Source organism: Pseudomonas parafulva NBRC 16636 = DSM 17004 (assembly GCF_000730645.1).
GTDB lineage: Bacteria > Pseudomonadota > Gammaproteobacteria > Pseudomonadales > Pseudomonadaceae > Aquipseudomonas > Aquipseudomonas parafulva.
In genome coordinates this window covers 1-40,977 of record NZ_BBIU01000038.1, presented here as the reverse complement: position 1 = coordinate 40,977, position 40,977 = coordinate 1, and the positions used below count along the sequence as shown (strand labels likewise).

At 58.9% G+C, this 40,977-nt stretch carries 34 protein-coding genes and 2 pseudogenes; 21 read left to right on the top strand and 15 right to left on the bottom strand.

Annotation, left to right across the window (positions count from 1 at the left end; translation table 11 throughout):
- Nucleotides 1-132 precede the first annotated feature (132 nt).
- The 5 genes from PPA02S_RS19965 to PPA02S_RS19945 all read left to right on the top strand — a co-directional run bounded on the left by PPA02S_RS19965 (nucleotide 133) and on the right by PPA02S_RS19945 (nucleotide 5,900).
- Nucleotides 133-2,070 (top strand): flavin monoamine oxidase family protein, encoded by a 1,938-nt coding sequence (locus PPA02S_RS19965; RefSeq protein WP_028634558.1) that lies wholly within the window; start codon nucleotides 133-135, stop codon nucleotides 2,068-2,070.
- A 154-nt stretch (nucleotides 2,071-2,224) separates the two neighbouring features.
- Nucleotides 2,225-3,112, top strand: a complete 888-nt coding sequence (locus tag PPA02S_RS19960; protein WP_154660093.1) for a nitrilase family protein — start codon at nucleotides 2,225-2,227, stop codon at nucleotides 3,110-3,112.
- A 9-nt stretch (nucleotides 3,113-3,121) separates the two neighbouring features.
- The gene (locus tag PPA02S_RS19955) at nucleotides 3,122-4,273 is read left to right on the top strand and encodes a hypothetical protein (protein ID WP_028634560.1); all 1,152 of its coding nucleotides are present in this window, start codon (nucleotides 3,122-3,124) and stop codon (nucleotides 4,271-4,273) included.
- Nucleotides 4,270-5,256: an asparaginase gene (locus PPA02S_RS19950; RefSeq protein WP_028634561.1), complete on the top strand. Its 987-nt coding sequence runs from the start codon at nucleotides 4,270-4,272 to the stop codon at nucleotides 5,254-5,256. Before PPA02S_RS19955 ends, PPA02S_RS19950 begins: the two co-directional genes overlap by 4 nt.
- 92 nt (nucleotides 5,257-5,348) lie before the next feature.
- Complete coding sequence (locus PPA02S_RS19945; RefSeq protein WP_028634562.1) at nucleotides 5,349-5,900, top strand: UPF0149 family protein; 552 nt, start codon at nucleotides 5,349-5,351, stop codon at nucleotides 5,898-5,900.
- A 9-nt stretch (nucleotides 5,901-5,909) separates the two neighbouring features.
- Here PPA02S_RS19945 and PPA02S_RS19940 read toward each other — a convergent pair whose 3' ends face one another.
- Nucleotides 5,910-7,547 (bottom strand): FGGY-family carbohydrate kinase, encoded by a 1,638-nt coding sequence (locus PPA02S_RS19940; RefSeq protein WP_080667880.1) that lies wholly within the window; start codon nucleotides 7,545-7,547, stop codon nucleotides 5,910-5,912.
- A 196-nt stretch (nucleotides 7,548-7,743) separates the two neighbouring features.
- Here PPA02S_RS19940 and PPA02S_RS19935 point away from each other — a divergent pair, with 196 nt between their 5' ends.
- The 5 genes and pseudogenes from PPA02S_RS19935 (at nucleotide 7,744) to PPA02S_RS19915 (ending at nucleotide 12,372) form a co-directional block, all read left to right on the top strand.
- Entirely contained in the window at nucleotides 7,744-8,742 is a 999-nt protein-coding gene (locus PPA02S_RS19935; RefSeq protein ID WP_028634563.1) for a LacI family DNA-binding transcriptional regulator, read from the top strand.
- A 175-nt stretch (nucleotides 8,743-8,917) separates the two neighbouring features.
- On the top strand, nucleotides 8,918-9,646 hold the full coding sequence (locus PPA02S_RS19930) for an SDR family oxidoreductase (RefSeq protein ID WP_028634564.1): 729 nt from the start codon (nucleotides 8,918-8,920) through the stop codon (nucleotides 9,644-9,646).
- A 216-nt stretch (nucleotides 9,647-9,862) separates the two neighbouring features.
- Nucleotides 9,863-10,492 (top strand): glutathione S-transferase family protein, encoded by a 630-nt coding sequence (locus tag PPA02S_RS19925; protein ID WP_028634565.1) that lies wholly within the window; start codon nucleotides 9,863-9,865, stop codon nucleotides 10,490-10,492.
- Nucleotides 10,493-10,519: 27 nt separating this feature from the next.
- Nucleotides 10,520-11,425: pseudogene (locus PPA02S_RS19920) on the top strand (pyridoxamine 5'-phosphate oxidase family protein); the annotation flags it as partial.
- Nucleotides 11,426-11,475: 50 nt separating this feature from the next.
- The gene (locus PPA02S_RS19915; protein WP_028634566.1) at nucleotides 11,476-12,372 is read left to right on the top strand and encodes a LysR family transcriptional regulator; all 897 of its coding nucleotides are present in this window, start codon (nucleotides 11,476-11,478) and stop codon (nucleotides 12,370-12,372) included.
- 332 nt (nucleotides 12,373-12,704) lie between these two features.
- Here PPA02S_RS19915 and PPA02S_RS23080 read toward each other — a convergent pair.
- Both PPA02S_RS23080 and PPA02S_RS23105 read right to left on the bottom strand, forming a co-directional pair.
- Nucleotides 12,705-12,991, bottom strand: a pseudogene (locus PPA02S_RS23080) (IS5/IS1182 family transposase); the annotation flags it as partial.
- Nucleotides 12,992-13,492: 501 nt separating this feature from the next.
- Nucleotides 13,493-13,642, bottom strand: coding sequence for a hypothetical protein (locus PPA02S_RS23105; protein WP_162180459.1), 150 nt, complete (start codon nucleotides 13,640-13,642; stop codon nucleotides 13,493-13,495).
- Between the two features lie 248 nt (nucleotides 13,643-13,890).
- Between PPA02S_RS23105 and PPA02S_RS23505 the strand changes: the two genes are divergently transcribed.
- From PPA02S_RS23505 to PPA02S_RS22870, 4 genes are all read left to right on the top strand, one after another.
- A complete protein-coding gene (locus PPA02S_RS23505) occupies nucleotides 13,891-14,499 on the top strand; it encodes a hypothetical protein (RefSeq protein WP_345940166.1) in 609 nt (202 codons plus the stop codon).
- A 190-nt stretch (nucleotides 14,500-14,689) separates the two neighbouring features.
- The gene (locus tag PPA02S_RS23500; protein WP_345940167.1) at nucleotides 14,690-15,181 is read left to right on the top strand and encodes a reverse transcriptase domain-containing protein; all 492 of its coding nucleotides are present in this window, start codon (nucleotides 14,690-14,692) and stop codon (nucleotides 15,179-15,181) included.
- 645 nt (nucleotides 15,182-15,826) lie between these two features.
- Nucleotides 15,827-17,677, top strand: a complete 1,851-nt coding sequence (locus PPA02S_RS19905; RefSeq protein ID WP_042141852.1) for an NACHT domain-containing protein — start codon at nucleotides 15,827-15,829, stop codon at nucleotides 17,675-17,677.
- 315 nt (nucleotides 17,678-17,992) lie between these two features.
- A protein-coding gene (locus PPA02S_RS22870) for an IS5 family transposase (protein WP_245614752.1) occupies nucleotides 17,993-18,810 on the top strand; the annotation gives its coding sequence in 2 pieces (ribosomal slippage) (nucleotides 17,993-18,308 and nucleotides 18,308-18,810; 819 coding nt in all).
- 13 nt (nucleotides 18,811-18,823) lie between these two features.
- Here the strand turns inward: PPA02S_RS22870 and PPA02S_RS19895 are convergent.
- From PPA02S_RS19895 to PPA02S_RS19875, 5 genes are all read right to left on the bottom strand, one after another.
- On the bottom strand, nucleotides 18,824-19,561 hold the full coding sequence (locus PPA02S_RS19895; RefSeq protein ID WP_042141851.1) for a hypothetical protein: 738 nt from the start codon (nucleotides 19,559-19,561) through the stop codon (nucleotides 18,824-18,826).
- Between the two features lie 748 nt (nucleotides 19,562-20,309).
- On the bottom strand, nucleotides 20,310-20,855 hold the full coding sequence (locus PPA02S_RS19890) for an ImmA/IrrE family metallo-endopeptidase (protein WP_042141850.1): 546 nt from the start codon (nucleotides 20,853-20,855) through the stop codon (nucleotides 20,310-20,312).
- Between the two features lie 4 nt (nucleotides 20,856-20,859).
- Nucleotides 20,860-21,234 (bottom strand): helix-turn-helix domain-containing protein, encoded by a 375-nt coding sequence (locus PPA02S_RS19885; protein ID WP_028634570.1) that lies wholly within the window; start codon nucleotides 21,232-21,234, stop codon nucleotides 20,860-20,862.
- Between the two features lie 274 nt (nucleotides 21,235-21,508).
- Nucleotides 21,509-22,759, bottom strand: a complete 1,251-nt coding sequence (locus tag PPA02S_RS19880; protein WP_028634571.1) for a ribonucleotide-diphosphate reductase subunit beta — start codon at nucleotides 22,757-22,759, stop codon at nucleotides 21,509-21,511.
- A gap of 250 nt (nucleotides 22,760-23,009) precedes the next feature.
- Nucleotides 23,010-25,889, bottom strand: a complete 2,880-nt coding sequence (locus PPA02S_RS19875; RefSeq protein ID WP_028634572.1) for a ribonucleoside-diphosphate reductase subunit alpha — start codon at nucleotides 25,887-25,889, stop codon at nucleotides 23,010-23,012.
- Nucleotides 25,890-26,567: 678 nt separating this feature from the next.
- Here PPA02S_RS19875 and PPA02S_RS19870 point away from each other — a divergent pair.
- Complete coding sequence (locus tag PPA02S_RS19870; RefSeq protein WP_028634573.1) at nucleotides 26,568-27,260, top strand: response regulator; 693 nt, start codon at nucleotides 26,568-26,570, stop codon at nucleotides 27,258-27,260.
- Nucleotides 27,257-28,864 carry an ATP-binding protein gene (locus PPA02S_RS19865; RefSeq protein WP_028634574.1) on the top strand — a complete coding sequence of 536 codons (1,608 nt, stop codon included), beginning with the start codon at nucleotides 27,257-27,259 and terminating at the stop codon, nucleotides 28,862-28,864. The genes PPA02S_RS19870 and PPA02S_RS19865 overlap by 4 nt, the downstream gene beginning before the upstream one ends.
- 3 nt (nucleotides 28,865-28,867) lie before the next feature.
- Here PPA02S_RS19865 and PPA02S_RS19860 read toward each other — a convergent pair whose 3' ends face one another.
- Together PPA02S_RS19860 and PPA02S_RS19855 are read right to left on the bottom strand one after the other, a co-directional pair.
- The gene (locus PPA02S_RS19860) at nucleotides 28,868-29,569 is read right to left on the bottom strand and encodes a 4'-phosphopantetheinyl transferase family protein (protein WP_028634575.1); all 702 of its coding nucleotides are present in this window, start codon (nucleotides 29,567-29,569) and stop codon (nucleotides 28,868-28,870) included.
- 43 nt (nucleotides 29,570-29,612) lie between these two features.
- Nucleotides 29,613-30,404, bottom strand: coding sequence for a dienelactone hydrolase family protein (locus tag PPA02S_RS19855; RefSeq protein WP_028634576.1), 792 nt, complete (start codon nucleotides 30,402-30,404; stop codon nucleotides 29,613-29,615).
- Between the two features lie 129 nt (nucleotides 30,405-30,533).
- Here PPA02S_RS19855 and PPA02S_RS19850 point away from each other — a divergent pair, with 129 nt between their 5' ends.
- The 4 genes from PPA02S_RS19850 (at nucleotide 30,534) to PPA02S_RS19835 (ending at nucleotide 34,869) form a co-directional block, all read left to right on the top strand.
- Nucleotides 30,534-31,139: a putative outer membrane beta-barrel protein gene (locus PPA02S_RS19850; protein WP_028634577.1), complete on the top strand. Its 606-nt coding sequence runs from the start codon at nucleotides 30,534-30,536 to the stop codon at nucleotides 31,137-31,139.
- Between the two features lie 86 nt (nucleotides 31,140-31,225).
- A complete protein-coding gene (locus PPA02S_RS19845) occupies nucleotides 31,226-31,903 on the top strand; it encodes a response regulator (protein ID WP_028634578.1) in 678 nt (225 codons plus the stop codon).
- Complete coding sequence (locus tag PPA02S_RS19840) at nucleotides 31,900-33,246, top strand: ATP-binding protein (RefSeq protein WP_028634579.1); 1,347 nt, start codon at nucleotides 31,900-31,902, stop codon at nucleotides 33,244-33,246. Before PPA02S_RS19845 ends, PPA02S_RS19840 begins: the two co-directional genes overlap by 4 nt.
- Before the next feature lie 300 nt (nucleotides 33,247-33,546).
- Nucleotides 33,547-34,869 carry a dicarboxylate/amino acid:cation symporter gene (locus tag PPA02S_RS19835; protein WP_028634580.1) on the top strand — a complete coding sequence of 441 codons (1,323 nt, stop codon included), beginning with the start codon at nucleotides 33,547-33,549 and terminating at the stop codon, nucleotides 34,867-34,869.
- Nucleotides 34,870-34,962: 93 nt separating this feature from the next.
- On the opposite strand, the gene tsaA is transcribed toward PPA02S_RS19835, so the two are convergent.
- From tsaA to rimO, 5 genes are all read right to left on the bottom strand, one after another.
- Nucleotides 34,963-35,655 carry a tRNA (N6-threonylcarbamoyladenosine(37)-N6)-methyltransferase TrmO gene (tsaA, locus tag PPA02S_RS19830; protein WP_028634581.1) on the bottom strand — a complete coding sequence of 231 codons (693 nt, stop codon included), beginning with the start codon at nucleotides 35,653-35,655 and terminating at the stop codon, nucleotides 34,963-34,965.
- A 6-nt stretch (nucleotides 35,656-35,661) separates the two neighbouring features.
- On the bottom strand, nucleotides 35,662-36,123 hold the full coding sequence (locus tag PPA02S_RS19825) for a YehS family protein (protein WP_028634582.1): 462 nt from the start codon (nucleotides 36,121-36,123) through the stop codon (nucleotides 35,662-35,664).
- 47 nt (nucleotides 36,124-36,170) lie between these two features.
- On the bottom strand, nucleotides 36,171-36,881 hold the full coding sequence (locus PPA02S_RS19820; RefSeq protein ID WP_028634583.1) for an rRNA pseudouridine synthase: 711 nt from the start codon (nucleotides 36,879-36,881) through the stop codon (nucleotides 36,171-36,173).
- 75 nt (nucleotides 36,882-36,956) lie between these two features.
- Nucleotides 36,957-37,412, bottom strand: coding sequence for a GNAT family N-acetyltransferase (locus tag PPA02S_RS19815; RefSeq protein WP_028634584.1), 456 nt, complete (start codon nucleotides 37,410-37,412; stop codon nucleotides 36,957-36,959).
- Between the two features lie 2 nt (nucleotides 37,413-37,414).
- A complete protein-coding gene (gene rimO, locus PPA02S_RS19810) occupies nucleotides 37,415-38,746 on the bottom strand; it encodes a 30S ribosomal protein S12 methylthiotransferase RimO (RefSeq protein ID WP_028634585.1) in 1,332 nt (443 codons plus the stop codon).
- A gap of 234 nt (nucleotides 38,747-38,980) precedes the next feature.
- Between rimO and PPA02S_RS19805 the strand changes: the two genes are divergently transcribed.
- Nucleotides 38,981-40,891, top strand: coding sequence for a potassium transporter Kup (locus PPA02S_RS19805; RefSeq protein ID WP_028634586.1), 1,911 nt, complete (start codon nucleotides 38,981-38,983; stop codon nucleotides 40,889-40,891).
- The last annotated feature ends 86 nt before the right edge of the window (nucleotides 40,892-40,977 follow it).

Below are 40,977 nucleotides of genomic sequence, written 5' to 3'. Positions count from 1 at the left end.
CCCTGGGGCCTGCCTAGATACAAGCGCCTCGCTCTGCTGCTTCTGATGGTGATGGTGCTGTGATTATTAAACGCAGCGAGGCCTAGCGAAGCAATCATCCTTCTGCTCTTCAAACACGAAGAGCGTTCACAAATGACTATTGGTTCAACCCACAATCATCCTGCAGGTCTGGAAATAGACCCTGCGCTCCGCTTGGAACCATGGGCCGCCCGGTTTCCCAATCCTCCAGATCTGTGTTTCGACTATCGTCGCTTAGTTGAGCAGCAAGGTGGTGTCGCTCAGGCTACTCACTCTACTCATCGTATCTGCGTTGTCGGGGGCGGGGTTACCGGGCTGACTGCAGCCCGCGAGTTGCTACGTTGTGGCTTTGAATGTGTGACTGTGATTGAGCAGTCCAACCGTATAGGCGGCCGCCATTTGACGCTTGCCAATCGCGCGAGTGATCATAAAACGCCGAGCACCCCCTTCGAGATGGGCGCCATGCGTATGCCGTTTTTCAACAGAACGGGCGAGGCACCTCAGGAGGGGCGATCCCTGTTGGCCTACTACGCGAGCCTGTTCGAACTGCGTCTTTCTCCCTTTCCGAATCCCGGAACACCATGGGTCAACGCAACAGGCATTTACTTACGAAATGGCCAAGTTGACGAAGCCGATGATGCCAAATTATTGATTTGGAAAAACCCTGAGGGCGTGTCACCACCACCGGGCGCCTTGCTTCAAAAAGTCTTCGATAAATGGCAACGATTTGCGCAGCGTTTTGCAGCTCATGTCGCTTCGATTTATGGAACACGCGAGTGGGAGCAGGCGTGGTCTTCAATCGTTGAGCGCTATCATCGGTTGTCTTTCAGAGACCTTGTCAACCTGCCTGAGCTAATCAAATGGGATCCTTCTACTCCGGGTGATTTTGGCGGGTTGGGCATGAATCAAAATGAATCTGCCATTTTCTATTCCATCGGGATCGGCGATGGCAGCTGGGGCGCCTTCTATGATGTCTGCTGCTTGTACCCCCTGCGTACAGCATTGTTTGGGTTCAGCAGCCACCTGCAGCTGGTACATGGCCGTGTCGACCCCGAGGGTGTGCCTTACGCTGCGCCTCACCTCGGGGTGGAGCATGTGCCGGACAGCAGGGGTGTGTTATTCCAAGGCCCTGCGTACATGGGCCTGGCTGCTTTGGATGAGAGCCTGATGTTCATGAATATTACTGAACGAGGTCTATCACCTTATGAACATCTCGTGCAGCGAGAGGACGGGTTGCTGACTGACAGTGCAGTGGTCTCCTTGCAGAAGCTGGAAGATGGTCGCATCCAAGTGGGGTATAAATGGCGACACAGCGATCCTGAAGCCAGTACGTTGGTGTACGAAGACTATGATAGCGTCATCTTGACTACGCCTTCCTGGCTCATTGAGACGAATATCACTCTCGCCGGCTTCACCCAGCAGATGCTGCCCCAGAGGATTATAGACGCCTGGAAGCATGCTCATTGGGAGACGAGTTGCAAAGTATATGCACCGCTCAAAAAGAGCTTCCTGGACAGCCAATCGTCAATCCCTCAGATTTTGATCACCGACAGCTTCGTACACGATGTTTATGCCTACCGCTATAACGAGCATTATGCGGATGATTGTATTTTGCTCAGCTACACGTGGGAGGACGATGCGACGAAACTGGCGTCGTTTTCAGAGCGTGAACTGGCCAATAAATGTATCGCCGAGCTTGATCGTATTCTTCTTCAGTGCACCAACGTCGGCCAGCCAATTTCACCCTACGTCGATTGTCAGAATGTTCGAGTGCAACGTTGGATGACGGACAGGAATGCGCTTGGTTGTGCGAAGCTGTATCGGGCGGGTACCTATTACGACGCCGTCAGCTTGATGAAGTACAACCGCGACCTCAGTGCCCATTCCGGTTTGTACTTGGCCGGCGAGTCATTTTCTGTAGACGCTGGCTGGACAGAACCTTGTCTACGTACAGCCCTCGATGCTGTCATCAATCTATGCGAACGCACATCAGCCACATTCAATGGTGCATTCACCCTTGAGCACTACCCGCACTATCAAGTGGAAAAATAGCGGGGCCGACAGTGCTTTCCGTAAAAAATCCTACACCGCCAGCAGCTGTGTACTACGTGTCTATAGGAACCACCTGACTTTATAGCCTTGATCAAACCCCGCTCTACTGACCGCCTTCAAGAACAATCACAAGAAGGAGGCAGTCATGCCAGATATGCACACGTCGGTCAGCCCTGCACGCATCGCTGTGGTTCAGTCCGACCCCCAGGTCGGCGTTGAACACCGCAACGCAAACCTGACCAGAACCCTGGCGTTGGCCCGTAAAGCCATCCGAGCCGGAGCCAATCTAATTGTGCTGCCTGAGCTGGCCAATACGGGATACACCTTCAATTCGCGCGCTGAAGCCTATGCCCATGCGGAGACGCTTCAAGGTGGACGGAGTGTTGCTGCATGGGCGGATCTTGCAAGGGACCACCAGGTGTACGTAGTAGCCGGCTTCGTCGAACAGGCGGGCATGAAACTGTACAACAGCGCTGTTTTATTGGGCCCTGATGGATTACTTGGGCACTATCGAAAAGCGCATTTGTGGAATCAGGAAAAGCTCTGGTTCACGCCAGGCGATCTCGGGTTCCCTGTATTCGAGACGCCTATTGGGCGGATCGGTTTGCTGATTTGCTGGGATATCTGGTTTCCGGAAGTACCACGCGTCATGGCCGCACAGGGTGTGGATCTGATCTGTAGCTTGAACAATTGGGTATGGACTCCGCCGCCACTCTTCGATGAGTCCGGCCGCTGCATGGCCAATTATCTGACCATGACAGCCGCCCACGTGAATAACGTCTACATTGCTGCTGCCAACCGCATTGGAAGCGAGCGAGGAGGTCGGTTCCTGGGTTGCTCAATGATTGCTGGAACCCATGGTTGGCCGATTGGCGAAGTAGCGAGCCCAGAGGAGGAGACCATCCTCTACGCTGACATCGACCTGAGCAGCGCACGCTCTGCACCGATCTGGAACAACCTCAATGACCTCCCGCGTGACCGGCGGACCGACCTGTACGACGAAACCCTGGGTTACCGTCTGCATGCACCTCTGCCACGGTGAGGAGGTGACATGAACACTACCCGACTCCTGCATCCCCAGCGCCTATCACTCTACGTTCTTGCCGGCCTCGTGACCCTCCTGGTCACAGGGCTCATAAACGATCAGTGGCTTGATTATGGGCAGCTTACTGCGTCACTCGACGAACCAATCAATCGTCTGCGATGGATAGTGGGCGATATTAGCGAGGTCACCTTCTACAAACACGAATTGCCCGCGCTTGGCCTGCTGACGGGAGCATGCATTGCGCACTGGGCCGGCTTGCGAGGTTATCGCTGGCAAGGCTTCGCCATTTGCTACGGCAGTGGGCTATGGCCCTGGGTATTTGCCAGCTCGTTATTGGGTCTGCTGCTGAGCCATCTGCTGTGGGGATGGACACTCACCGCCGGTATCTGGCAACCGACGTTCGTGGCTTTTGTATCATTGCCTGCGGCGATGGTGCTTCTGTACGGGGGCGGTTGGCAGGTAGCAATTAACGGCGCAGTGCTTGGTGCCGTATTGGTAACGCCGGCAAGCCTCTTGATCGTCAATTACGTGTGCTACCCGCTGGAGCTGCCTGCGGTGGTCGGCAATGTAAGTGGTATGGCCGTCGCGAGCATTCTGGCATTCGTGTTGTGCAAGCAATTTCCTGCGCTGGTGCGGTCTGACCAACCGCCGGTCACACCCGCTCCGGCGTGCCAAACGGACTACGGAATACTCTGGGTGGTGCGGCGTGTGCTTGCGGATTTTACCGAAGCTCCATTTTTCGGTAATGAATGGGCCAGCTTCGGCTTACTGCTAGGCGTTGGCGCTGCTTACCTCCTTGCACCGGGTGCGCCTGCCTACGGGTCAATGCTTCTGATTCCCATCGTTACAGGCCAAGCCTTGGCCTCGCTCATAGGGGTGTTGTTCTGGCGAGGAGAGTGGCGGGCACGAGGCTGGTATCCGACTTATATTCCCATCGTCTCGATCGTGCCAGCCGCTGTGCTGTTATACGGTGGAAGTTGGCAGGTGGTAGTCGCCAGTGCAGTACTGGGGGCGCTCACCACTCCGCCCCTGGCGGTTGCGATTACCCAACGTTTGCCAGCCCATATGCATGGGTATGTTGGCAATGTTGCGTCCATGGCGATCGGTGTTCTGACAATCGTGCCAATCGTAGGCCTACTGACGGGGGGCGCCTTGTGACCACACTTAAACAATTACCCAAACTTGCCATTGCCAGCCTGGGCGGCACGGTCAGCATGAGGAAAGATTTGCTGGCAGGCGGCGTGAAGCCAGCGCTCGGTTGTGAGAAGCAGGTGGCGCAAGTTCCTGAATTGCAGGCTATGGCGTTGCTTGAGGTGGAAACCCTGGCGCTCCTGCCCAGTGCATCGCTGGATTTTCCTGCTTTGCTGGATGTGTTCGCGTGGGCCAAATCTCAGGTAGAAGCCGGTGCTGTGGCGGTTATTTTGACCCAAGGTACCGATAGCCTGGAGGAGACTGCTTATTTCCTTGATCTGATTTGGCCATTTGATGCGCCGTTAGTCATGACCGGTGCCATGCGATCCGCCAGTCAGCCTGGTAATGATGGGCCTGGCAATCTCATCGCTGCAGCACAGGTTGCCTTGGCGGATACCAGTGGCGGCCGCGGCGTGCTGGTAGTGATGGATGATCAGGTTCATGCGGCGTCTAGAGTTCGCAAGGCAGCCAGCTTGTCCACGTCTGCGTTCAAGTCCCCAAGTTGCGGCCCGCTAGGCCTTCTTTTAGAGGGCTCTGTCGTTTATCACCATGCAATCAAGAGAAAGGAGGCACTGCCGTTACCTCTTCGTACTGATCACAAGGTAGCGCTGCTTGAGTCATGCCTGGGCGCCGATACAGATCTTCTGATGGCTGTCACGCAGCTTGGATATGCAGGTTTGGTGATCGCCGGCTTCGGCGCAGGTCATGTCTCCGAAAGTTGGTCGGCAGCGTTGGGAAGCATTGCATCAATGTTGCCGGTAGTTGTCGCCACCCGCACCGGCAGTGGTCCCACGGCTCGGTCTTCCTACGGCTTTGTCGGTGGGGAGATAGACCTGCAGGCGAAAGGTATCCATATGGCAGGCCAGCTTTGTCCACGCAAGTGCCGGATCCTCTTATGGCTCTTGCTCGCCAGCAACAATCAACACCGCCTGGTAAGCTGGTTGCAGTGACTGTTGGGCGGCCCGCCCAAGGATTGCGCGGGCTCGCTAGGCATCAGCTATGTTAGTGTGCCCCTACGTTCCACTTCCCAGGATGCCTGTACATGCTCCCCACGCTCACTGATAAAGAGCTCGACCGCCTCGAAGACTTGCTCATCACCTACGGTAACGATTACTCCGTACTCAACCTTGCGGAGCTCAATGGCTTCTTCACCGCATTGGCCAGCTCCCCGTCTACTGTGCAGCCCGGGGAATGGTTGCCTGCCGTGGCCGGTGGCAGCGTACCGAAGTTCAAGAAGCCGGCCCATGAGGAGGCCTACACGGCCCTGATGCTGCGCTATGCCAGCCAGGTGGCGGAGCAGTTGGAGGAAGACGTCGACCACTTCGTACCGCTGTTCGAAGAAACTGAAAGCGAGCAGGGGCCTGTCACGGTGATGGAAGAGTGGTGTTTCGGTTATATGCGCGGCACACAGGTTGCCGCTTGGCCTGCACTGCCCGCCGCGCAAGAGCCACTGCTGAGGGCTATTTCGCTGCACGGCCTGGAAGATAACATTGAACTGCTCGATCAGATGTCCGAGCAGGATATCCAGGCATGCGTGCCTCAGGTGATCGATGCCGTGCGCAAACTCTATGCGTTTCAGCATTCGGCAACGTGAGCTGAAACCTTAGCCCGACGGTTGCAGGTAGGCGCTAGTGCCCTCAACTGCAGGCGGGGCGGGCGGGATATTCAGCGGCGTGGGTAGCTTGAGCGGCTCATCCGCAGTAGGCGGCAACCCTGCCAGCCGGTGCATACTGGGCTTCAACGCGGGATACAGGTCGCAATAGACCGAGAACAGCTGATCGTATAGCGCCTGGGTGCGAGGGTTGGGCGTGGCGCGTCGTTCAAGGGTGCGCCACCCACGTACGCTGGCCAGGTCGTCAATGTCGCCCGTGGCCAGCGCTGCCAGCATGGCCGCGCCCAGCGGTGCTTCTACGGCTTGCTCGATGGTAAGCACCGGATACCCGGTTATATCGGCAATGATCTGCATCCAGAGGTCGGAGGCTGCGGCGCCCCCTACCACGATCAACTCCGGGTCCAGGCGCTCGGCGCCCTGGCGACCGCGCTCGATATTATGGCGCAGGGCATAGCCCAGCCCTTCCAGTACTGCACGGTAGAGGTGCGCTCTGGTGTGGTACAACGACAGGCCTACATAAGCGCCGCTGGCCTGGGCGTCCCAGATGGGGCTGCGTTCACCCATCATATAGGGCAGGAACACCAAGCCGTCTGCCCCCGGCGGGGTTTTGCCTGCTTCGTCCTCCATCAACTGGTGCACGTCCACGCCAACGCCCATGGCGGCCGCGTGTTTTTCCCGTGTACAGAATTGCTCCCGAAACCAACTGATCGAAGCCCCCGCCGTGATGGCGCCACCGAAGATATAAAGGTAATCGGCCGGCTTGTGCACGTAGGGCATGCTGATAAGCCCTAGGTGTGCATCTGTGCGGCGATTGACGAAACCCCAGCACATGCTGGTCCCGAGCATCGCTACATGATTGCCCGGGGTCAGCACGCCGGCCGCGAGCGTTGCCATCGCCGCGTCCACGCCACCAGCCACCACCGGGATACCAGGGCTAAGCCCCATCAGCCGGGCAGGTGAAGGCAGCAGTTCACCAATGACTTCACCTGAGTCGACCAGGCGCTGCGGCATGAGCTGGGGGTCGATCCCCAAGCGCTCGAGTAGGGGAACTGACCAGGTGCGTTGCTTGATGTCGTACACGCCACCGATATTGCCTGCCGAACTGTGGTCTACGGCCACACACCCGCTCAAGTGATACTGCACGTAGCTATTGGGTGGCAGCAGATAATGCGTCCTGGCCCACACGTCTGGCCTGTTGCGCTTGATCCACAGCATCTTCGTGTAGCCGTAGTAGCTGTCCACACCATTGCCGGTCGTGTCGTGAAGGTAGGCCAGGTCGATATTCTGCCGAACCCAGTCAGCTTCTGTCGTGGCTCGGCGGTCCATCCAGATGAGGCACGGGTGCAGTGGCATCATCGCTGTGTCCACCGGTATGCCCGACCCGCCATACAGGCTGCTGACACAGATGGCTTTGATATCGTTTGGCTGGATGCTGCTGCTGGCGACGGCATTGGCGACCGCCTGGTAAACCGCCTTCAGCCACACATCAGGCCATTGCTGCGCCCAGAGTGGTTCTGGCTGCTCGACCTGGTAGCCCACGGAGGCCTGAGCAACGATCGCCCCTTGAGTTGAAATCAGCAGTGCCTTGGTACTCTGCGTACCGATGTCTACCCCAACTACATAGTTCATGAGCACATCCTTTGGTTGTTTTTATTGGCTCATGTTGACGTCTACATTTTGGACCTTGTGTGAAGACCCAGGATTAGAGCTGGGTCAAATCGGCAGGTAATGTAAACGTCAACATTGAAATAAAGCTAGCACGGCATTTTTCACCTGACAATGTTGCGTGTACCCTCGACGCACCGCCTCCTGATGCTGATACGACATGGCCAAACCTGGTAAAGCTACGATCACCGATATCGCCAAGCGCGTGAACATGACGACCGTCACCGTATCGCGAGCGCTCAACCAGCCGGAGAAAGTCAAGAAGTCGACCCTGGCGCACATTCTTGAAGTGGCCCGCGAGCTCAATTACGTGCCCAATGCATTTGCCCGCAGCCTGAAAAACCAGGAAAGCCGGTTGATCGGCCTGGTGACCGCCAGCCTGGACAATCCCTTTTATGGCGAAATCATCAAAGCCATTACCCGCGAAGCCAAGCGCCGGGACTACACCTTGATGCTTTTCGACACAGATGGCTCCCCGGCGCTTGAGGAGAAGGCAGTCGACACGCTGCTCAGCTACCAAGTGGCAGGCATTATTCTGTCAGTGGTTTCAGACGCTGAAGATTATTGCCCAGCCTACCTCCCCAAGTTGGAGCAGGCCGCCATACCGGTAGTGCAGATCGACAGGAAGCTCCACGATGCCACGTTCGCCGGCGTATACCTGGATAATGAAGAAAGCGGTTTGCGGGGGATGCGGGCGGTGCTTGCCCAAGGTCATCGCCACGTGCTCGTGGTAGGTGGCCCCGCGCGCTCGGCCATCACCCAGGCCCGCCTTGCCGGGATCCGCAAGGCGGTAGAGGAATGTTCAGATCCAGTTACCCTCGATGTGCTTGAGGGTGACTACACACAGGCGCCTGCATGCGACCGGACCGCTGCCTACCTGCAAGGCGGAGCGCGGCCTCAGGTCATCTTCGGGCTGAACAACCTGATGACCCTGGGCGCTTTGGAAGCGCTGCGCAGGCAAGGGCTGTCGAGGGCGGACATCCAGCTGTTCAGCATCGATCAAGTTCCGTACGCCGAACTATATGGCGAGCCCATTGCGTGTGTCAGCCACAGTAGCTACGAAGCCGGCGCGGGCGCCATTGGCATGTTGTTCAAAGCCATAGACGAGCCCGATCGCACCCAGGCAGACCTCACAATCCAAGGCACGTTGCATAGCTGAGGCGGCAGCCCGAGTCAGCATCAACGTATTCGCTTACAAATGTAGACGTTGACATTCTGCTCATCACGCCTCTAGATTCAGCTCCGTGACAAGGCTGAACGGCCAAAAATGTAGACGTGAACATTTCTGCCCAAACAATTACAACATGCCTCACGAAGGCAAGCAGGAGCTGAATATGTCCTATCAACTGGAAGGAAAGGTTGCAGCAATCACGGGTGCCGCCTCTGGCATCGGCTTGGCCACCGCAGAAGCAATGACCCTGGCGGGGGCCCACGTGGTCTTGATAGACCGGGATGAAACCGCCCTTGGGCTTGCATGTGAGCGGCTTGGGCCGCAGGCGACACCGTTGGTGATCGACCTACTGGACAACGACAGCTGTGCCACTCTGCTCAAAGGGATTGTGGATCAGGCCGGCGGGTTGGATATTTTCTATGCCAACGCAGGCAGCTACCTGGGTGGCAACTTCACCGAGGCCGACCCCCTGGCCATCGACCGCATGCTCAACCTCAACGTCAACGCGGTCATAAAGAACATCAACGCTGTGCTGCCACACATGGTCGCCCAAGGCACCGGCGACATCATCGTCACAGGCTCGGTCGCCGGGCATTTCCCTGTCCCTTGGGAGCCTGTGTACTCGGCGTCGAAGTGGGCCGTGAACTGCTTCGTACAAACCTTGCGCCGCCAGGTCAAAGACCAGGGTATCAGGGTAGCGGCCGTGTCCCCCGGCCCGGTCAACAGCGCCTTGCTCGCTGACTGGCCGGCAGAAAACCTGCAGAAAGCCCTGGCCCTTGGCAGCCTCATAGAACCCTGTGTGGTGGCCGATGCGGTCATGTACATGCTCACGCGCCCTCGCAATGTGACCATCCGCGACATGGTGGTGCTACCTTCGGCGTTTGATATGTAGCAGTCATCACTCTCCTACAGGACCAGGTGTTGCATTAAGTGTGTACCTGTCTGTGGGAGAGGGCTCGCCCGCCCTAGGCCTTCAATCACGACTAATGGTCTTATTATTCCACCCCACGCAATTATGGATTACCCCGCACACTGATTCCTCTGCGTTGTGATCCGGTGCAGCATGTGCTCCACCAGCCCACCCCGGTGCTGACCAGGAGTTCAAGCCATGCCTCGCCCCATCAAGCTTTACAACTTCCCCAAGTCTGGCCACGCCCACCGTATCGAACTCATGCTCTCTCTCCTCGGGCTGCCAACCGAACAGGTGCTTGTCGACTTGGCAAAGGGGGCACACAAGCAGCCGGATTTCCTGGCGCTCAACCCGTTCGGGCAGGTGCCGGTCATTGAGGATAATGGCACTGTGATCGCTGACTCCAACGCCATCCTGGTCTACCTGGCCAAGCAATACGGCGAGGGGGCCTGGTTGCCGGAGGCCCCTGCGGCGGCTGCACGTGTGCAGCGCTGGCTATCGGTGGCGGCAGGGCCGTTGGCGTTTGGCCCTGCTGCGGCCCGGCTGGTTACCGTATTCGGGGCCTCGTTCAACACCGACGAAGTGATCGCCCGCGCCCACACCCTGCTCAAGGTAATGGACGCCGAGTTGGGCAAAGCACCCTTCCTCACGGGTGATACACCCACCATCGCTGACGTCGCCAACTACTCCTACATTGCCCATGCCCCTGAGGGCAACGTATCGCTGGAGCCTTACATCAACGTGCGTAACTGGCTGGCGCGCATCGAAGGGTTGCCTGGTTTCGTGCCCATGCCGCGCACCGTCATCGGGTTGCAGACCAGCGCCTGACACTCCGCCCTCACGAGGAGCGCCGTTATGGAACAGCCTCAGCACCACCGCGCCTCACCTTGGCATGCGGGCGAGAAAAGCCTGCAGGAAATGGCCGGGGTAGCGGCGCGCATGGAGGCGGTCGGGCAAAAGGTCATTCGTGACCACATGCCCGAGCAGCACCGCAGCTTTTTCCAGCAACTGCCGTTCCTGGTGGCGGCCAGTGTGGATGCCCAGGGCCGGCCTTGGGCAACCCTGCTGGAGGGGCCGGAGGGGTTCATCCGTTCCCCGAGCCCCCAACAACTGACCATCGACGCCGGGTTATCAGTGGATGACCCCGCTACCCCCGGGTTGCGGCCTGGGCAGGCCATTGGGTTGCTGGGTATCGAACTGCACACGCGTCGACGCAACCGTCTCAATGGGCAGATCCGCCACTCGGCGTCAGGCCAGTTGCAGGTCACAGTGGAGCAATCCTTTGGTAACTGCCCGCGCTACATTCAGCCGCGTGACTACAAGCGCGTCGATGCGCCCGCCCAGCGACGTGAGGAATCAACCACCCTGAGCGCGGCCACCCGAACATTGATCCAGGCCGCCGATACCTTCTTCGTTGCCAGCTACGTGGAGCATGACGACGGCAAGCGCTCGGTCGATGTGTCTCACCGTGGCGGCAGTCCGGGGTTCATCAAGGTAGCAGGCAGTGTTCTGACCATCCCGGACTATGCTGGCAACCTGCACTTCAACACGCTGGGCAACCTGCTGCTGAACCCGCTGGCCGGTTTGCTGTTCATTGATTTCACCAGCGGCAGCGTGCTGCAGCTAAGCGGGCACGCCGAGGTACTGCTGGAAAGCCCCGCGGTTCACCTGTTTGAAGGCGCACAGCGGTTATGGGCGTTGCGTGTGGAGCAGGTAGTGTGGCGCCCAGCTGCTGTTTCCCTGCGCTGGGCCCTCAAGGAATAAGCCCGCGGTGTACCCTGCTACCGTTACCTCGAGCCTTTGGAGCCTGAATGGACCAGATCCACCTGATGAAGGTGTTTGTCGCAGTCGGTGAGCTGGAAAGCTTTGCCGCCGCCGCCCGCCGCCTGGATATCTCCGCGGCTGCCGTCACCCGTGCGGTCAGCGCCCTGGAACAACAGCTCGGGGTCAAACTGCTGCTGCGTACCACGCGCAGCGTACGCCTGACCGAAGCCGGCAGCCGCTACCTGGAGGACGTACGGCATATCCTGGCCAGCCTCCATGAGGCCAACGAAGCCGCTGCCGGCATCAACGCCAACCCTAAAGGGGAACTGGCGGTGACGGCGCCTAGCCTGTTTGGCAAGAAATTTGTCATGCCCTGTATCGTGCGCTACCTGCAGCACTACCCGCAGGTGGATGTGTCTGCCTACTTTCTCGACCGGGTGGTGAACATGGTGGAGGAGGGCATGGATGTGGCCGTGCGCATCGGCCCGTTACCCGACTCCGGGCTCAGGGCGTTGCGCGTGGGCCAGGTGCGGCGCATGTTGTGCGCCTCGCCCGGGTACCTGTCGCGCCACGGTATGCCACGGCATCCCTCGGATTTGTCCGACCATGCCGTGATCGGCACCACCAACCTTTCCCCAAGGGCCGGCTGGCGTTTCGGGGTCACCGATGAGCCCACCCTGGTGCGCATGAAGCCGCGGCTGATGGTCACCAGCAATGATGGGGCTATTGCGGCGGCCGTCGGTGGGTTGGGGATTGCACGGCTGTTGTCGTATCAGGTCGCAGACGAGTTGGCCAGCGGCCAGTTGCAGGTGATTCTGGCCGAATACGAGGAGGCCCCCTGGCCGATTCATGTGCTGCACAGGGAGAGCAAGTATGGTTCGGCCAAGGTCAGGGCCTTCATTGACATGCTTGCGCACGAGCTGCGGATGCAGCGGTTGGACTGAAAACGTTGAGTGGCAAATTGCGCTCGTAAAAAAGGCTGCCAATTGGCAGCCTTCCTGATGTTCAGCGTGCGTAGGTTTTCAGTGCATGGTGAAACGAACCATTGCTTCAGACCGCCTGCCGCGTGACTCGGTTGATAGGGCTTGAAATAATTTTTCTAAATTTTGGAAAACTACGGTGTGTATTCATCTTGTGTTGGACAGAGCGCCAGCTCAATACTCACATGGTTGCGGCAGCGATTGCTCCCGGCAGGACGGCGCTGACGAAGGGTACTATTCGGGAGGATCCACTCGAAGCGGAATCTAGCGGTGGAGATGGATCAATGGCTCATGGATCCCTTGTCAGCAAGCAGCCATTTACAGCGCTTGCGCGGGCGGCCCCGTTGGCTCGACGGGATGCTGACTTCGTCCAGCAGTGGCTGGGCACAGCTGATGTCACTGGCTTGACGGTCAGAGAGGAGAAAGCGCAATGGTGTGCCGATGGCGCAGCAGAGTAGGTCGATTTTAGTTGTCAGGTTGCCGCGACTGCAGCGTAGAACGTGATCGCCAGGCTCGTCAGGCCCCTTTTTTTCTCCCGCGCGCCAGATGAGGCTCGGGTAGCGCGAACAGCGGTAGATTCCATCTTCGTACTCCGTTTGCTAACGCGCTCAAGGGCAGGGCACCTACCTGGCAGCACAAATTGTTGAATGAATATAACCGATACATCATGGAGGAGGCATGTTTGCAAGTGAGGCCTGAGAAAGAAATTCAGAGGTGGCTTGAAACTTTGGCCGGTAAGGGGAGCCTTATTGGGAGTGGCAGCTGTTATGAAGCGATTAGATATGATTAAAGCCAGTTAAGCCAAGAGATCAAAGGAACTGTAGAGCACTCCGTTGAGCAAAACGTTGGCCGTGATCGCCCACGGGTCGCCCATGAAGCGTGTCGTGTATTGAGCAGTCTCATTGAGCCAAGATTTTACAGTATCGATGAAAACATCGGCACGCCGTCAGATGTCCTAAGGCCAGATATAATACTAGAAGATGAAATCAGTGGTGCGTTTATAGTTATTGAAATAAAACTCAGTCGAAAGACTGCGCGTGACTATGCTACAGGAACGGCTACCACACGCCTCGTAGGTAGCAGACTACGAAGCGTTGCTACCGTGGAACTGCTCGCTAGAGATGCCACGGTAACCCGTTACCCCACTGTTGGGCAGGTGGTATTTATGGATCGCGTAGTGCGCCAGCCAAGCTGGCAGTTGATAAAGGGTGAAAGTCCCTACGAGAGAAGTCATGGCGAAACACCTCGACCCCGAGTCATGCGTTGTGCACCGTGAGGTGTACGGCGAAGCGTTGGCAGGGGAAACCAGCAGGCCAGCCATTGAGCCGCGAAATCATGAGTCCGGGGCGCCGACGCTGTTATGCGAAGCGGAAGGCCACAGTGTGCATTACGATAATCGCAAGTCATATGTCACGCCCTGCGCGGTCGTAGACCCTGAGCATGCTGGGAAGTCAACTGTACGGAAGCTGGGAGATCTCATCCGTGTCTGGTCTTGACACGCCAGACGGGGCAAGAAAGGCCGCAAGCCAAGAGCTTGCCGTCTACGCGGATGAGAAGTCGGATAACTCCGTAGTACCTGAGAAGTTGCCGAACAATGAGCTTGGCTCAACGGAGGTAATGGAGGAAAGGGAATTAGCCAAGGGGAACAGTGAACAGCCTTCCGCATACCGGACTCAGGGCCGGACAAGTGCGTTGTCAGGGGTGCTCGCTGTACCTCAAGCAGCCTGGCGTGATCGCCGGGCCAAGTTCACGAGGTTGCTGCACCATGTAACGGTCGAGCTGTTGCACGAGAGTTTCTACAATCTCAAGCGAGATGCTGCCAGTGGTGTAGATGGCGTATCGTGGCGAGAGTACGAGCAAGGTCTTCTCAAAAAGCTCAAAGCCCTACACGACAACGTGCACAGTGGTCGCTATCGAGCCAAACCTGTCCGGCGGGCGTATATCCCAAAAGCAGACGGTAGCGAGCGACCTCTGGGCGTGACCGCCTTGGAAGATAAGATCGTCCAGGGCGCAGTCGTACAAATGCTCAATGCAATTTATGAGCAAAATTTTCTCGGGCTCTCGTATGGGTTTCGTCCTGGTCGAGGATAACATGATGCATTGGATGCGTTATCAGTAGGAATACAGAACTCGCGTGTTCGTTGGGTACTGGACGTAGATATTCAAACGTTCTTTGATACCATCGACCACGAATGGCTGATGTGCTTCCTACAACAACGAATCGCGGATAGAGGAATTCTGGCTTTGATAGCTCGATGGCTACGCACAGGTGTTCTCGAAAATGGAAAGTGTATCCCCGGAAGACGGGGCTCCGCAAGGTGCTCCCATTTCACCGCTGCTGGGTAACATTTACGTACATTACGTAATGGACTTGTGGGTCAGGCAATGGCGTGGGCGCACCGTGCGTGGGCAGATGATTGCCGTGCGATATGCGGATGACAGTGTACTTGGCTTTGAGAGGCACGAAGATGCGTGGAGCTTTCGCCATGCCTTGGAAGCTCGACTTGGCCAATTCAACCTGAAACTGCATTCAGAGAAAACACGCCTGCTGCGGTTTGGCTGGTTCGCGGCTGAGGATTGCAGAAAGCGTGGGAAAGGAAAGCCAGAAACTTTTGATTTTCTCGGATTTACGCATATCTGCGATCAAACACCGAACGGAATGATTGTGATTAACCGTGTGACCATTGCCAAGCGCATGAGAGCGACAATTAGCGAGATACGGGCGCAGTTACATAAGCGCAGACATGAGCCAGTCCCGGTGATCGGTAAGTGACTGAACCGTCTGTTCAAAGGCTATTGCAACTACTACCACGTCCCCGGCAATACACGGCGACTCGATGTTTTTCGCCGTGAAATTATCGGTGCGTGGAGGCATGCCCTCAAGCGAAGAAGTCAGCGACATCGCTTGAATTGGGCGCGAATGACTGCGCTGGCTCGCCTGTTCATACCCTATGCGAGAGAGCTACCTATGCATCCCTATCCCATAGCGCGCTTAGGCGTCAAAACCCAAGGCAGGAGCCGTATGCGGTAGTTCCCACGTACGGATCTGTGCGGGGGGTGGCAGGTGACTGCTATCCCTACCGCGACCGATATTTTACACTTCGAAGAATTTTAGCATGCTTCGGAGGTTATGGGGCGTATGAAGTTTGCGATGCTGGATTTCCTGTTGGAATACTTTGCGTAAACTTTAGTCGTACGTGGCTATCAGCAAACTATGTGTATGCTGAGTCAGAGCTAATTTCTTAGCAGGTGCGCGATATTTGATGTAGGGTAGCGCTATCTTTGTCGGTGACCGATGACTCGAACATTTAATGGCGAGCTGCAGGTCTACAATGACTTGATGTTCCAGATATTTTTCGCTAAATTGGTATTGGTTAGTGCGCGTCAGTTGCTTCGTTAGGATAGGAAATTATTTTTTATGGAACCTATGGCTGCAGGCGTTGCTGTGGTGAATGCTACCGGCGCTCCCAAAAAAATAGCTGAAAGTAAAGTAGTATCAGATGTATTCGATTCGTTGGTGTTGAAGTACAAACTTTCGTCATTTTCGGATTTTAAGGAAAATTTTCTAAAGTCTTGTTCGGGTAATTTATTAATCAAGACGATCGCCTCACCAGATAGCTATGTCCATGTAGATGAGATCTATGTGCCTTTAGAGCTTTCAGGGCACTCAAGGATTGAGGTTGAGAGTGGGACGACGCTGGATAACTCAAGTCGAGCATCGCTGATTGTGGGTCTTGCAGGTCAGGGTAAGTCAACGATTTTACGAAAACTGCTATCCAACAATATATCTAAAATCAGTCGTTTGCCATTTTTCTATGAGTTGAAGCATTATTCAGGTGGCGAGATCGAGGTAGCCATATCCGAAAATCTATCGGCTCAGGGTATTAAATTTAGCCCGGGTGGTTTGAAGAAGATATTGAACGATAGCAACGTTCGGCTATTTCTGGATGCTTTTGATGAATGCCCATCGGACCACAAGGCTTCTTTGTTTCAGGAGATTGACAAGCTCGTAAGGAAGTACAATTGCAATATCATTTGTACAACCCGCCCAGATACTGAGCTTGATGCCTTGGTCGGCGTTGATATATATCGTGTGGAATTTTTAAAGCCAAGGCAAGTACGGTCGATTATACACAAGGCATGCAATGACCCAAGCAAGGCTGAAGAGTTGTGTGGTGCGCTAGAGAGAAGCCACTTCCATAAAGAAACTGACAGTGTTTTGCGGTCGCCGATTCTAGTGGTTCTTTTTTGCGTAAGCTATAATTTGGGGATATCAATACCAGAGTCACTGTCTCAATTTTACAAGAATATTTTCGACACAGTATTCTTGAAGCATGATAATTTAAAAGGTGGCGTTTCTCGAGCGCGTCACTGGAACGACGACAGAAGCATCTATCGTAATGTTTTTGATTATTTTTGCTTTATTTCACAGCGGCAATCATTGGCTAGTTTCAGCTTTAACGAACTGGCAGGTTTGATTTCTGAGTCCTTGAGTTATTTTAGTAAGGAGTCAACGGTCGCTGACGTCATCGCCTCAGAGTTAATAGAAATCACTAATTTGCTGATTAAAGATGGTTATGATGAATATAAATTCATTCATAAGTCGATACAAGAATTTTACTGCGCATCCTTCTTGGCTGTTGGTTTAGATACGGAGAGGAAACAAAATTTTTATCGTAAATGTGCTGAGGAAATAGGATTCTATAATATTTTTTCGAACACCCTGTTGTTTATGAGGGAAATCGATTCATTTGACTATCTCGCTTTTTATGTAGCGCCAGCGGTAAGCAAAATGCTTGGGCTGGATATGCGATCAATTGATGACAATTATGTTGTTGGTCCTCCTCTCATAGAGGAGTACATGACTAGCGTAATGTACGTCGTGCGATACGAAGAGGGCTTTGATCGGCGAGGTGGAGCAACTGTAGTTGCAGAACTATTTTCAGCTAAGGTTAGTCCTAGCGTTAAAAATACGTTTTCGTACAAGCTTTTCTCAACGGCATGTGACTTCATTCAGATGAAGCATCCGTCGGATAGTGTGATTAAGGCCATTGCGTCTCAGGGTAATGGTCTTGGTGAAGGGCTCTATGAGATAGACCTTAAGGAGATACTGCCCTATATTGAGGTCGCAGAAGCCGATATTGAACATAGCTTAATGCTGTCGTTGGGGGTTTTGTATCGAAGGGAATACAACTCGGCTATTGAGTATATGGCTAACAGAGTCGCTCAGGTTACAAAGCAAGGGTATCTGGACTTTGATCTAGAGTGATAGTTTCCATTCCTATGCTCTTGCTGTATGAGGCTTTTTTTAAGTGATCGGTCATGTTTACCACCAATGCTTACACCGAGTGGTTTGAATGCTTGGTGTAAATATTGGGGCATGCCGGGAAATATCTCAGATGCTCTCCTTATTCTAGCCATTGAGACCGATTAGCTGTCTCGAAATCTCATATGGAGCCTGGATGTTAGGCTCTGTACCGAATCGGCGCCCCTCGGAAGCTCAAGTTCTGTAGGGGTCCCGCCATCTACGGAAAGGAATTCTGTGATGGCAAAGCGTTAAGAACTCTCGGATGAGGCATGGACTGTGGTCGCCGATCTCTCCACTGAAACCCATGGTCGGGGACGGCCCCGCCTGAGCGACCGCTTGATGCTCGATGGTGTGCTCTGGGTACTCTGTTCGGGGGCCGCGTGGCGAGATATGCCAGAACGCTTCGGCCCATGGTCAACGGTGTATCAACGGTTTCGGGGTTGGCGAAACCACGGCACATTCGATCAGATGCTCAAACGCTTGCATCTGAGACTGAATGAGCAAGGCTCGATCGATTTGCAAACCTGGATGATCGACTCAACTGCTGTACGTGCAACCCGAGCCTCTTCTGGCGCCGGGAAAAAAGGGGGGCTGACGAGCCTGCCGATCACGCTCTAGGCCGCAGTCGCGGTGGTCTGACAACCAAGATTCACATGCTCTGCGACGCGAACGGGATACCGCTGCGTTTTCTGCTCTCTGGCGGTCAAGCCAGTGACATTAGCTACGCCCAGCCACTGCTGGACGACGTCAGCATTCCATCAAGCCAGCGAGGTCGTCCGCGCAAACGCTGCAAATGGCTGCTTGCTGACAAAGGCTACGACGCCGAAGCGCTTCGCCGCTACTGTGACCAGTATCGAATGCAGCCCGTCATCCCGCTGCGCTCAATGAAACGTAAACCCAAACCCGGCTTACCCAGACTGTTTGATCGGCCCAAATACCGACAGCGCAATATTATCGAGCGCATGTTTGGCTGGCTGAAAAAGAACCGCCGCATCGTGACACGCTTCGACAAGCTCGCGAAAAGCTATGCCGCCATGGTCTCACTGGCTTGTTCCATGCGGTGTTTGCGACATCTTTTTTCGTACAGAACCTAGCCAAGTAGATTGCTTAGCAGGTAATGGGGGGCTGCTGTTCCTCGTGGCGTTTCATATCCTGAAGCGCTGCGAAAAGTTTTCCCTTCTCGTGGTCGGTCCAGTGGTGGCCAGATTTTCCTATCGGGGCAGAGAGGCGAGCGCTTCCAACATCGAAGTCGGAGAAGCATTCCACCAGTTCAAGGAAAGCTGTTTCCTCCTTGGTAGTGATATCCATAACAATTCCTCTCTCCATGAAAGCTTGCGTAGCGTCTCGCAGCGAGACTGAGATCTGCGACAGATTGTGCTGCCGTGTGCTTAGGTCAATGAATTTAGTTTCCCCACCTGTAGCGGGGTCGTGCTTACCTGCCGTTGCAACGGCGGTTTGGCAGCATCCATTCTCAACGTAGCATCGCTTGGCGTACGAAGCGCCGCTACCTGCGAAGCTCGCCGATTCACCATAAGCAAGGAAATCTTCCGTTTCGTACAAGATTTCGCATGATGACGTCCTGATGAGACTGATGAGCACTGGCTCGGGTTCAAGTGGATCATCGATCTCGCGTTCGACAGGCGGAAGCTCGTCGAAATCTAGCTTCGGTTGTGTGAACCACTGCTTCCATTTCTCCACCAAGAGTCCGTCTCCGGCGAATACCATAGCGTGATCACCACGGATCGCCAGCTTGTCAAATCCTGTGTCGTCCACAAAGGCGAGCAGGTTTGGGGAGTCTGGGAGGGTAAAGGACCAGCGTGAGTCGCTGGCGAGCATTTTTTTCATGCGACAAATTACATTCGTAGTCATCCCTGCCCACTTAAATAACCTTCCAATGCGGGCATTATGAAGAAAACTAGAGTGCAGTCAATTGGCCACTAGCGGGCGGTGACAGGTGCGAAGGCGGGGGCGGCGAAAGGGCGCCGAAGGCGCCCTTCCTAGCAGTTAACGTCTGCGTCGACGTCGGCAGTGAGGTCGCACAATCTCCGTACGACCGCGGCGATAGCGGAAGTATTGGCGAACGTGGACAGGCCGATTGATAGGGCAGGTCTTCATGAAAGCTTACCTTTGTGAGCCTCCCTTCTGGTATGGTCGTCAAGCGGTGTGCTAAGGTTGATTTCAGTTTCCTTAAAAAACACCGTTTGAGCTTCGCTGCATCGAAGGTTTCACAGCGCTGGCGGCTAGAGATTCAGGCTGCAACCTAACCTCATAGCTCGACCCCTGTTGATCCGCTCGTTTCTAGTTTACGAGCAGGGTGTGGTCATTCAGCCACGGACCAAGAAGGCCCAGGCTTCGTAACCGTACTCGTGTGCGTCGAGAACCCGATCAGAGTTTTTGACTCGACGGTAACGAGTGAACACCCATTTGAATCCTGGTGGTGCTGGTTTACGTTCCATTCATGATTCACCTCCTCCCTGAAGGAGATTTTTCTTGCAAATTGCGGAGAGTCGACTAGAATACCCGCCGCTACTGACGCGCAAGTGAGGGCTCCTCCAGGATCGCCCCCATGTTCCATAATCCAGTGGCGACTGGATCATGGAAGTTTTATCATCAGTCCCTTTTGGGAGTAGATGCTGTTTTGGGTTTCCGCAGCTTTGACGGAGACTCTGTAGATTTGTGCAATCTCTGCAACTGAGGTGCATTTTTTTACGCCTTCAAGTGGCATGAGGAGCGTTCCGGCGAAGCTGTCGGCTTGCCACTCGCTGCACCTGTATTTCGGCAGCCCCTGACTGCTCCGGTGAAATGCAAGGCTGATCGAGCCATGAAGAAGGAGATGTCCTAATTCATGCGCGGCTGTGAATCTGTCTCTTCCGTGCCCATCCGCCGCTCGATCGTACACATCCTCTCGGAGCCAGATTTGTTTTTGGCTGGGTATTGTCAACCCGTGGTTGGCCCCCATTTCCGCTTTCGTTCCTTGAATGAATTCAAACCCCGGAATGACTTCTGGTAGGACCCATTCCAGGATCTGAATGATGGGAAAGGACCCGTCCGGCATTTTGAAATAATCCCTAATCCCGCTGGACGAGCCCATGATGTTCATCAGGCTCAGGGGCGGCACCTCGTAAGATGGTCCGCTCATGCTCTTAACCTCGTGGTTTCTTAGCTGCCTTCAGAAGCGATAGAATCTTTTCCATGTCGTCTCCCTCCAGTTCGTTAAATTGACGTGCGAAAGCGAGTGCTGCCTGCTGCTTTAAGGGTGAGGCGCCTAGGGTGCTGATCGAGACTTCGCCTTTGGTGATCTGTGCGGCGTCGTACAATTCTTGGTATTCATCCGAATGGGTGGGGTAGCCAAGGTATTCGGCTACTTTTGCAACGACGTCATCCGTGACGGCCTTTCTGCCGGTTTCAATGGCAGACAGGTAAGCCGAGCTAACGTCCAGGCCTGCGGCCATGTCCTTCAAAAGCATTCCGCGATCGATGCGGATCTTTCTAAGCAGCTTACCGAACTGTGTGAACATTTCTTCTCTCCCGTAAACCTCTTATCAACCAGTTGCAAAGTAAGATTAACCAAAACTGGTTTACTCGTCAACCGCGAGGTTAAGCGAGACGCGATGTCAGATGGTTTGCCTCATCAGGATCATGGCCCGATGGATAGAGGGTAGGGAGAGTTTTGTGGGGGTTGAATGCAGAGATCCCAAAGGCTCCCTGCATTCGCTCCATGCTGCCTGTTACGAGTAGTTCAGAATCGGTTAAAGAAATTTAGGCGAAAGTGAAAATCTACAGTCCGGGCAATCAATCCCAGCTCAACGCCCCACCGGTCTGATACTCGATCACGCGCGTCTCGAAGAAGTTCTTCTCTTTCTTCAAGTCCATGATCTCGCTCATCCACGGGAACGGGTTGGTCGTGCCTGGGTATTCTTCTTTCAGGCCAATCTGGGTCAGGCGACGGTTGGCAATGAACTTGAGGTAGTCTTCCATCATTGCCGCGTTCATGCCCAGTACGCCGCGAGGCATGGTGTCGCGGGCGTATTCGATCTCCAGCTGGGTCCCTTGCAGGATCATCTGGGTCGCTTCTTCCTTCATCGCCGCGTCCCACAGGTGCGGGTTTTCGATCTTGATCTGGTTGATCACATCGATGCCGAAGTTCAGGTGCATCGATTCGTCACGCAGGATGTACTGGAACTGCTCGGCCACGCCGGTCATCTTGTTGCGGCGGCCCATGGACAGGATCTGGGTGAAGCCGCAGTAGAAGAAGATGCCTTCCAGCACGCAGTAGTAGGCGATCAGGTTGCGCAGCAGCTCCTTGTCGGTTTCTACGGTGCCGGTGTTGAATTCCGGGTCGGAGATGGCGCGGGTGTACTTCAGGCCCCAGGCGGCTTTTTTAGCGACCGACGGGATCTCGTGGTACATGTTGAAGATCTCGCCCTCATCCATGCCCAGCGATTCGATGCAGTACTGGTAGGCGTGGGTGTGGATCGCCTCTTCGAATGCCTGGCGCAGGATGTACTGGCGGCATTCCGGGTTGGTGATCAGGCGGTACACGGCCAGGGCCAGGTTGTTGGCGACCAGCGAGTCGGCGGTGGAGAAGAAGCCGAGGTTGCGCATGACGATGCGGCGCTCGTCTTCGGTCAGGCCGTCCATGCTCTTCCACAGTGCGATGTCGGCGGTCATGTTGACCTCTTGCGGCATCCAGTGGTTGGCGCAGCCATCCAGGTACTTCTGCCAGGCCCAGTCGTACTTGAACGGTACCAACTGGTTGAGGTCGGCGCGGCAGTTGATCATGCGCTTTTCGTCAACAGCGACGCGGGCCGACGAGCCTTCCAGCTCAGCCAGGCCTTCGGCGATGTCGAGGGCGTCGAGGGCGGCCTTGGCGCGCTTCACGGCTTCGGAATCAGCAGCGGTGGCGGCACGGGCTTCCAGGGCGGCGGCACCGCCGGCGCTGTCCAGCTTGTCGAGGGTGGCAGCGGCAGTGGCCTGCGCAGGGGTGTTGCCTTTGGCGGCTACTTCGCCGTCTTCTTTGTCGAATTCGTCCCAGCTCAGCATGGTGAGGTTCTCCTGCTTGAGGGCCATCTATGGAGTATGGCCGGTGGATCGTGGTTGCGTTGCTTTGGCCCCCAAAGGGGGGTACTGCAGTGCACGCAAATCTGATTGCCCTTGATAGGGCTGACCCAGGCATTGGCGCCCAGGCCTGTTGTGTTTGGCTGTTGGGCAGGCGGCGGCAAGGTCGGCCTCCCACAGGGTGCCGTGTGGCTACACGGAAAAGAGGCTTCCCAGGGGAAGCCTCAGCCAAGCCTTACTGGCAGGCTTCGCAGTCCGGCTCGTCGATCGCGCAGGCTTTTGGCACAGGTGCCGGGCCGGCGGCCTGGGCAGGGGCGCTGTCGCCACCGCTGGACACGGCGTTGAGCTTGCCGGTGTTGATGGTCGACTTCTCGGTGCTGGTCGCGGCCAGGGCACGGAGGTAGTAGGTGGTTTTCAGACCACGGTACCAGGCCATGCGGTAGGTCACGTCCAGCTTCTTGCCCGAAGCGCCGGCGATGTACAGGTTCAGCGACTGGGCCTGGTCGATCCACTTCTGGCGACGGGAGGCGGCATCGACGATCCACTTGGTCTCGACTTCGAAGGCGGTGGCGTACAGGTCTTTCAGCTCTTGCGGGATACGCTCGATCTGCTGCACCGAACCGTCGTAGTACTTCAGGTCGTTGATCATGACCGCATCCCACAGGCCGCGGGCTTTCAGGTCGCGCACCAGGTACGGGTTGATCACGGTGAACTCGCCCGACAGGTTCGACTTCACGTACAGGTTCTGGTAGGTCGGCTCGATGGACTGCGATACGCCAGTGATGTTGGCGATGGTCGCGGTCGGCGCGATGGCCATGATGTTCGAGTTACGAATACCTTTTTGCACGCGTTCGCGCACCGGCGCCCAATCCAGGGTTTCTTCCAGGTTGACGTCGATGTACTTCTGGCCACGGGCTTCGATCAGGATCTGTTGCGAATCCAGCGGCAGAATGCCCTTGGACCACAGCGAACCCTGGAACGTCTCGTAGGCGCCGCGCTCGTCGGCCAGGTCACAGGAGGCCTGGATGGCGAAGTAGCTGACCGCTTCCATCGACTTGTCGGCAAACTCGACGGCAGCATCCGAGCCGTACGGAATGTGCTGCAGGTACAGCGCATCCTGGAAGCCCATGATGCCCAGGCCGACTGGGCGGTGCTTGAAGTTGGAGTTGCGCGCTTGCGGCACCGAGTAGTAGTTGATGTCGATGACGTTGTCGAGCATGCGCACAGCCGTGTTCACGGTGCGTTGCAGCTTGGCGGTGTCCAGCTTGCCGTCGGTGATGTGGTTCGGCAGGTTGATCGAGCCCAGGTTGCAGACGGCGATCTCGTCCTTGTTGGTGTTCAAGGTGATCTCTGTGCACAGGTTGGAGCTGTGTACCACGCCCACGTGCTGCTGCGGCGAGCGCAGGTTGCAAGGGTCTTTGAAAGTCAGCCACGGATGGCCGGTTTCGAACAGCATCGACAGCATCTTGCGCCACAGGTCTTTGGCCTGGATGGTCTTGAACACCTTGATCTTGTTGTACTCGGTCAGGGCTTCGTAGTACTCGTAACGCTCTTCGAAGGCCTTGCCGGTCAGGTCGTGCAGGTCTGGCACTTCCGAAGGCGAGAACAGGGTCCACTTGCCGTCATCGAAGACGCGCTTCATGAACAGGTCCGGGATCCAGTTGGCGGTGTTCATGTCGTGGGTACGACGGCGGTCATCACCGGTGTTCTTGCGCAGCTCGATGAACTCTTCGATGTCCAGGTGCCAGGTTTCCAGGTAGGCACATACCGCGCCCTTGCGCTTGCCGCCCTGGTTCACTGCAACGGCGGTGTCGTTGACCACTTTCAGGAAGGGTACGACGCCCTGGGACTTGCCGTTGGTGCCCTTGATGTAGGAGCCCAGTGCACGCACCGGGGTCCAGTCGTTGCCCAGGCCACCGGCGAATTTGGACAGCATGGCGTTGTCGTGGATCGCGTGGTAGATGCCCGACAGGTCATCCGGCACGGTGGTCAGGTAGCAGCTGGACAGCTGCGGGCGTAGGGTGCCGGCGTTGAACAGGGTAGGCGTCGAGGCCATGTAGTCGAAGGACGACAACAGGTTGTAGAACTCGATCGCGCGGGCTTCCTTGTCCTTCTCTTCCAGCGCCAGGCCCATGGCCACACGCATGAAGAACACCTGAGGCAGCTCGAAGCGTACGCCATCCTTGTGGATGAAGTAGCGGTCGTACAGGGTCTGCAGGCCCAGGTAGGTGAATTGCTGGTCACGCTCGTGGTCGATGGCCTTGCCCAGGCGCTCCAGGTCGTAACCTTTGAGGGCCGGGTCCAGCAGCTCGAACTCCACACCCTTGGCCACGTAGGCCGGCAGGGCCTTGGCGTACAGGTCGGCCATTTCGTGGTGGGTGGCGCTGTCGGCCACGTTCAGGAAGCCCAGGCCTTCGGCGCGCAGGGTGTCCATCAGCAGGCGGGCGGTAACGAACGAATAGTTCGGCTCACGCTCGACCAGGGTACGGGCGGTCATCACCAGGGCGGTGTTGACGTCCTTGAGGGCCACGCCGTCGTACAGGTTTTTCAGGGTTTCGCGCTGGATCAGGTCGCCGTCGACCTCGGCCAGGCCTTCGCAGGCTTCGCTGATGATGGTGTTCAGGCGCGCCATGTCCAGCGGGGCCTTGCTGCCGTCAGCCAGGGTGATGCGAATGGTCGGGTGCGCCTCGATCACGCTTTCGACGTTGGCGCGGGTAGCGCGCTCCTTGGCGCGCTGGTCGCGGTAGATCACGTAGTCGCGGGCGACTTTCTGCTCGCCTGCGCGCATCAGGGCCAGTTCGACCTGGTCCTGGATTTCCTCGATGTGAATGGTGCCACCCGATGGCATGCGGCGCTTGAACGTGGCGGTGACCTGCTCGGTCAGGCGCGCGACGGTGTCGTGAATGCGCGACGAGGCGGCGGCGGTGCCGCCTTCAACTGCGAGGAACGCCTTGGTGATGGCCACGGTGATCTTGTCGTCGGTGTAGGCGACGACGGTACCGTTACGCTTGATCACGCGCAGTTGGCCAGGTGCAGTGGCGGCCAGATCCTGGTTGGAATCGGCAACCTGCGGGGCCTTGGCCTGCGGGTTCTCGCGAGTCGTGTCGGTTTGCATGGGTGGGTGTCTCCACAGTTTCTATATTGATCAGGCGCCTTCTGGGCGCCCACCGTTCCGTCCACTTGCTCGATTGCCCTGGGGGATGCGCAAAACGAACGCATCCGCCCGCGCGGGCGTACCGACTTCGGGACAGACTCAGGAATTAGGGCAATGGCTCGCCGCTCCCTGGCCGAAGTCAAAGGTTCTGGGCTGGGCCCAAAAACTGTTGCTCACAGGTGGCAGGCCTGGCCTGTTGCACCCGTGCCCGAACAAGGCCCTGGAAGGGCTTGCCTCGGTCGCCTCCGCAGGAGCGGTTTGGCTGCTGAAATCACGTGAAGTTCAGCCGAAAAATCGCTTGATTTTGCGGGTTGACTTTTAGGTGTGATTTTGCACGAACCCCTATATCTAGTGGTTCGCTGCGTTCGGGATACAAGATAATGCGGTATTGGGGTGTTTGCAAGGCGAGCTGCTGTGGATAAGTTGTGTGTACTTTGTGAGTGAATCCTGAGTATTCGCTGTAGGCCTTGTGGCCACTGGTTTGGAGTCCTTTTCAGCCCTGAACTGCCATTGGGCAGATTTGCGCCGGCGTGATCCTTGTCACAAAAGCTGCGTTATCCAACGTGCCGGCCATGGCTTGGCGGCGTACCCCGCCAACCGTACTATGACCCGGCGAATACCCTTCACAAGGCGCCTGCCATGGACAACCGCTGCGCACGTATCCTCATCGTCGAAGACGACCCGCGGCTGGCCGAGCTGACCGCCGAGTACCTGCAGGCGAACGGCTGTGCTGTCACCGTCGAGGGGGATGGCGGCCGGGCCGCACGGCTCATCATCGACAGCCAGCCCGACCTGGTCGTGCTCGACCTGATGCTGCCCGGTGAAGACGGCATGAGTATCTGCCGGCGCGTGCGCAGCCAATACCTTGGCCCCATTCTGATGCTGACGGCGCGTAGCGATGAGCTCGATCAGGTGCAGGGCCTGGACCTTGGGGCCGACGACTATGTGTGCAAGCCGGTGCGGCCGCGTTTGCTGCTGGCGCGCATACAGGCGCTGCTGCGCCGCACCGAGCGGCCCCAGGGCCATGCCTTGGCCTTCGGTGCGCTGCACATCGATAACCGCCTGCGTGAAGCCCGGCTGGGCGAGCAGTTGATCGAGCTGACCGGTGCCGAATTCGACTTGCTCTGGCTGTTGGCCAGCAACGCCGGCAAGGTGCTGACACGCGAGCAGATCTTCACCGCGCTGCGCGGCGTTGCCTATGACGGCCAGGACCGTTCCATCGATATACGCATTTCCAGAATCCGCCCGCGGATAGGCGATGACCCCCTCCAGCCGCGTCTGATAAAGACGCTGCGCAACAAGGGCTACCTGTTCGTCGGCGAGGCGCCATGAGCAACTCGATTTTTCTGCGTATCTATGGCGGCATGCTGGCCGTGCTGGTGCTGGTGGCGCTGCTTGGGGTGCTCAGCCTGCATCTGGTCAACGAGGTGCGTGCCGCCCAGCACCGTGAGGGCCTGGCCCAGGGTACCTTTAGCCTGATGGCCGACAACCTCGCCCAGCAGAACGACACCGAACGCAAGCGCTCGCTCCTGATGTGGGAGCGCCTGATGGGGGTGCCGCTGGCCGTGCAACCCATGGCGGCCGTAAGCCTGGACGGCGCACAGCGTGCGCGCTTGTATCGCGGACTGGTGGTGGTGGAGAAAACCGGCGCGCATGCGGCCAGGATATTGCGCAGGGTGGGCCAGCAGGACCTGTTGCTGGTGGCGCAGGTGAAGCAGGTCAGCGAGCAGTTGGCACGCGCCACCCTGTACCTGCTGGCCGACGAACTGGTGCGCTACCCGGTGACGGAACAACAGCAGCGCCTCGAACAGCTCAAGCAGGACAAGGGGTTCGGCTTTGGCGTTGCGTTGCAGCGCATCGAGCGGGCGAGCCTGGACGATGACCAGCGACGCCGCGTGGAGGAGGGTGACACGGTCATGGCGCTGGGCCGGGACGGTGACTCGATTCGGGTATTCGCCGGGTTGGCAGGCTCGCCCTGGGTGCTGGAAATTGGCCCGCTCTACCAGCTCAACCCGTACCCGCCGCAACTGCTGGTGCTGATCGCACTGCTGGGCCTGAGCCTGATCGGGCTTGTCGTGTACTTGCTGGTGCGCCAGCTTGAACGCCGTGTTTCCGGGCTGGAAAGCGCCGCAGCGCGCATCGCGCACGGCAGCCTGGATACGCGCGTGCCTGCAGGGGACGCCGACTCGGTAGGGCGCCTGGCCCAGGCGTTCAACGGTATGGCCGAACACCTGCAGCGTTCGTTGACCATGCAGCGTGAACTGGTGCGGGCGGTGTCCCATGAACTGCGCACCCCCGTGGCACGCCTGCGTTTTGGCTTGGAAATGGTCGAAGCCGCCGCTACCGAGCAGGCCCGTGCCAAACACCTGGCCGGCATGGATGGCGATATTCAGGACCTCGACGAACTGGTCGATGAAATGCTGACGTACGCCCGGCTGGAGCAGGGCGCACCTGCCCTGCGGTTTCAGCCAGTGGACCTGGATGCGCTGCTCACCCGGGTAATCGACGAGCTGGCGCCGCTACGCCCCGGTGTCAGGGTGCTGCGGGGTGATTGTGACAGCACCGCCGCTGATGGCGCCTGGGTCGAGGCCGAGCCGCGTTACCTGCATAGGGCCGTGCAAAACCTGGTCAGCAATGCCTTGCGCCATGCCGAAAGCGAAGTGTGTTTGAGCTACCAGCTGGGGCCCCAGCTATGCCGCATCGATGTGGAAGATGACGGCCCTGGCGTGCCTGAAAGCTACTGGGAGCGCATTTTCACACCCTTTACCCGGGTCGATGACAGCCGCACCCGCGCTTCCGGTGGGCACGGCCTGGGCCTGTCGATCGTGCGGCGCATCATTCACTGGCATACAGGCCGCGCTACGGTAAGCCGCAGCGCCAGGCTTGGCGGGGCCTGTTTCAGCCTGGCCTGGCCGCCACGGCAAGCACTGCAGTAGTGCTCAGGCGCTGACCAGGCTCAGTAAGTGGCCCGCCTGCAGGCAGAACTGGCCCTGCAGCACGGCGCCATGCCGCCACTGGGGTGAAAGGTCGGTCAGCAGGCGCAGGCGGGCCAAACCGTCAGCGGACCAGTCCAGCAGCTCGGCGTGCTCGAAGTAGAAGCGTTGGCCGGTCAGCGGGTAGAGGGTCTTGAACAGGCTTTCCTTGAGGGAGAAGGTCAGGGTCACCGTCATGCCCAGCTTGCTGCGGTCCAGCCGCTCCAGCTCCATCGGGGTCAGGATCTCGCCCATCAGCCGTTCGGCGCGCTCGTCGTCCAGCAACGCTTCCTGATCCAGCCCCAGGCCCTGGCAGTTGGCTTGGGCCGCTACCACGGCCGCTGCCCAGCCTTTGCCATGGGTAATCGAGCCGCGAATGCCAGCAGGCCATACAGGCGAACGGTCTTCGTGGGTGGCCGGCACATGATCGCGGCCGTCCAGGCGCTGCAGAGCGGCCCGCGCGCACACCCGGCCGGCCAGGTACTCCGCCTGGCGCTTGGCAACCGAGCGTTGCAGGCTGGCACTGGGGACCACACCCGCGCGGTGGAAGTCGTCGGGGCCCAGGCGGGCGGGGTCGAACGCGCAACTGACCAGGACCGCCCCGGGTAGCGGGCGGGGCAGGGGCCAGTGGTGCTGAAGGGGGGCGCAACAGGCGGGCAATGTGTTCATGGGCCTATTGTGCCAGCTGCGCAGATGCCATGGGAGGCCGTAGCTATTTGAGTACCTTCTTGAAGAAAGCCTGCATGTCGGCCCACGAGCGCTCGTCCGCTTTCTTGTTATAGCCGATGTCCGGGCCACCGTGCCCGCCATGGCTCAGCCTGTCTGCGTCCGGGTTGGTGAACCCGTGCTTGGCGCCTTCGAGGGTGACGAACCTGTAGTCCACCTTCGCCGCGTCCATTTCGGCCTTGAACGCGTCTACCTGCTGCGGGGTGACCATGCTGTCTGCGCCACCGTGCTCCACCAGGATCGCGGCCCGTACCACGCCTGGCTTGGCCGGTGTGTCGGTGACCAGCGCACCATGGAAGCTCACCACGCCGTCAAGCTTCTCGCCGCGGCGTGCGGCGTCCAGCACTACCTTGCCGCCGAAGCAGTAACCAACGGCGCCCAGTTCGTGTTTGTTGGTGTTGGGCTGCATCTTGAGCAGCTCGAGGCCGGCATCGAAACGCCCGGCGGCTGCGGCAGGGTCCTTCATGGCTTCGGCCATGAAGGCCTGGGCGTCCTGAGGGTGTTCGGTGTGTTTGCCATCGCCATACATGTCGATGGCCAGCGCGTTGTAGCCCAGCGCTGCCAGGTCGCGGGCACGGCGCTTGGCGTAGTCGTTCAGCCCCCACCACTCGTGCACCACGACAATGCCGGGGCGCTTGCCAGTAACGGCGTCATCGTAAGCGTAATAGCCGACCAGCCGATCGCCATTGGCATCCTGGTAGGGGATTTCGCGGGTTTGGACCGCCGCTTGGGCGAGGGCGGCGCTGCACATCAGGGTCAGGGCCAGCAGGGCACGCATGGGTAGTACTCCTTGTTCGCATTCGGTTCGTTCAGCCAGGGTTCAGCGTGGGTTCAGTCGCGGTTCAGTGTGCCTTGCTTACTCTAGCCTCCACACCAAAGCAGCGCACTCAAACAGGAGCTACTTGCCATGAAAACCTTCAATTCCCTGCTTGCCGCCATGGCCGTCTGCGCCGCTGGCATGACCAGCGCCCAGGCCGCCGATGACACCTTCGCCAGCCTGACCTACGGCCAGACCAGCGACAAAGTTCGCAAATCGGGCCTGCTGCAACGCAACACCGACAACCTCAATGCCGACGGCATCATCGGCAAGGACGATACCTGGGGTGTGCGTCTGGGCCAGATCAACGACCAAGGCCGCTACTACATGACCTACGACACCGTTTCCGGTGACCACAGCGGCTTCAAGCTGCGCCAGCAGAACCTGCTGGGCAGTTACGATGCCTTCCTGCCAATCGGCGATACCACCAAGCTGTTTGGCGGTGGCAGCGTGGGCATCACCAAGCTGACCCAGAATTCGCCAGGTGCCAGCCGTGACAGCGACTACGGTTATGCCTACGGCCTGCAGGCGGGCGTGATCCAGGAGCTGACCGACAAGGCTTCGGTCGAGCTGGGCTACCGCTACCTGCGCAGCAATGCATCCACCGAGTACAGCGCCCACGGTGCACCCAAGGCCGGTGTGCTGCGCCTGACCAGCAGCGCACAAACGTATCTGGCGGCTTCCTACAAGTTCTGAGACCCAAGCCGCGTTATCCTGTACAGGCCCAATCGCTGTCACCTCAGCGATTGGGCCTGTACAGGCAAAGCCATAAGGAGCTGCACATGAAACTGCTGGTGGTCGAGGACGAAGCGCTGCTTCGCCATCACCTCAACACCCGCCTGGGCGAAAGCGGCCACGTGGTTGAAGCGGTTGCCAATGCCGAAGAGGCGTTGTACCAGGCCGAGCAGTACCATTTTGACCTAGCCATCATTGACCTGGGGCTCCCCGGTATCAGCGGGCTGGAGCTCATTTCGCGCTTGCGCGGCCAAGGCAAGGTTTTCCCCATCCTCATCCTCACCGCCCGTGGCAATTGGCAGGACAAGGTGGAGGGCCTGGCCGCGGGTGCCGACGACTACCTGGTCAAGCCGTTCCAGTTCGAGGAACTGGAGGCCAGGCTGAATGCATTGTTGCGCCGCTCCAGCGGGTTCACCCAGTCGACCATCGCTGCCGGGCCGCTGGTGTTGGACCTCAACCGCAAGCAGGCAGCCCTGGGTGAGCAACCGCTGGCGTTGACCGCCTACGAATACCGCATCCTCGAGTACCTCATGCGCCATCACCAGCAAGTGGTGGCCAAGGACCGCCTGATGGAGCAGTTGTACCCAGGTGACGAGGAGCGTGACCCCAATGTCATCGAAGTGCTGATCGGCCGCCTGCGGCGCAAGCTCGAAGGCGAACAGGGCTTCAAGCCCATCGACACCGTACGCGGGCTGGGCTACCTGTTCACCGAGCGCTGCCGGTGATCCGCTCCCTCCGGGTACGCCTGATGCTGGCCGCCACACTGCTGGCGCTGCTGTTCATGCTGGCGCTGCTCCCGGCCTTGCAGAAGGCGTTCAGCCTGGCGCTCGAGGAGTCCATCGAACAGCGCCTGGCCTCGGACATCACCACCCTCATTTCTGCCGCCCGCATCGAGCACGGCCAGCTGCAGATGCCAGAGCTGCTGCCCGACGAACGCTATAACCTGCCGTACACGGGGCTGCTGGGTTATATCTTCGACCGCCAGGGCAAGCTGGTCTGGCAGTCCCGCGCCACGGCTGCGCAAAACGTCAACTACACCCCCCGCTACGATGGCCGTGGTAACGAGTTCGCCCGTATCCGCCAGGCCTCTGGCGAGGAATTCTTTGTCTACGACGTCGAGGTCAAACTGCTGGGCGGCCAGAGCGCGGCCTACAGCATCGTTGCCCTGCAGCCGGTGCGTGAGTATCAACACACCCTCGATGGCCTGCGGGAAAAACTCTACCTCGGTTTCGGCGCTGCCCTGCTGGCGCTGCTGGTGCTGCTATGGGCCGGCCTGACCTGGGGCCTGCGCTCGTTGCGGCGCCTCAGCCACGAACTGGACGACCTGGAGTCTGGCGCGCGGGAAGGCCTCAGCGGCGATCACCCCAGGGAGCTGCTGCGCCTCACCGGCTCATTGAACCGTCTGCTGCGCAGCGAGCGTGAACAGCGCCAACGCTACAGGCACTCGCTGGACGACCTGGCTCATAGCCTGAAAACACCCCTTGCGGTGTTGCAAGGGGTAGGCGAGAGCTTGCAGCAGCGCAGCGGCGAGCGTGAGCAGTCGCGCATCCTGCAGAGCCAGATCGAGCGTATGAGCCAGCAGATCGACTACCAGTTGCAACGTGCCAGCCTGCGCAAAAGTGGCCTGGTGCGGCACAGCGTAGTGTTGCGGCCACTGCTCGACAGCCTGTGCAGCACCTTGGCCAAAGTCTACCGGGACAAAAACGTGGACGTGACGCTGGACGTGCCGGAACAGGCCTGTGTGCCGATGGAGCAAGGGGCCCTGCTGGAACTGCTGGGCAACCTGCTGGAGAACGCGTATCGCCTCAGCCTGGGCCAGGTGAACGTCAGTTGGGCCAAGGTGCCAGGCCAGCTTACGCTGTGCATCGAAGATGACGGGCCAGGGGTGCCTGCCGATCAGCGCCAGCGCATCCTGGAGCGCGGGGAGCGGTTGGACAGCCAGCACCCGGGGCAGGGCATTGGCCTGGCAGTGGTCAAGGACATCGTCGACAGCTACGACGCCCGGCTCAGTCTGGGTGACTCGGTACTGGGCGGCGCCGCCTTCAGAATCACCTTCAATTTGGAATAGGCCTTTACCACCCGGCGCAAGGCGGATTTCCGCCATCGCCGGTGTACAAATTCCGCCAGCGGGCGGAAACCCGCCATATCCTCTGCAGTGTCGCCCCGTCGTTGGGCACGAAATGCCCGTAAATACTGCCATTGCACCTATCGTGGGCATTTTGGCACCACCTTTGCTATCGATATCGGCAGAGGCCTGCCAAGGCAGCTCGAACACAACGACAAATCCCTCCATGTGCAGGAGGGTTAGCGATTCAGGTGCCGCACCACCCTGGGAAGGGTGAACCGGCGCACTCGAGGAAATTTAGCCATGACGACACGTCAGCCGCTGTACAAATCCCTGTATGTCCAGGTGTTGGTCGCCATCACCATCGGTATTCTGCTCGGCCACTTCTACCCAGAAACAGGCGTCGCCCTCAAACCGCTGGGTGATGGCTTCGTCAAACTGATCAAGATGGTTATCGCCCCGATCATCTTCTGCACCGTGGTCAGCGGCATCGCCGGCATGCAGAGCATGAAGTCGGTCGGCAAGACCGGCGGCTACGCGCTGCTGTATTTCGAAATCGTCTCTACCGTCGCCCTGCTCATCGGCCTCGTCGTCGTCAACGTGGTCAAGCCAGGCGCTGGCATGCACATCGACGTCAGCACCCTGAACGCCAGCAGTGTGGCCGCCTATGCCGCCGCCGGCGCGCAGCAGACCACCGTCGGCTTCCTGCTCAACGTCATTCCCAACACTGTGGTCGGCGCCTTCGCCAACGGCGATATCCTGCAGGTGCTGATGTTCTCGGTGCTGTTCGGCTTCGCCTTGCACCGCCTGGGCAGCTACGGCAAGCCGCTGCTGGACATGATCGACCGCTTCGCCCATGTCATGTTCAACATCATCAACATGATCATGAAGCTGGCCCCGATCGGCGCCATGGGCGCCATGGCGTTCACCATCGGCCAGTACGGCGTGGGCTCGCTGGTGCAACTGGGCTACCTGATGGCGTGCTTCTACGTCACCTGCCTGCTGTTCGTGCTGGTGGTACTGGGCGGCATCTGCCGCGCCCATGGTTTCAGCGTCCTCAAGCTGATCCGCTACATCCGTGAAGAACTGCTGATCGTGCTGGGTACTTCCTCGTCGGAATCGGCCCTGCCGCGCATGCTGGCCAAGATGGAGCGCCTGGGTGCGAAGAAATCGGTGGTTGGCCTGGTGATCCCTACCGGCTACTCGTTCAACCTGGACGGCACCTCGATCTACCTGACCATGGCGGCCGTGTTCATTGCCCAGGCCACCGACACCCCGATGGACATCACCCACCAGATCACCCTGCTGCTGGTGCTGCTGGTCGCGTCCAAGGGTGCTGCTGGCGTGACCGGTTCGGGCTTCATCGTACTGGCGGCTACGCTGTCCGCTGTTGGCCACCTGCCGGTTGCCGGCCTGGCCCTGATCCTCGGCATCGACCGCTTCATGTCCGAAGCGCGTGCACTGACCAACCTGGTCGGCAACGCCGTGGCCACCGTGGTGGTTGCCAAGTGGGTCAAGGAAATGGACAACGACAAGCTGGCTTCGGAGCTGGCCTCCGGCGGCGGCCCGCTGATCGATACCCGTCCTACCGACGACCTGGGTGTCGCTGAAGGCCCTGCTCGCTGATCTCGGGCTAGCGAAACGAAAAAGGCGACTGTGAAGTCGCCTTTTTCATGCCTGCTTATTTACCCTCGGTGTGCGCTTGCAGGTTGGCCCGAATCAGGCCAGCACCACCTCCAGCACCCGAATAACCTGCGCTTGCGGGTAATGCCAGCGCACCTGCACGTCCCAGAACTTCACCCCGTATACCCGCTCCGGCGTTGGCACCTGGTAGGCAGGCCGTGGATCTTGGGCCAGGCATTGCTCAATGAGGTCTACCACGGGTTGCCCCAGGCGCAGGGTATGTTCGCGAGCTTGCACCAGGGCAGCGTCGCCCCACTGCACGGCAATCGCTACAGGTGGCTGGCTGGCCATCTGGTTATGGGCATCGGCAATGGTGTCGGCGTAAGGCACATAGGGTTTTATATCCAGCACCGGGGTACCATCGAGCAGGTCAATGCCCGAAAGCAGCAAACGCCCCGGCTCGACACCCTCGAGGCGGACCACCGACTGGCCGATACCGTTGGGCCGGTGGGTGGCACGGGTGGCAAACACCCCCATGCTCGTGTTGCCGCCCAGGCGCGGGGGCCGCACTTTCAGCCGCGGCTTTTCTTCAAGGGCCTGGTGGAACAGAAACAGCAACCAGACGTGGCTGACCTGTTCCAGGCCGTCTACAGCCTCACCCTGATCGAACGGCGGCAGCAGCTCCAGCACCCCCCGTGCAGCCGGTGCCAACTGCGGCTGGCGCGGTATGGCGAACTTTTCCTTGAAGCAGGAGCGCACGATGCCGACCGGGCTTACCGTATGCTGCATGGTCATTCAGCCGCGCACGCGCTGGGTAAGGCCCTTGAGGAAGTTGCGCAGCAGCTGGTCGCCGCAGGCACGGTAGTTCTCGTGGCCAACCTTGCGGAACAGCGCGCTCAGCTCGGGTTTGCTGACGGGGAAGTCCACTGACTTGAGGATGGCGTGCAGGTCGTCTTCCTTGAGCTCGAAGGCTACCCGCAGTTTCTTGAGGATGAGGTTGTTGGTAACCGGCAGCTCGATTGGCTGCGCTGGCCGGCTGTCATCCTTACCGCGGCGGTAGATGACCAGGCCGTCGAGAAAGTGCGCCATTACCCGTTCAGGGCAACGCACGAAGCCTTCTTCTTCCTCTTTTTTCACGTAGGTCGCCAGCACCAGGGGATGCACGTCGAGGCCGGATAGCCCGACGATTTCGGCCATCTTGGCGTCGTTCACCTTGAGCATGTAGCGCAGGCTGCGCAGGACGTCGTTGTGGTTCATTGCTGCAGAATCCTGTTCAGGTGCCGCGCACCAGCGCGGCGTGTTGCTTAGAAGCGTTCGGTTGCCGCCACGTAGCGCCATTGGCCAAGCGGCAGCTTGCCCATGGACACACCCCCCAGGCGGATGCGGCGCATGCCCAGCAGCTCAAGGCGCAGATAGGCGCACAGCTCGGAGATTTGCCCAGGTTGAGGGTTTTTCAGCACCAGGCGCAGATGGGTTTCGTTCTGCCAGCTGGCCTTGGCCTTGGGCAATTCACGGTCATTACGCATGACGCCCCGCGCCAGGCGTTCCAATGCCTGCGGGCTGGCTTCACCGCGCACCTGGACGACGAATTCCTGCTCCAGGCGGCGCAGGTCGGCATTGATCTTGCGGGTTACCCGCCAATCCTGGGTGAACACCTGCAAGCCGCTGGCACCGGGTTCAAGCGGCGCTACACAGGCCTGGCGGGCAAAGTGGCCGTGCAGGGCACGCACGCCTTCACGGTGGGCCTCGCTCAGGCTGCCCATGCCCATGCTTGCGCGTGCGCTTTCGGTATCCTGGCCGGCAGGCTGGTTCAGCAGCAGGGTAACCGGCTCCAGTGTTTCGGCACGGGCGCCAGGCAGGAGGGCGACGCTTTGCTGTTCAACCTTGAACTGCGGTTGTTCGACCACCACACCGTCGACCGTCACCCAGCCCCCCTCTATATACAGCTCGGCCTCGCGACGAGAACAGCCAAGCTGCTCGACAAGGCGTTTGGACAGGCGGGTGGGTTCGGACATGACGGCGGTTCGCAAAGGCAAAAAGAGCCTGCATTGTACCTTCCCGCGCGGTTGAGGGGCGGGAATCTGTGGCAATCACACCGTTTTGCGCAAACGCATGTGCAGCAACGGGTAGGGCTGGCCCAGGCCATCGGTTGGCGAGCGGCCGGTCACTTCGAACCCTTCGTGCAGGTAGAAGCCCAAAGCCTTGGGGTTCTGCTCGTTGACGTCCAGCGTCTGGGCATTCAGCACGCTGACGGCGTGACGCAGCAACCGCTTGCCCACCCCGTGACCATGCCAGGCAGGGGCCACGAACAGCATGTCCACGCGGCCTTGGGCCACCCCGATAAAACCCTGGATACTGCCGTTTGGCGCCCGGCAGCACACCAGCATCACGGCGTCCAGGTACTGGCGCAAGATCTTGTCGCGCAGCAGCAGGATGTAGCCCTCGGGCAGGAAGTCGTGAGTTGCGCGCACCGCATCTTCCCAAACCTGCACCAGCTCCGGGTAATCGCTGAGATGTGGCGTCTCGAGGGTTGGGAGCTGGCTCATGGTCAGATCGGCTCGGCCCACATGTCGTACTCGTCGGCATCTACTACCCGGCAGCGCACCTTGTCGCCCGGCTTGAAGCCATGGTCGCCATCGATGAACACGCTGCCGTCGATTTCAGGTGCATCGAAGAAGCTGCGGCCAACCGAGCCCTGCTCTTCCACTTCATCGATCAGCACGTCGATTTCCTTGCCGATACGCAGTTGCAGGCGGGCGGTACTGATGGCTTGCTGGTGAGCCATGAAGCGGTCCCAACGGTCCTGCTTGATGTCATCCGGCACCTCGGCAAGGCCCAGGTCGTTGGCAGGCGCGCCTTCCACCGGCGAATACTGGAAGCAGCCCACGCGGTCGAGCTGGGCTTCGGTCAACCAATCCAGCAGGTACTGGAAGTCTTCTTCGGTTTCGCCCGGGAAACCGACGATGAACGTGGAACGGATTACCAGCTCCGGGCATTGCTCGCGCCATTGCTTGATGCGGGCGAGGGTGCGGTCCTCGAACGCCGGGCGCTTCATCGCCTTGAGCACCTTGGGGCTGGCATGCTGGAACGGGATGTCCAGGTACGGCAGGATCTTGCCGGCCGCCATCAGCGGGATCACATCGTCAACGTTCGGGTATGGGTACACGTAATGCAGGCGAACCCAGGCCCCTAGGCTGCTCAGTGCCTCGCACAGTTCGAGCATGCGGGTCTTGACCGGGCGGCCGTTCCAGAAGTCGGTCTTGTACTTGACGTCCACGCCGTAGGCGCTGGTGTCCTGGGAAATCACCAGGATCTCCTTCACACCGGCCTTTACCAGGCGCTCGGCCTCGCTCAGCACCTCACCCACCGGACGGCTGACCAGCTTGCCGCGCATGGACGGGATGATGCAGAAGCTGCAGCTGTGGTTGCAGCCCTCGGAAATCTTGAGGTAAGCGTAGTGGCGCGGGGTGAGCTTCACGCCCTGTGGCGGCACCAGGTCGATCAGCGGGTTGTGATCCTGGCGCGGCGGCACCACTTCGTGCACGGCATTGACCACCTGCTCGTACTGCTGCGGGCCGGTCACCGACAGCACGCTGGGGTGCACGTCACGGATACTGCCTTCCTCGACACCCATGCAGCCGGTGACGATGACCTTGCCGTTTTCCTTGATCGCTTCGCCAATCACTTCCAGCGACTCGGCCTTGGCGCTGTCGATGAAGCCGCAGGTGTTGACCACCACCACGTCGGCATCTTCATAAGTGGGCACGACTTCGTAGCCTTCCATGCGCAGCTGCGTCAGGATGCGCTCGGAATCGACCAGGGCTTTGGGGCAACCCAGGCTTACGAAACCTACCTTGGGGGTGGCGGGCGTGGTGGACATGACTAACCTCGGTATTGAATGCAGGTCGCCCGGCCGGAATCGGGGGCGAGCTTGACGGGCGCTTTCGGCGCCTCTGATCAAAAAGTGCGCAATTCTAGCGAGCACAAGGTCGCTTGACCAGCAGAAATACGACGAACGCTGCGCTATGCTTCGCGCCGTTGCGTCAGGCCGCTGCGGGTGGCCTGCGTGGAAGTGAACAACAAGGGCCTTGAAGGCCGTCTGCGGGAGTGGTCGATGGTTCAGGCAAGCAGTCACGCCGAGGGCGGGCACGCAGGTAAGCAGGGCGCGACACGGTCGCTGGGCCTGCTGGTGGCGGCGGTCGGGGTGGTTTATGGCGATATCGGCACCAGCCCGTTGTATACCCTCAAGGAAGTCTTTACCGGCGGCTATGGGGTGCCGGTCAACCATGAAGGTGTGTTGGGGATCCTGTCGTTGATCCTCTGGTCGCTGTTATGGGTGGTGTCGTTCAAGTACGTGATGTTCATCCTGCGCGCAGACAACCAGGGCGAGGGCGGCACCATGGCGCTGACTGCACTGGCGCGGCGGGCCACGGCGGCCTACCCGCGGTTGCGCACGCTGATGGTGATATGCGGGCTGATCGGCGCGTCGCTGTTCTACGGCGACAGCATGATCACCCCGGCCGTGTCGGTGCTGTCTGCGGTAGAGGGCATGGGCCTGGCGTTCGATGGCATCGACCACTGGGTGGTGCCCATTTCGCTGGTGGTGCTGGTGGCGCTGTTTCTGGTGCAAAAACACGGTACCGAGAAAATCGGCAAGCTCTTCGGCCCGGTGATGGTCACCTGGTTCCTGGTGCTGGCTGCCCTTGGCGTGCACGGCATTCTGCAAACACCCGAAGTGCTCAAGGCCTTCAACCCGGGCTGGGCTGTGAACTTCTTCGTCGTCCACCCAGGCATGGGCGTGGCCATTCTGGGGGCTGTGGTGCTGGCCCTGACCGGTGCCGAGGCGCTGTATGCCGACATGGGCCACTTCGGTCGCAAGCCCATCGCCCGGGCCTGGTTCGCCTTGGTGCTGCCTGCGCTGGTGCTCAATTATTTCGGCCAGGGTGCGATGCTGCTGCAGAACCCGGAAGCAGCGCGTAACCCGTTCTACCTGCTGGCGCCGGGCTGGACCCTGCTGCCGCTGGTCGGCCTGTCGACGCTGGCCACCGTCATCGCCTCCCAGGCGGTGATCTCGGGGGCGTTCTCCCTCACCCGCCAGGCCATCCAGCTGGGTTACATCCCGCGCATGCACATTCAGCACACCTCCAGTGACGAGCAGGGGCAAATCTACATTGCCGCCGTCAACTGGACGTTGATGGTAGGGGTGGTGCTGCTGGTGATCGGCTTCGAGTCATCAGGGGCACTGGCGGCGGCTTACGGGGTGGCTGTGACCGGGACCATGCTGATGACCACCATCCTGGTGTCTGCGGTGATGCTGTTGCTGTGGAAGTGGCCGCCGATGCTGGCCGTGCCGATCCTGGTGGGGTTCCTGCTGGTCGACGGGCTGTTCTTTGCTGCCAACGTGCCGAAGATCGTACAGGGCGGCGCCTTCCCGGTATTGGCCGGTGGCGTGCTGTTCCTGCTGATGAGTACCTGGAAGCGCGGCAAGCAGATCCTGGTGGAGCGCATAGACGAAGGCGCGCTGCCGCTGCCGCTGTTCATCAGCAGCATCCGCATCCAGCCGCCACACCGGGTAGAGGGCACTGCGGTGTTTCTCACGGCCCGGTCCGACGCGGTGCCCCATGCGCTGTTGCACAACATGTTGCACAACCAGGTGCTGCACAGCCAGGTGGTGCTGCTGACCGTACTCAGCGAGGACCGGCCGCGGGTGCCGGAGCAGGAGCGTTTCGAAGTGGAGGCTTACGGCGACGGTTTCTTCAGGGTGGTGCTGCACTTTGGCTTCATGGACGAGCCTGACGTGCCGGCAGCGTTGAAGCTGTGCCACCTGGACGACCTGGATTTCACGCCCATGCGCACCACGTACTTCCTCAGCCGCGAGACAGTCATCGCCTCCAGGCTGGAGGGCATGTCGCGCTGGCGTGGCAACCTGTTCGCGTTCCTGCTCAAGAACGCCAACGGCAACCTCAGGTTCTTCAACCTGCCGCTCAACCGGGTGATCGAGTTAGGAACGCAGGTAGAGATTTGAGTGACCAGGCAGGGGGTGCAGAATGCCCCTTGCCACAGCAGATGAACCAGCCCTCTAGGTTGCGGTGTTGCGCAGTCCAGTCCTGT

Excerpts from the sequence above, each read along its gene's own strand:
- PPA02S_RS19965 (WP_028634558.1), top strand. The coding sequence starts at position 133 with ATGACTATTGGTTCAACCCACAATCATCCTGCAGGTCTGGAAATAGAC.
- PPA02S_RS19960 (WP_154660093.1), top strand. The coding sequence starts at position 2,225 with ATGCACACGTCGGTCAGCCCTGCACGCATCGCTGTGGTTCAGTCCGAC.
- PPA02S_RS19955 (WP_028634560.1), top strand. The coding sequence starts at position 3,122 with ATGAACACTACCCGACTCCTGCATCCCCAGCGCCTATCACTCTACGTT.
- PPA02S_RS19945 (WP_028634562.1), top strand. The coding sequence starts at position 5,349 with ATGCTCCCCACGCTCACTGATAAAGAGCTCGACCGCCTCGAAGACTTG.
- PPA02S_RS19940 (WP_080667880.1), bottom strand. The coding sequence starts at position 7,547 with ATGAACTATGTAGTTGGGGTAGACATCGGTACGCAGAGTACCAAGGCA.
- PPA02S_RS19935 (WP_028634563.1), top strand. The coding sequence starts at position 7,744 with ATGGCCAAACCTGGTAAAGCTACGATCACCGATATCGCCAAGCGCGTG.
- PPA02S_RS19930 (WP_028634564.1), top strand. The coding sequence starts at position 8,918 with ATGTCCTATCAACTGGAAGGAAAGGTTGCAGCAATCACGGGTGCCGCC.
- PPA02S_RS19925 (WP_028634565.1), top strand. The coding sequence starts at position 9,863 with ATGCCTCGCCCCATCAAGCTTTACAACTTCCCCAAGTCTGGCCACGCC.
- PPA02S_RS19915 (WP_028634566.1), top strand. The coding sequence starts at position 11,476 with ATGGACCAGATCCACCTGATGAAGGTGTTTGTCGCAGTCGGTGAGCTG.
- PPA02S_RS23105 (WP_162180459.1), bottom strand. The coding sequence starts at position 13,642 with ATGACTTCTCTCGTAGGGACTTTCACCCTTTATCAACTGCCAGCTTGG.
- PPA02S_RS23500 (WP_345940167.1), top strand. The coding sequence starts at position 14,690 with ATGGAAAGTGTATCCCCGGAAGACGGGGCTCCGCAAGGTGCTCCCATT.
- PPA02S_RS19905 (WP_042141852.1), top strand. The coding sequence starts at position 15,827 with ATGGAACCTATGGCTGCAGGCGTTGCTGTGGTGAATGCTACCGGCGCT.
- PPA02S_RS19895 (WP_042141851.1), bottom strand. The coding sequence starts at position 19,561 with ATGAAAAAAATGCTCGCCAGCGACTCACGCTGGTCCTTTACCCTCCCA.
- PPA02S_RS19890 (WP_042141850.1), bottom strand. The coding sequence starts at position 20,855 with ATGAGCGGACCATCTTACGAGGTGCCGCCCCTGAGCCTGATGAACATC.
- PPA02S_RS19885 (WP_028634570.1), bottom strand. The coding sequence starts at position 21,234 with ATGTTCACACAGTTCGGTAAGCTGCTTAGAAAGATCCGCATCGATCGC.
- PPA02S_RS19880 (WP_028634571.1), bottom strand. The coding sequence starts at position 22,759 with ATGCTGAGCTGGGACGAATTCGACAAAGAAGACGGCGAAGTAGCCGCC.
- PPA02S_RS19875 (WP_028634572.1), bottom strand. The coding sequence starts at position 25,889 with ATGCAAACCGACACGACTCGCGAGAACCCGCAGGCCAAGGCCCCGCAG.
- PPA02S_RS19870 (WP_028634573.1), top strand. The coding sequence starts at position 26,568 with ATGGACAACCGCTGCGCACGTATCCTCATCGTCGAAGACGACCCGCGG.
- PPA02S_RS19865 (WP_028634574.1), top strand. The coding sequence starts at position 27,257 with ATGAGCAACTCGATTTTTCTGCGTATCTATGGCGGCATGCTGGCCGTG.
- PPA02S_RS19860 (WP_028634575.1), bottom strand. The coding sequence starts at position 29,569 with ATGAACACATTGCCCGCCTGTTGCGCCCCCCTTCAGCACCACTGGCCC.
- PPA02S_RS19855 (WP_028634576.1), bottom strand. The coding sequence starts at position 30,404 with ATGCGTGCCCTGCTGGCCCTGACCCTGATGTGCAGCGCCGCCCTCGCC.
- PPA02S_RS19850 (WP_028634577.1), top strand. The coding sequence starts at position 30,534 with ATGAAAACCTTCAATTCCCTGCTTGCCGCCATGGCCGTCTGCGCCGCT.
- PPA02S_RS19845 (WP_028634578.1), top strand. The coding sequence starts at position 31,226 with ATGAAACTGCTGGTGGTCGAGGACGAAGCGCTGCTTCGCCATCACCTC.
- PPA02S_RS19835 (WP_028634580.1), top strand. The coding sequence starts at position 33,547 with ATGACGACACGTCAGCCGCTGTACAAATCCCTGTATGTCCAGGTGTTG.
- tsaA (WP_028634581.1), bottom strand. The coding sequence starts at position 35,655 with ATGCAGCATACGGTAAGCCCGGTCGGCATCGTGCGCTCCTGCTTCAAG.
- PPA02S_RS19825 (WP_028634582.1), bottom strand. The coding sequence starts at position 36,123 with ATGAACCACAACGACGTCCTGCGCAGCCTGCGCTACATGCTCAAGGTG.
- PPA02S_RS19820 (WP_028634583.1), bottom strand. The coding sequence starts at position 36,881 with ATGTCCGAACCCACCCGCCTGTCCAAACGCCTTGTCGAGCAGCTTGGC.
- PPA02S_RS19815 (WP_028634584.1), bottom strand. The coding sequence starts at position 37,412 with ATGAGCCAGCTCCCAACCCTCGAGACGCCACATCTCAGCGATTACCCG.
- rimO (WP_028634585.1), bottom strand. The coding sequence starts at position 38,746 with ATGTCCACCACGCCCGCCACCCCCAAGGTAGGTTTCGTAAGCCTGGGT.
- PPA02S_RS19805 (WP_028634586.1), top strand. The coding sequence starts at position 38,981 with ATGGTTCAGGCAAGCAGTCACGCCGAGGGCGGGCACGCAGGTAAGCAG.